Origin of the sequence: Agromyces sp. NDB4Y10, assembly GCF_001620055.1 — a bacterium.
GTDB lineage: Bacteria > Actinomycetota > Actinomycetes > Actinomycetales > Microbacteriaceae > Agromyces > Agromyces indicus.
In genome coordinates, this window is the sequence record NZ_LQGY01000005.1 from 1 (window position 1) to 57671 (window position 57671).

A 57671-nucleotide genomic window follows, 5' to 3' on the forward strand; every position below is an offset into this window, starting at 1 on the left:
CAGGACGGCCGGGCGCCGCGGGGCGAGCGGATGCCGCGACCCCCGTCAGCTCGTCGAGGAACCGCCCGTGCGCGTCCTCCTCCGGGGTCGCGGTCAGTGAGAACAGGGGCAGGCGCAGGCCGGCCGGGCCCGCGGCATCCGTCGCCGTCGCCCCGCCGTCGGCCGCGTCGCCGAATTCGTCGCCCCCCGCGACCGACCGCTCGATGGCGGCCGGCGCGTTGCCGAACGCGCGCGCGAGCACTGCCTCGAGCCCGGCGCGCGCGTCGGCGGCGAGCGTGTAGCTGTACGGGATGACGCGCACCGGCGTCGGCTCGCCCACCCACGCCGACACGAGCCGCCGGAAGTACGGGTCGCCGAGCGGCAGCGCCACGCGGCGCGCCCGACGGCGCTCGACGAGCCACGCGGCGAGCGCGAGCACGAGCCGCGGCAGGACGACGACGGCGACGACGGTGGCGGCCATGAGGTGCATCCACGGTGCGGCGTTCTCGCTCGCGGGCGCGCGGATCGCCTCGATCCCGGCGACATCCGGCACCGGGATGCCCGTGAGCAGCGAACCGGGCGCGAGCGTGACGGCGAGCAGCGCGTGCACGTGCTCGGCGCCGAGGAACGTGCTCTCCCACGAGGCGCGGTACTCGAACGCGAGCCCGCGCGTGTAGAGGCCCGCGATCACGCCGAGCGCCGTCGCCGCGGCCGCGAGGTGCAGCACGCGCGCGGCGCGGGCCGAGTACAGCGGCGCGGCGATGCGCGCCCACTCGCCGGGCAGGCCGGTGAGCACCGACCGGCGGGCGACGGCGCCGTCGCCGCGCCATCCGTCGACCGCACCGCGCACGGCCGCCGCGCGGATCAGCACCGCCCGCACCGGACCGACCGCACCACCGCGGAGCACCACCGGCCGGAGCAGCAGCCACACGTACACGACGAGGTTCCACGCGACGAGCGCGAACACCGGCGGCGCGAGCAGGTTGATGCTCGACCCGCCGCCGATGCGGTCGACGACCACGCCCAGCACGAACGCGCCGAGCACCGTGACGACGCCCACCCACGGGCGCCAACGGATGCCGCGCACCGTGCGCGTCACACCCGGCTGGCGCGTGCCGATGCGCTCGAGCACGAGCTGCGCGCGGCGGGCGAGGAACGCGTCGGCGCTGGCGCGCTCCCCGACGATCGCGGCGGCGGCGCGGCTCGCCCACTCGCGGTCGGCGTCGGACCACAGCACCCGGTCGCGCTCGCCGGTCTCGACGGCGCGCGCGGCGGTCACCTCGAGGGCGGCCTGCTCGTCCATACGCGTCACTCTATGCGGGCGCGTGGCGCGCACCATGGGGCTTGCGGATGCCGCGGGCCGGCGCGCGGGCTGCCGACGCCGCGTCCCCGCCCCTCGCTCGCCCTCGCCCTCGCCCTGCCCCGCACCCTCGCGTCGGACGCGAATCGTCACTTCGCGCGCCCCATACCGACCATTCGCGCCCGCCGAGGGGACGCAACACGCCGCCGCCCGCGCGGACCGCGCGGCGTGTCGCGTCCCCTCGCGAAGCGGGCCCGCCCGTGGCTATGGTGATCGCAGGAACGCCGACGGATCGAGGGGAACCCGGATGGCCGAGCACGTCAACGTCGACAACTTCGCGCGCGCCGAGACGAGCCGCATGTTCGCGGCCATCGCCGGCCAGGCGGGCGGCACCGGGCAGTGGTTGCACAACCGCACGCCCACGCCGCTCGACAACCAGCCGGTGATCCGGCAGAACCGCGACACGCTCTACAGCACGGTCCTCGTCGACGCGTCGCAGGGTGCGACGCTCACGATCCCCGACTCCGGCGACCGGTACCTGTCGGTCATGGTCGTGACCGAGGACCACTACATCCCGCTCGTGCTGCACGACCCGGGCGAGCATCGGCTCTCCGCCGACGAGCTCGGGTCGCGGTACGTGCTGCTCGCGGCACGCATCCTGGTCGACCCCGAAGACGAAGCGGATGTCGCGGCCGTGAACGCCCTGCAGGACGGATTCGCCCTCGACGCGGCATCCGCTGAGCCCTATGTCATGCCCGAGTGGGACGAGGCCACGCTCACCGAGACGCGGCAGGCCCTGCTGACCCTCGCCCGCGGTCTCGGCGGGTTCGCGGGCGCGTTCGGGCGGCGCGACGAGGTCGACCCGGTGCACCACCTGATCGGCACGGCGGCGGGCTGGGGCGGCCTGCCGACGTCGGAGGCGTTCTACGTCAACGTCGAGCCGCGGCTTCCGGTGGGCGAGTACGCGCTCACGGTCGGCGACGTGCCCGTCGACGCGTTCTGGTCGGTCACGGTCTACAACGCCGACGGCTATCTCGAGGACGCCGGCGGGCTCGTCAGCGTCAACAGCGTCACGGCCGATCGCAACGCGGATGGCACGGTCACGGTGCACTTCGGCGGGCCGGACGACGGGCGACCGAACCGGCTGGGGATCATGGACGGCTGGAACTACGTCGTGCGGCTGTACCGCCCGCGCGCCGAGGTCGTCGACGGGTCGTGGACGTTCCCGGAGGCGCGGCCGGTCGCGTAGCGCTCGCGGCTGGCGTGGTTCGGGGCGCTGGGGGCGCTCCGCGGACGTGAATCGTCGGAATCGGCCGCGCCGAGCGACGAATCGCGTCCGAGGCGAGTGGCGAGCAGCGGATGCCGCGTCCGAGGCGAGCAGCGGATGCCGCGGCGGGTACGACCAGCGAATGCCGCAGGCGGGGCGGGCGCGTCAACCCCCGTGCGGCATCCGCTGCCCGTGCCTACCGTGGCGACACGAGCACGAGAGAGGACGTACCCATGACCGTCGCACGTGACCTGATGACGCCCGACCCGACCTGCGTGAAGGAGGACGAGACCCTCGTCGACGCCGCACGCAAGATGCGCGACCTCGACGTCGGGGCGCTGCCGATCTGCGGCAACGACGACCGCCTCAAGGGCATGCTCACCGACCGCGACATCGTCGTGAAGTGCATCGCCGACGGCGGCGACCCGTCGAGCGTCACCGCGGGCAGCCTCGCCGAGGGCAAGCCCGTGACGGTGGGCGCCGACGACGACATCCGCGAGGCGCTCGAGATGATGCAGCAGCACCAGGTGCGGCGCCTGCCGGTGATCGACGGGCACGACCTCGTCGGCATCATCAGCCAGGCCGACATCGCCCGGTCGCTCTCGGCGGGCGCGACCGGCGAGACGGTCGCCGAGATCTCCGAGGACTGAGCGGGTCTCCCGAACCGCGGCGGGCCGGACGCAATCGCGACCGGTCCGCCGCTTCGTGCGCCGGGTCAGAACAGCCGACGCTGCACGACCGCGGCGCCCTCGAGCTCGAGCAGGCGGTGCTTGCGCTCGAATCCTCCGGCGTAGCCGGTGAGCGATCCGTCGGCGCCGACGACGCGGTGGCAGGGCACGACGATGCTGATCGGGTTCCGCCCCACCGCGTTGCCCACGCGGCGCGCGAGGTTGCGGTCGCCGAGCCGCGCGGCCAGTTCGCCGTAGGTCACGGTCTGCCCGTACGGGATGTCGCGCAGCATCCGCCACACCGCCTGCTGGAAGTCGTCGCCGACCGGCGCGAGCGGCAGGTCGAAGGCCGTGCGGCGTCCGTCGAGGTACTCGTCGAGCTCGCCCGCGAACCGCGCGATGAGCGGGTCGCGCGCGGGGTCGACCTCGGCGCCGAGGGTGCCCGGTGCCGGCGGATGCCAGTGATCGGGGAAGTAGACGCCCGCGAGTCCGCCGTCGTCGGCGACCACGAGCAGGTCGCCGAGCGCGGTCGGCAGCGTCGCGTGGAGGCGGGTCATGCGTCGATTCTCACCCGCGGCGGGCGCACGGCGGCGAGCGGATGTCGCGGGAATCGGACGTGGACGGCCCCGCGCGCCTGTCAACCCGGTGACGGCGCGCCCCTGCACGCGGAAGGGTGGAGGCACCGACGCCCGGACACGAAGGAGCGAGCGATGAGCGACACGAACGTCCCCGACGAGGAGTACCGCGACGAGCAGCCCGGCGACCCCGAGTCGCCCGAGACGCCCGGCGCGCCCGACAACGCCGACCCGATGAGCGAGTCCACCGACGGCGGGCTCGACGGCGGGGAGCCCGGCGTCGAGGAGTGAGGCCGGCGCGGCGGCGCTCGGCGCCCCGCGCACTGCTGCATGAGCATCCGTCGGATGGGCGCCCTGGGGCGCGCATCCGGCGGATTCTCATGTGTTCGTCGGGGCCCGCGCGCCAGCGTGGGGCGGTGCCCCGACCGCGTCGGACGCGAATGGTCGCAATGCCGTGCGCATTCCGACCATTCGCGTCCGGCGTGCCACGGGTACGGGCACGCGCGTGCGGCGCCGCGGGTCGGACCGCGCTAGGGCGCGCCGGGCAGCGACTCGCAGGCGATGCGGTCGTTGTCGGCGTCGAGCTGTGCGACGTCGCCGTAGTACGGGTAGTAGTAGTCGAACCAGTTCTGGGCCTGCGACCAGGTCGCGAAGTCGCTGCAGTTCTTGGTGTTGCCCGGGTTGGCCGGCACCGACGGTGTCGGCGTGGGCGTGGGCGTCGGTGCGGGTGCCGGCGCCGCGCATTCCGTGAGGTTCGCGACGGCCGTCGAGAGCGAGCCGGTTCCGCCGAGCAGGACCACGGTCGTCGGGCCATACGAGAGGATCTTGTCGCGAACGACCTTCGGCACGCAGTTCTGCTGCACGATGAACATCGGGGACCCGAGGGCCCCGGCGAGCGCGCCGCCCGCGAGCGCGTCGGGGAAGTTCGTGCCGTTGGCGAGGAACACGGTCGAGGCACTCGAGAAACCCGAGCCGTTGATCAGCGTGCTCGTGGCGTACCGGTCGGCGCCGCCGAAGCGCTGCACGCCGAACGTCGAGCGAAGGGATGTCTCGATGCCGGAGCTGACCGCGCCGGTGCCGCCCGCGATGCGGACGTTCGAGGCACCGATTCCGGTGAGCGTGTTCCGGGTCGCGGTATCCGCGCTGCTCGCCCCGCCCGGGACGAGTACCACGCCGCCAGAGCTCGACCCCGCGACGGCCGCTGCCGACAGCGCGTCCGGGAAGTTGCGGCCGTCGGCGATGAAGGCGGTAGCCCCGGTGAGGTCGGCGTGCTCGGCGATGAGTCGGCTGGTGGCGTAACGATCGGCGCCCGCGAGCCGCTCGACCGGGGCGATCGAGGTGAGCTTGGCCTGCACGGCACTCGACACGACCCCGGTGCCACCGGCGATGATGATGCGCTGCGGCTGGAGCCGAAGCAGCTCGTTCCAGACGACGGTGGGGATGGCGGTCGGCTGCACCAGGAGCAACGGGACGCCTGCAGCGCCCGCCGCAGCCGCCGCCGAGAGGGCGTCGGGGTAGTTGGCGCCGGTGGCGACGTAGACGGATGCCACGCCCGGGTTGAATCGCGAGGAGACCTGGGCGGCGGTGGCATACCGGTCGATGCCCGAGAGGCGGTGCGTTCCCGCGGGGAGTGCATTGGCACCGCCGCCTGCCGCGGGCGTCGAGGCGGTGTCGTCGCGCACCGGCGGGACGACGATCTCCACCCCGGCGCAGTTCGCCTCGACGAGCGATGCCAGCGCCGATCGCTCGGCGGTGTCGACCGTCAGGTTCCAGCGGTACTTCACCGTGATCCAGTCCGCGGCATACGCACAGCGCGACGGCGTGTACGACGGCAACCAGTTCGCCGGGTCGTACGCGGACTTGGCGCTGTTCTGGGCGCCGGTGACCATGGTCAGCGTCGCGTCGATGTCGAGGTCGTTGGCGTAGTCGGAGCGCTGCTGATCCGTCCAGGCGTGGGCGCCCGAGATCCAGGCTTCCTTGAGCGCGACGAGGTGGTCCATCTCGAGCATGGCGGGGTCGGTCTGCGTGACCCCCTCATACCAGGAGAACCATTCACCGGCTGTGATGGTGCAGCCCGACGAGATGGTGACCGGTACGCGTGACTCCGCGATGAGGACCTCGCGGCGCGTGTTGCAGCCGTCGCCGTCCGCGTCGATCCCCTCGGCGAAGCGGTCTCGGTCGTAGGGCACGGTCGCATCGGCCGCCACGGTCAGCTCGGCGAGGAGCGCCGCCGGGGCGACCGGCGCACCGACCTCGAGGGTCGAAACCTCGACCGCGGCCGCGGGAGTGGTCGGGAGGATCAGGGCGGCGACGACCGCCGACGCGGCCGTAATGGCCGCGAGGGTGTGCTTCAACAGGGTTCTCCTCGTTCGGGTCGCACCCACCGTAGAGGCAGGCGGATGCCGCGGGAGAGCGTTTTCGCTCGTACTCCCCCGAACTGGGGTACGCCCGGAACCCGCGCCGGGCCGCCCGGGCCGTGCCCCGCGCGTCAGTCGCGGGGCGTGCGGTGCCCGCCGCCGGTGTCGAGGTCGGGGCCGGCCTCGAGGTCGGGGCCGTCGCTCTCGGTGATGTTCGCGCCCTCGAAGAACGGGTCGACGCCGAGTTCCCGGTCGTGCTCGGCCTTGAGCCGCGCCTGCTCGCGCGCGCTGTCGGCGTAGTGCCGGTCGTCGGGCAGGTCGTCGTCGCCGCGGCGCCCCTGGTCGCGGTCGGTGTCGTCGCTCATGCGGTCCTCCGGTTCGTCGATGCGCTCAGGGTAGGTCGCCCCGACGCGCACCGCACGGGCTTGCGCCCGTTCGATGTCCTTCGCCGCAGCCTGCCAGGAGCACGCCGCCCAGGGAGGATGCGCTCACTGCCCCAGCCGGGGCGGAACCGCCGACCGTCGTACCCGAGCCTCGACGTCGACATCATCGAACCCGTGACGGATGCCGCGCCGGCGGCGTTCCACGCGCCTCTTGCGGCGCCGATGGCACCGGAGTAGCTTCCGCCGCGAGGGGTTCTGGGGGGAGCCCGTTCGGCGTGCCCGCGAGGCGGGCCGGGCGAGCCGTGTCTTGAGGGGGAACTCATGGCCAGGCAATCGAAGGACGCCGACGCGGTCGGCCGACCGTCGGGCGTGCCGCCCGAGGGCGAGCGGTTCGAGGCGACCGTGCATCCGGGCGAACGGGAGGCCGCGCTGGCGCGCGTGGCCGACCTCGACCTCGACCGTGTGCCCGACCCGCAGGGCGGGGTACGGGTCGTGGTGAACGCCGACGACCTCGCCGAGCTCGTCCGGCGCGGGTACGAGGTGCGGGTCGTGCGCACGGTGCCGATCGCACCGGTCGATCCGGCGCTGGTCGCGTCGGACGAGGAGGCGGAGCGGTGGCTCGAGGACCGCATCGCCGGCATCCCGCGAGAGGAGGAGCGCTGATGTACCGGACGGTGGCGCAGCTCGACTCGCAGATGCAGTCGCTTGCGATGTGGTTCCCCGGGTACTTCACGCGGATCAGGCTGCCCGAGGCATCCGTTCAGGGTCGGCCGGTGCACGCGCTGCGGTTGCGTGCGGGCGGCGGGCCGGAGCGTCGCGGGGTGCTGCTCGTCGGCGGCACGCATGCGCGGGAGCTGATGAATCCCGACGCGATCATCGAGCTGGCCGTGGACCTCTTCGTCAGCTACGCGACGAACCGCGACCTCGTGTACGGCGGCAAGACGTGGCCGGCGTCGGACGTGAAGCTCATCCTCGAGGCGCTCGACATCTGGTTGGTGCCCTGCGCGAATCCCGACGGGCGCGTGCACGTGATGACGGTCGACGGGATGTGGCGCAAGAACCGGGCGACGAACTCGGGGACGTCGTGCCTCGGCGTCGACCTGAACCGCAACGCGGACTTCCTGTGGGGGGTGACGCAGGGGCAGACGTCGTGCTCGCCGTGCTCCGACGTCTACGCGGGTCCGAGCGCGTTCAGCGAGCCCGAGACCCGGAACGTCAAGCACCTGCTCGACACGCACCGGATCGTGACGTTCGCCGACGTGCACTCGTACTCCGAGCTGATCCTCTGGCCGTGGGGGCATGCGCCGACGCAGACGACCGACCCGAAGAAGAACTTCACGAAGCTGCCGACGCCGAAGTGCCAGCCCATCCAGGTGGCCGGGTACCAGGAGTACCTGTCGCCGCGCGACCTGCAGCGGTTCCAGACGGTCGGCGGCCGCATCCGCGACGCGATCACGGCGGTGCGCGGTCGCACGTACACCAGCGAGGCGAGCATCGGCCTGTACCCGACGACGGGCACGTGGAGCGATTACGTCTACAGCCGCCACATCGCGAGCTCGTCGCTCGGCAAGACCTACGGGTTCACGTTCGAGACCGGGCCGTGGATGGGCACCGCGGAGGAGTCGTTCCACCCGGCCGACCCGCGCCCGGTGATCCGCGACGCGAAGTCGGGCATGGTCGCGCTGCTGCAGCAGAGCATCTGCGCGATCGAGCTGATCGGCGCGCAGTTCTTCCGCGCGCAGGCCGAGGTGAAGGCGTTGCAGCAGGTGCGCGACAAGCTGCTGTCGACGACGGATGCCGGGCGGGACTGGATCGCGCTGTTCGAACGCGTCGAGGGGCCCGCGGTGCTGGCGATGCTCGGCGATCGCGAGCTGCTGTCGGACACGGCGGAGCTCGTGAAGCGCGCCTCGGCGCTGTCGAGAGATGACGCGACGAAGCTCACCGACGACGAGGTCGACGCCGGCCTCGCCGTGGTGCGGCGGCTGCGCTCGCGACTCGAGGACCCGGGGCTCCGCAAGGACCTCCGCGCGATCGAGACGCAGCTCGAGGCGCTCCGCGGCACGCCCATGTCGAAGGCGGTCGAGCGGCTCATGGCGACGCCGCCCGGCGAGAAGGCACCCGCACGCTCGGGTGCGAAGGGGAAGGCGGGCGCGCGGGGCTGAAGCGTGGCGCACGGCCCCGCGCGTCGCGATCCGGGTGAGCGGATGCCGCGGCATCCGTTCACCCGCGCGCGCCCGCCCGCGCCACCGCCTCCCGGTCACCCGACCGCAGCCACTCGTCGAACGTGATGCGCCCGCGAGCGGCATCCGCCCCGCCCCGTACCGCGCCGGAGGCGAGCGACCGCCCGAACGGCCCCGGGAAGCGCACCTCGAGCACCCCGCGCCGCACGCCCTCGACGGCGTGGAGGCGCCGCACCAGGTCGGCGAGCCGCTCGTCGCGCGGCCCGACGAGGTCGCGGGCCCGGCCGTCCACCGGCGCACCCTCGGCGAGTTCGACGAGCCGCGCGCCGACCTCGCGCGCCGCGACCGGCCGGATCAGCGCCTTCGGCACGATCGTCACCGGCCCGTACGTCGCGGTCGCCGCGACCTGCGCCGCGAACTCGTGGAACTGCGTCGCCCGCTGGATGGTGACCGGCACCGGGCTGTCGGCGAGGAGCGCCTCCTGCGCGAGCTTGCCGGCGTAGTGCGCGTCGTCGACGCCGTCGATGCCGACGATCGACAGAGCGACGTGGTGTGCGACGCCCGCGGCGCGTTCGGCGCGCAGCAGGTTGCCGGTGACGTTCGTGAAGAACTCGCGCGCCCGGCGTCCGGACAGCGTGACGACGCTCGCCACGTCGATCACGGCGTCGATTCCGGCGAGCGCGGCGGCGAGTCCGGTGCCGGTCTCGAGGTCGTGCCCGTCGTGGCGGGTGAGGGTGAGCACGTCGTGTCCGCGCGACTCGGCGGCGGCGACGACGTGGCGGCCGACGGTGCCGGTTCCGCCGGCGACGGCGATCCTCATCGGGCCACCTCCTCGGGCGCGCGGTGGGCATCGGGGCGAGCGGATGCCGCGCGGCGGGCGACCCCGGCAGTCGCGGCGGTCCCGGCCCCGCGCCCGCGCGCCGGGATCAGCAGGAGGAGGCCGAGCCCGAGGCTGAGCGTCAGCGAGACGGCGGTGCCGATCGCGGCATCCGTTTCGAGGTGGTCGAGGTGGGTGGCGTGGTACCAGAGGTGGAGCGCGCCGAAGACCGTCCAGGCGAGGCCGAGCAGGCGCGTGACGGCGGGGCTGCGCCAGGCGAACCCGGCGACGGATGCCGCACCGAGGGCGAGGTAGAACGCGCCGACATCGCGCACGAGGTGCTCGTTGTACGGTCCGTCGGTGGCGACCCACTGCCCGAGCACGCCCGGGAACGAGTCGTAGAACGAGGCGGGCGCGAACGACGCCCACCCGCCGACGAAGCACGCGATGGCCGCGGTCAGCGCGAGCGCGGCCGTGTGGATTCTGTTCATACCCGTACTGACGACACGGGCGGGCGAAGTGTGAGGTGGCTCACGATTCGGGCGGCTGCGCCGTCATGCTTGGTGAAGGGAGCATTGACGATGACCGATGACACGATGCGGGACGCGCCCGGGCCCGGCGACGCCCCGGACCTCGCCGACGTGGCCGCCGAGCGCCGCCGCCTGCTGGCGCTCGCGTACCGCATGCTCGGCACCACCGGCGAGGCCGAGGACGCCGTGCAGGAGACCTACGTGCGCTGGTACCGGATGTCGGACGCCGAGCGCGCCGCGATCGCGAACCCGCAGGGCTGGCTGACCCGCGTCGCGGGCCGCGTGTGCCTCGACCTGCTCGGCACGGCGCGAGCCCGGCGCGAGCGGTACGTGGGGCCGTGGCTGCCCGAGCCGCTGCCGGCGGGGTTCTTCGCGTCGCGCGCGGGTTCGGCCGGCCCCGCGGCATCCGCTCGGCCCCACACCGACACGACGACGGATGCCACGGCCGACCCGCTCGACCGCGTGACCCTCGACGAGGCCGTGTCGAGCGCCCTGCTCGTCGTGCTCGAGTCGATGACGCCCGCCGAGCGCGTCGCGTTCGTGCTGCACGACGTGTTCGCGGTGCCGTTCCCCGAGATCGCGGAGATCGTCGGCCGCTCCCCCGCCGCGGTGCGCCAGCTCGCGACCTCCGCTCGCCGTCGGGTCGCCGAGTCGCGCACACGGACCGTGGCCCGTGCCGAGCACGACCGGGTGGTCGCCGCGTTCGGTGCCGCCGCGGCATCCGGCGACCTCGCGGCCCTCGTCTCGGTGCTCGACCCCGACGTCGTGCTGCGCTCCGACGGCGGCGGACTCGTCACCGCCGCCCGCAAGCCCGTGCTCGGGGCGGACCATGTCGCCCGCTTCCTGCTCGGCCTGCTCGCCAAGAACCCCGACGACCAGGTCGAACCCCTCGAGACGACGGATGGCGCCGGCTTCGCCGTCCGCCGCGACGGTGCGGTGATCGGGGTGGTGAACCTGCGGGTCGTCGCGGGACGGGTCGCGGACGTGTGGATCGTGATGAATCCGGAGAAGTTGGGGGCGTGGCGGTAGGTGACGATTAGGTCACCTAATGAGCCGATGCCGCGGTCGCCACGCCGACGACGGCTGAACGACGCGCCACCGGCCCGTCCCGCCGCCGCGCCCGCCGGTCGCCGTACCGGGCGTGACGCTCGTCGAGTCCCACGATGCGGCGCCGCAGCATGGTGAGGAGCGCTGCGACGTGTCGACGTCGATGCGGCTCGAGTGCGCCCGCGGCATCGAGAGCGCCGGCGCGGTCGGCGAGCGAGCGGACGCGCGTGACCGTGTCGCGCCGCCAAGCCTGGTACGCGTCATCCGGGCGGGCGGCGAGCCGTTCGAAGCGGTCGTCGATGATCGCGAGACGCAGCTCGAGCGCCTGGAGGTCATCGAAGAACTGGGTGCGGTCGATGTGGTCGACCGGGGTGCCACCGCCGCGCAGGGCGGCATGCATCCAAGCGCTGAGAGGTGAGTCCGAGCCCATGTCGGTGCTCCTTGCTGACTCCAGCCGTAGCCGAAGATTCCGACGGTAGGGAGGGCCACTGACATCCGCTCGATTCGGGTCTCAGACGCTCGTGTACCCCGTTCTGGGGCGGAAGCAGAACTTCGGCCGGTCAGAGGGCTAATCGCTGCACGAATGCATGTCCCCCAGCCGTGAGACGGCCATCCGACGTCGGTCGGCGCCGATAGCGTCGGTCGGCTGTCGACTCGACGGCGGTGCGCCCGCACCAGGCGCACGTCCACACACAGGGAACGGACACGAGATGAGCGAGACCCCGAACACGACCGAGAGCCCGGCGAGCCCGGCGCCCGACGCCGCAGCACCGGCGGGATGGTACCCCGACGGCAACGGCGGACAGCGGTACTGGGACGGCAGCGCCTGGACCGAGCACACCGCACCGGCAGCGGATGGCGCGACCGGCACCCACGCCGACTCGGCGGCTGGCCCCGCGGCCGCCGACGCAGCGGCGAAGTCGTTCGTCGTGACGTGGCTGCTCGCGCTGCTCGTCGGCGTGTTCGGCGTGGACCGCTTCTACCTGGGCAAGATCGGGACGGGCATCGCGAAGCTGCTCACGCTCGGTGGCCTGGGCGTGTGGGTGCTGGTCGACCTGATCCTGGTGCTCACCGGCGCGCAGCGCGACAAGCTGGGCCGCCCGCTCGAGGGCTACGCGCAGCACCGCAAGGTGGCGTGGATCGTCACGGCCGTCGTGGTCGCGCTGTCGCTGATCTTCAACGTCGTGAACGCGGCCAGCCTCGCCGGTCAGGCAGCGGCGGCCGGGGCTGCAGCGTCTGCGGCATCCGACGACGACGCCGACGAGGCCGAGACCGAAGCGGATGCCGCACCGGCGGCCGAGCCCGCGGCCGGCGTCGAGGAGCTCGCCGTCGTGGAGACCGCGTTCGGCAAGGACATCGAGTCGGACACGTGGTGGTACGTCGTGGTGCTCGAGAACCCCAATCCCGATCACGTCTTCCCGATGGCCGGCATCACCATCGAAGCGCTCGACGCGAGCGGAGTCATCTTGGACTCGGGCAGCGAGTACACGACCGTCCTGCAGGGCCGCACGGTCATCGCCGGCGACTTCTTCTCGGTCGGCTCGGGCACCATCGCCTCGCTCGACGTGCGGGGCCCGACCAGCGCGGCCGCAACCGCGTCGCCCGCTTCGGAGACCGGCTCCTTCACGATCACCGACATCGCCCGCGCGGACGAGTACGGCTACGCCAGCATCACCGGCAAGGTCACGTCGTCGTTCGGCGAGGACCAGGAACTCGTCCAGGTGACCGTGGTCGCGCGCGACGCCGCAGGCAAGATCGTCGGCGGTGACTTCACCTTCATCGACCGCCTCCCGGCGGGCGGCACCGCCCAGTTCGATTCGTCGCTCTGGAGCGTCGAGAACCTGCCCGCGGATGTCACGTTCGAGGCGTTCGCAACGCTGTAGCACGATGGGGGCCGGCCACCGACGTGCGGCCGGCCCCGCTCGCCCTCCGCTATCGATCTCGAGATTGAGAACCCAACGATGAGCGACGGACACGCTCCCTCTCCCCCGGCCGGATGGTACGCCGCGCCGCACGCCGCCGGACAGTTGCGCTACTGGGACGGCTGGCGCTGGCTCGACATCACCCCGCCGCCGCAGCCCGTGGCAGCACCGCGTGCTCCCCTCGTCGGCGTCGAGCACCGCGGCAACCAAGTCGGTCGGATCGCCCTGGTGGCTGCCATCGCCGGTACGATCTTCGCCTGCTGGCCCGGCTGGTTCCTCGCGGGATGGATCCTCCTGCCCGCCGCGTTCGTACTCGGCATCGTGGCGGTCGCGTTGCCCGGGCGACGGCGCGGCAACGCCGTCACAGCGATCGTCATCTCGATCATCGGGACGATCGCGGGATTCTCGGTGTTCTTCTCCACGGTCTTCGATGGATTCGGGGACACGGGGCTGGAGCGGGTGCGGTCGGAGGCGCCGCTTGAGGGCGCGCCGCCTTCACGGTCGCACCATTTGGAGATCATCCCACTGTTCGTCGATTGGTGACCGATTCACCGCCAGCTGATGCATCTCCGATGTCTTTGCCATACCCAATAGGCTTCACAGGTGCCACCCAGTCAGCCGCCATGGATCATCTCTCAGCCACTCGCGACGTCGATGAGGTGCATGCATCAGTGAGCGCGCCAGCCAAGGACCCTTTCGCGCAGCTGGAGGGGCTCGTCGAGAAGCGAATCTTCGAGCCATTCATTCGCCACATTCGGTTCCCGCGGTTCAAGAATCTCGCGCCTATGTTTCGGATCGACTTCGATTATCCGATCACCGCCCTCGTCGGGCCGAACGGCACGAACAAGAGCTCCATCCTGAGAGCGCTGCAAGGGTGCCCCGAGACATACAACATCGGCAACTATTGGTTCAGCACAGACCTCGACCCGATCGCGGGTGGCAGCCCTCAGCGCTATATTCATGGGTACTCCCCACGCGACGGGCTGGATGTCGAAGCAATCAAAGTTCGCACGGGCAAAGTCGGTCGAACCATCGACTACTTCGAGACGAGTCGTCCCCGCAGCCGAGACGGCATGGAGAAGATGCCACCGCTTCAGAAAGAGGACCAGCTCCTACGAAGCAGCACGCGATGGCGATCGATTGACAAGCACGTTGTCTACCTCGATTTCAGGCAAGAACTCTCAGCCTATGACATCCTTTTTCATTTCAACTGGCGACGTCATAGTAGCGACCCCGAAGACAAGAAGGCGCTCATTCGACGCCACGCACGACGCGTTTCACAGGCCCTCGATGAGCTGACCGATAGCCACATCTTCTATGGAAGTGAACGGATCCTTGAGGAGGCCGATGAGTTGACTCCGACAGAAGTCAACGATGTTTCGGTCATCCTCGGCCGCAAATACACGTCGATCAGGCTCGTGAAGCACGACTATTTTGGAGTTGAGGGATACACGGCACGATTGAAGACCGCATTCATCGACTACTCCGAGGCATACGCGGGGAGCGGCGAGTTTGCAGCAATCATGCTCGTGCGAGCCATCTCACGCTCACCGAAGCACAGCCTGATCCTTCTCGACGAGCCCGAGACATCTCTGCACCCGGCCGCTCAGGCGCAGTTGGTGCGCTATCTGGCGCGCGAGTGTCTCGTTCGGAAACACCAGGTAGTGATGGCGACGCACTCCTCAGCGATGATCGACCTCCTTCCTAATCGGGCTCGCAAGCTCCTCGACATCAGCCCTTCAACGGGAAAGGTCGAGATGATCTCTCAAGCAGCGTCGGTCGGCGAGGCCTTTTCGCGTCTGGGGCACGGCGTCTCGGGGAGAAAGATCCTCGTCGAGGACGAACTTGCGCGGGCGCTCGTCGAGTACGCGGCTCGGGTGCGTGGCACAGACTTCCTGCGCTCGATTGATGTGATCGTCTCGCCCGGGGGCGCTCAATCGATCTGCCGACGATATGTACCGACCTTTGCCCAAATCGCGGCTGACACAGTCATCCTGCTTGACGGAGACCAGCGGCCGACCGTGCAACTCAGACGATCGAAGGACCTCCTGGACGAGGATGTCGAATTAGAACTGACGAAGCTTCACCTTTCGAAGGGCGACATCCTCACGAACGGAGGCAACGACCCGAATCTCAAAACGAAGTCCCTTGCGCAGATGAGAAGTACTCTGGACTGGGCTGCACGCCACGTCGACTATCTCCCCGGAGAAAGCAACCCCGAAGTATTGCTTCTGAAGGTCGCTCGACATGAGACGGTCGCGGATCCCCAGGCGGCGAAGGATCGCTGGATGGCTCTCTGTCGAGACGAACTGGGTTTGCCTCAGGAGGACTACCCGTCCTCGGCCGACATCCTTGCGACCCAACGACGCGCCTTCGTCAACATCGATCGCGAGACCGACGAGTGGAAGCAACTCATGGAGACGCTCGAACGCGCGGCGTCGTGATGAGCCGAGCGCCTGAGTGGTCACTGTTGCGGATTGGTTTGGCATCTCCGACGCCAGCGTCCAGCACGACTAGTTCGTCGCACGGCCAACTCGACTTCACGTGGAGCAGTCATCCCTCAGCAGCTCCACCTCCGCTCGACCCTCCCACGTGACACCCAGTCGTTCGTAGCGAACGGGCATCACGGCTGGATCGCGCGCTCACGGCTGGAGGGGTGGGTTGGTAACGACCAGCCGGTCGATCCACCGGTCAACCCATCCCGTCCGGCCATCGCTCGAGAACGAGTTCCTGGAGCCGTCGTGCCCGCGACGAAACCGCCTCGATGTCCCATCGCGCGTACTCTGCAGCCACCGACCTGGTCGAACCGAACGCCGGCTCCTCAGCGAAGCGTCGCCGCTTCTCGTCGTACGGCTCCCGGAGCGCCCGTTGCGACGGCGATTCGCTCAGTGGCACAAGGTTCGCGAGCAGGTCCCGGGTGTTCGCGACCTCTTCATCAGTGAACTGCGTCCATGCGTCATCCGGCTTCTCGGGGAGCACGCGCTCGACGTACATCACCGGCGAAGGCAAGGCACCCTCGACGGCGTCCAACTCCTGGAACAGGTAAGGAACGATCGTCGCACCGGCCAGGTGACGTTGGAGCACCGCCGCAGAGACTTCGGCGTCGGTCGGCCAGCTGACCGTCTTGTGCTTCTTGATCTCGGCGGCCACGCGTTGCGGGGTGTACCAGTTGTCGCAGTCGAGCCACAGCCGCTTGAACACCGCGTGCAGGCCGGTCGGCTCGAAGCCGCAGATGGCTCGACGGGTGAGGAACGCGTCGATCACATCGAGGATCCCGTCGCCAGGACCGACGCCGACCGCGCCCGTGCGCATCGCGTGCGAGAGCTGCATCAGGAACGGGAGCGCGGAGGCCGGCAGGTTGGCGCGGCGCAGCCGGTCCAGGCGGAGCACCGTCGATGGTGCGTGCTCCGATCGGTTGCCACCGATGACGAGATCGAGGAAGTCGGGCTGGAAGACGGCCAGAGAGTCGATGACCTCGACCGGGCTCATCCGCCCCCATTCGCGCTTCAAGGTCGGGTAAACCTCGGACTTCCGGAGATTGGGCTCGTGGATCAGTCCGAACGGGAAGAAGTAGGCGTCGAAGTAGTCCTTCGAGTCGGTCTTGAAGGCCGAATAGAAGGGTTGCCACGCCTCCCGGTCGATCTCGATCGCCTGTTCGGGGTCTTCGAGCGCGACGCGCAGGAAGACATCGTTCCGCACAAGGTCTCCGATCGTCATCGGCTCCTGCCGGGAATTCAGGCTGTCGAAGATCTTGGGCCCGTTGGTCGGGTCGTTGACGTCGATCACGACGACGCTCAGCTGCTGCAGGAGTGCCGTGTAGATCTCGCGGATGCGGTCGGAACCGCCTTCGGCGGACTGGAGACGGTAGAACCGCTTGGCACGCTTGTAGTTGGTCTCGACGCGGCCGTGCTTCCGCTCATCCGACGGCAGCAGGTTGATGTGCGTGCCGACGAGCGCGGGCTCGAGCTGGCGCATCGTCGTGAGCTCGCGGATCACGACGTTCAGGTCGCCCTGGTCTTCACCGCTCGGCTGCAGTCGCAGATTGGAGCGCCGCCCTGTCGGCACATTGGTCACGATGTACCGGCGGAAGAGCTGCGCGGCCTCCTCCGCTTCACCGGCGAGCGCCAGTGCGTGGATCGCCGCGCAGAGGTAGAGGTACACCGTCGTGAGCCGCTGCTGGCCGTCGATGATCTCGTCGACGGCGAGTTCGGCAGGGCCGCTCGGCAGCTGATGCATGATGATCGCCCCGACGAAGTGCACGTCGTCTTCGCCTTCGACGAGGCGAAGGATGTCGAGCTCGAGCTGGTAGCACCGCGCGGTCTGCCATTTGTACGGTCGCTGGAAGAACGGGATCGAGAGCACGGACCCGCCTCCGAGGATCGCCTCGAAGTTCGTTTCGTCGGTGCTGCTGGTCAGCTTGAGTTGGCGGAGGACGAGAGGCACGGTGTTTCCGTTCGTTCGGGGTCGATCAGGGTTGGTTCATGAGCGGAGGTCGAGAGCTAACCCCCACCCGACGAAATCGGGGCCCCAAGTCAGGCCGATACCCACCGATTCCGCCGCGGCCATCCAGCGATCCGGTTCCCGAGGACGTCGCTCGAGGACGAGAACCGCTCTGACGGACTGGCCAGGGATGGCAGGTCGGGAGCGCAACTGCTCGGCGTAGTCGACAACCTGCCCGATCCCGAGTCGGATCTGCTGGTCTTCGACTGCACTTCCCAGGCTCTTGACCTCAGCGACGTAGACGGTGAGCCCGTCCGCCCAGCCGACATCGAACTTGGGCGCATTGCGACCGTGGCGTTGAGGAACGAGCCCTCGGCTCGCCAGCCTTCGTGCGAACGCCAGGAGCGTTGCTTCATGGGCAGCGGTGGCGCGGTCGAGCGCTTCGAGGTCGACAGTGAGGCTCGATGGCTGGTGAGCCGTTGGAGCTCGTTCGGCCAGGGGCCCGCCAAGTATCCCTTCACCGAGAGAAGGCAGGACGAGTACTTCGTCTACGCCGGCCACCCGAAGTTCACGGTTTCGCGCAGGGTATCCATCGAGCAGGTCTGCGAAGCCCTGACCATCGATGATCGCCAATTCGTGCCCAGAGCGACGGAGCGTGTCGGCGAGTTTGAGCTTCTTGCTGTACTGCCGGGTTTTGTCGGTCACGTTCTGGTTGGCAAGATCTCCGTGAACGAGCAAGCTGACCTTCCTGGACATGTCCGTCTTCCAGTCGGCCGCTCCGCGCGCCATGGCCATCCGGACACAATCCTCGCGGATCTCCCAGTTGCCGTCGACGAACACCCGACCGGTGAACGCGAGGACGTGCCCGTGGAAGCTCTCGATCCATTGAGGTTTCATCGCGCGACCACCCGCCTAATCTCGTTTCGACCTGCCAGTTGGACTCAAGACACCTTGAGCAGTGACGAAGGTCGTCCCTTCCAGAGCACCACGAGCTCATCGCGCGCCCGGCTCGACGCCACGTACAGCAGCGACCGTTCCCGCAGCTCCACGTCCGCGCGGTCCTCAGGCGCGACGCCCTTGAATGCCCACGTCGACGGGAACGACCCGTCGGACATGTCGAAGAGCACCACTCGTGAGAACTCCATGCCCTTCGAGGTGTGCATGGTGAGCACGACCGGGTCGGTTCCGGTCTGCTTCGCCGAGGTCAGGATGGTGCTGGCGATGCCGTGGTGTTCGAGGGCGTCGTGCACGTCCTTCGAGGCGTTGTTGGACGAGGTCAGCACGGCGATGGTCTCGCCGCGGACGCCGGCATCGAGCCAGCCCCGCACGGTGTCGGCGAGCGCCGTGTACTGCTCCCCCGCCGATGTGGACGCGATGCGTCGCGGATCCGGACCGAGTCGGCTGGAGCGATACCCCGCCACGCCCTCTTCGGCGCCTTCGGCGTCGATGTACTCCGCGCCTTCGAGCAGCCCGAGCGCGTACCGCAGGTTCTGCTCGGTCGTGCGGTAGTTGAGGGTGAGCCGACGCGACCGTCCGACGATCGCGATCCCGAGCCGCGAGAGCACGACGCGGCGTCCATAGATGCGCTGGTGGATGTCATCGGCGATGAACATGTCGTCGTCGCCCTCGGCGGTGAAGGCGCGCAAGAACTGCCAGTGCGCCGCGGTGAGGTCCTGCGCTTCGTCGATGAGGATGTGGTCGGCGAGTGTGCGCGGCCTTCCGCCGTCGAGGCCGCCGAGCCACCCGGCCGCGACCGCAGCGAGCTCGGCGTAGGTGACGGTCGAGTTGATGCGGGCGTTCCGGCGGAAGTGCTCGACGACCTTCCACACCTCGGCGCGCTTCGCGCGGTCGAGGGCGATGCCCCGCCCGGGCCGTCGGGCGGTGAAGTAGTCGTCCTTCGTCGTGATGCGACCGGGCAGAATCACCTCGAGGTACTCACCCGCGAGGAACGACTTCGAGCGGAGCGGTCCGTCGAGGTTCGCCCCCGAGTCGTCGAGTGCCGCTTCCCATCCGCTGTCGTTCGCCACCGGTCGAGCGGCCGAATCGACGGACGAGCCGATCACGTTCACGGCCGCGTCGCCGAACCCGGTGCCGGCGAGCTCCCGAACGGATGCCACGAGCGCGTCCACCCCCCGGATGAGGATGCCCGGGTCGCCAGGCCGGTCCGCGATCGCGGCGGTGGCGTCCAGGCGTTCGAGGTCCCGGCGGAGGTTGTCGGCGAGCGCCCGCGTGTAGGTCGTGAGCACGACGCGCGACCCGGCGTCCGTCCACGCGAGGTTGCGCGCGCGGTGGATGAGCACGACGGTCTTGCCGGTGCCCGCTCCTCCGGTGAGCCGGAACGGCCCGTGGTACTTCGCGGTCGCGTACCGGCGCTGGTCGGGGTGGAGGAAGACGCGCCAAGCGCCGAAGTCGCCGCCCTCGATGACCCGCTGCAGCTCCTCGTCGGAGTCGACGAACGTGAACTGCATCTGCGCGGCTGGGTGCTTGAGCGCGTCGACGAGGCGTGCGTCCTCGTGCCGTTCGTCGATCTCGGCGGGTGCGACGGGCTCGACCGCCTCGCCGATGCCGAGCGAGTCCTTGATCTGCGAGATCGCCGACCCGACGGCCATCTCGAGCAGCACCGAAGCCTGCCACTCGTTCTCGAGCGACGCGGCGAAGGTGAGTAGTGCGTCTTCGTCGGGCGCGGCGAACGCTCGCTCGGCGAGGTCGGGTGCGAAGCCGAACTCGTCGACGAGGTCGCTGCGGAAGTACGAGCGCTCGGTCAGGAAGGAGCGCGACGGCGCGGCGTCCGCTTCGGTCGCAGACGGGGACGCCTGCCCGGTCGCCGCCTCGTCGGCCGGCGTCGTCGCCTCGATGAATTCCGGGATTCCGTTGACCGGGTTGATCTGCAGCTTACGGGTGCGTGCCCGTTCGATCGCCTCGTCGTGCTCCCAGGTGCCCGCGTAGACGTAGGTGCGCTCCTGGCCGATGGGGTCCAGCTGGTAGAGCACTGCGCGCAGGTGGATGTCGACCCGCCCGGTTCGCGCCCGCTCGTCGACCGGGTGGTTCATCCGCTCGATGTTCAGGCCGGGGATGCCGTCGTCCTCCGTGAGCTTGCGGAGGAACGACATGATCTTCAGGTCGACGGCCTTCTCGTGCTTCTGACCCTTCATCTTGGTCATGATCAGGTTGGGCATCGGCGTCCTCTCGGGTGGGTTCGGGTGCGGCGTCAGTTCACGCCAAGGGCGGCGGCCACGGATGTCGCGTCGGGGTCGACGACGGTCCAGCCGTCGTCTTCGAGTTCGGCACGGTCGCCGCCTGCGGGGTGCAGCAGCACGACGATCTTGGGTTCGATCCAGGCGAACGACACGGGAATGCCGTCGCCGAGTTCGAGGCCCATCTCTGGGACGGGCATGCCCTCGATCGCGTGCAACGCGTGCAGGAGCACCTGTTCCTCGGGGGTCGCGAGGTCGACGAGGCCCTGCCAATCGACGGTGAGGTCTGCGGGGAGGGTCACGTCGACCGGTCCAGGCGCGGCGGCGCCCGCGGTCGGCAGGATGTCGCTGAGGGCGGCGATCGCGACCGACGAGCCGTCGAGGCGCGCGCCGAGCAGGTTCGACAGTCGGAGCCAGAACTTCCAGTCGTCGGCGAACAGGGTGCCCGCGAGCGCGGGCATCCGGTCGTCCAGCACGACGGATGCCTCGGTCTTGCCCTGCCCGATGTGCCGGGCGGTGAGCACGGCCCGATCGTGGCGCAGCTGCCAGGTCGTCGGGTCGGTGCCGGGCGGCAGCCCGTCGACGAGGGCTGCGGCGGCGAGTTCCTCGACCGTGCGACCGGCGGCATCCACGAGCACGCTCGTCGGCAGGCGCACGAGCATGGGCAGCGCCTCGGCGACGGCCTCCCAGCGTTTGGCGGCCTTCCCCGGGTCCTGCATCCAGCCCATGAGCCACGTCATGGGATTCGCCGTGACGTGGTCGAGCGACGCGAGCGAGAGTCCGTACTGTCCGGAGAACGCCGTCGCCTTGGCCGCGTCGAACCACGGCGTCGCCGGTTCGACCTTCTCGTCGCGGGCGCGCACGAGGTCGTCCCACGTGAATGCGAGCACGAGATACCCCTGGTCGCGGAGGATCGCGCGCTTCTGCGCGTCGTCGGCGATGCGGTTGTGGGCGACCGAGGCGTGGAACGCCCGACCGTCGGTGTAGATCGCGATGGGCTTGGCGCCGCCGCCGAACTGTTCGAGCACGAAGTCGGGCTGCGTGTGGCCGAGCATGAGCTGCGGCTGCAGCATCCAGATGCGGCGGCTGCCCGGGAAGGTGACCTGCACCTTGTTGCCGTGGTCGCCGGGGATCTCCTTCACGCCCGCGCCGAGCTTCTTCGCCCGGGCCATGAAGACCTCGCGGAACAGCGATTCGATCACCGGTTCGCCGACGGGCACGCCCGGGTCTTCACGCGTGACGTCCCAGCCGGTCGGCTCGCCATCGGCGACGCCCAGCAGCACCGCGAGGCTGTGCTCGGCGCTCGCCCGCGAGACGCGGTCGATGCTCCTGCCCGGCGCATAGGGAAGCAGGCACCGGTGGCACGATGCCCGGCCTTCGCCGCGGCACGGGCAGTCACGCACGGTCGTCCACGCGATCTCGAGGAGTTCGCGGATGCGGTCGACGTTCGCGAGCTCGGCGAGGTAGCCGGTGCCGCCGGGCACCGCGTCGTGCACGAGGAGCGCGGGCACGTTCTCGGTACCGTCGGAGAGCATGGGCTGCACCGTCTCGACGATGCGGAGGTGGTCCGGGTCGCCGCCGATCACCTCGCGGAGGCCGCGGAGGATCGCCGCAGCGAGGCTCGGCACCGCGAGGGTGTCGCCGAGCGTGATGCGCGGCGGCAGCCGGAGCAGGATGCCCTGGGTCGTCAGCGTTCGGCTGAGGGCGATCGGGATCGCCTGCTCGTCTCGGGCGTCGCGGTTGGGGCACCACGGCTTGTGCTCGCGGCGCGAGTTGGCGTTCGCCTCGGCGTCGAGCTTGCCGCAGACCGCGCAGACGCGGAACAGCGGCGCGGTGCGCTCCTCGCCCGCGATGAGCCGGTTCTCGCCGGCCGGACCGACCTTGCCGAGGTTGAGCCAGCGCACCGTGAGGTCGCGGACGTAGGTGACGCCGAACCCGTCGCCCTCGACGTACCAGGCGTCGGTGATGCCGGCCGGGTCGACGTCGGGTGCGACCTGCATGACGAACCGTTCGCGCTGTCGCTCGTCGCGACGGTCGCCGATGGATGCCTCGTCGCGCCGCACCTCGGCCGAGACCTGTTCGAGTTCGACGACGCGGAGCTGCTGGGCGGTGTCGGCGATGCCGTTCGCCCCGCAGCGGGGGCAGGAGGCGTGCGACTGATCGACCGTGCCGACGTCGTAGCCGAACCCGCACGCAGGGCAGAACGACCACGTGCGCACGGCTTCGCCGCCGCTTCCGAGGTCGACGGAATCGACGGCGATCTCGATGCCCTGCGCGTAGAACACCGCACCGGGCGCAAGCTCGCTGATGGCGATGCCCGCTCCGCGCTGATACGTGATCGCCTTGTCGCGATACTCGAGGCTGTCCGGGTCGATCCAGCTGAGCGCGACGTCGAGGCGCACCGAATCGTCGATGAGCGAGTAGTTCGGCAGCAGCCCGAACCGTTCGAGCGCCGCGACCCAGTGCTCCGAGCGCAGTTCGGCGAGCTGCTTGGTCGCCATCGCGTACGAGGCCCGCGCGGTGCGGTACTCACGCCGCTCGTCGTCGCCGGCGGTCGGATGCTCGGCGGCCTTACGGAGGTCGTCGAGCGCGTCGGCGACCGCGTTCTTGCGGAAGCGCACCTCGTCGACCTGGGCGCTCCAGCGCTGCACCGCCTCCCGTGCGGCCGCGGCAAAGGCGCTCGATCCGGGCTCCTCGCCAGGGCTCGCCCACCGGCGGAGGGCCTCGCGCGCCGCCTCGCTCACGGTGTCCGCGTCGAAGGCGCCGAGGAACGCGCCGAGCCGCTCGGCCGCGTGGGCCTCGGCGTCCGCCACGAGGTCCCCGAGGAACGTGCCGGGTTCCGTCGATGCGAGGACGTCGCGGGCGTTCCGCGGTGCGTCCGTCAGGTCGGCCGCGCGGCGATCGACGAGGGACGCGACGTACTGTCGCCGCAGGATCTCCTCGGCGTCGAGGTAGGTGGCGGGGGCGCGCACCGCCCCGTTGATGACGGAGAGCGGTTCGCCGAGTTTCGGCAGCTGTTCGCCGCGGCCGGTCACGAACGCGAGCGAGAGGGCGTTCCCGGTGAGGCGCCCCGCACGGCCGACGCGCTGCAGGTACGACGCGACGGTGCGCGGGAGTCCGGCGAGCATGACGGTCGACAGGTCGCCGATGTCGATGCCCATCTCGAGCGTGGGGGTCGCGACGAGCACGTTCGGGCTGTCGGGCTGGGTGTCCGACGCCTTGAAGCCGTCTTCATAGGCGAGGCGGGTCTCGTCGTCGAGCAGGCTCGTGTGCTCGCGGGCGACGACCCGCCGCATGTCGCCGTCGTCGTAGAGGGCGCGGTAGTAGTTCTGGCCGCCGCGACTCCGACGCAGCGTGCCCGGGCACCGGGCCGAGGTGCACGGGCCGTCGGCGAGCTGGTCGACGACGGCGATCGTGCCGGGCACGGGGTTCTGGCAGACGTCGCAGGCGAGCAGGTGCCGGCCGTCTTCGAGGTCGGCGAGGTCGACCGGATACACGGTGACCGACGACGGGCCCAGGCGATAGACCGTCGCCGCCCCCGCTCCGATGCCCAGCGACGAGACGACGCCGTCGGCGTCGAGCTGGGCGAAGAGCGACCGGGTGAGGTGCGCCCCGGCGGCAGGCGTGACGCCGAGCACGTCGCGCGCCCAGGTCGCGTACCAGCCCTGGCTCGATCCGGCCTGGTCGAGCTGACTCTTCTGTCCGGGACCGGCGACTGCGGCGGCCGCGCCGATGCGCGCGAATCCCGGGGCATCACGACCGTCCGGGAACGCGGGCATGCCGACGCCACGGGGCCGTCCGCCCCAGAGGTACCAGCGACGGCCGTCGTTCTCGAGGTACTTGCGGAACCACTCGTGGTCGATCGCGCCGCGATCGCGCAAGCGTTCGAGCACGCCCCGCACCCATCGCACGACGACGTCAGCAGGCACGTCGGCCGGAGCGTCGTCATCCAGCGTCGTCGCGGTCGAGAAGCCGGTGAGCACCGAGCGTCCGATCGCCTCGAGCTTCGCCGGTGCGCCGACGCTCACCTCGGCTGCGAGGCTGCCGGTGAGTTCGAGGGTGCGACCGACGCGGGACTGCAGGCCGAACTCCATGACGAGGTCGAACAGCAGCCGCTGACGCACGCGCTCCTCGACGGCGGGGTCGACGTCGCGCGCGGTCTCCGCCTCCCAGAAGTCGCGGAAGTTGTCGTGGTCGACGATCTCGGGCGCGAGCAGCCGATACCGGGCGTCGCGGTCGTCTCCGGCACCCTGCAGCAGGAGCTCGACGAGCTTCGAGATGTTCGCCGGCCGGGTGCCGACGGCACGGCGCACGGCGTTGCGCAGGCTGAAGACGTGGGAGCGGCTCTGCACGAATCCGGCGCGGTGGGCGGCATCCTGCACGCTGTCGGTGAAGACGAGTGCCTTCTTCTCGGCGACGTCGAGCGATTGCTCGCCGAAGAGCGTGGTCACCGCGACCGAGAGCATGGTGGCGACGGCGCTGCCGATGAAGCGGATGCCGTCGGCGCGGCCGCACGACGGGCACTGGTCGTCCTTCGAGCGGTCTTCGACGTCGGGGCCGGTGAGCACGAGCACCGGCAGCACGACGGCATCGTCGTCGGGTGCCGCGTCGAGGATGATGCGGTCGCGCACGTGGAACCAGCGGAGCCCGTCGACGGGCTCGTCCAGCGCGCGACGGGCCTCGTTCGGTGCGTGGACGAGGGCGCGGAAGCCACGCTCGCGGTGGAGGTGGTTGGCGCGGATGTCGACGTCGTCGTGGTCGAGGTAGGTGCCGACCGGAGCGAGCTGCACGCCCCAGCCGCTGCGGCCGCAGTGGCGGCAGTAGATCGCCGGGTAAGCGGGCGCGCTGTCGAGGGCGGATGCCTCGGCACCGAGCATCTGCCCGTCGTCGCTCCATCGGAATAGGGCGACGGGGTCGGCGGCACGGTCGATGCGCGTGAGCGCGCGCAGCCACAGGTGCAGGTCGATCGAGAGCGCGCCGCGCCCCTGCCGCGTGCGGATATGGCTGAGCGCGGCGAGCACCGTGACCAGGAACGACCGGCGCCGCTCGGCCCGGGCCTCGTAGGTCTCGTCGGCCGCGAGGCCGGCGGGCAGGATGCGGTCGGCGAGGTCGTCGAGGCGGACCGCGTCGGTCGCGGATTCGGCGAGGGCGCGCACGAGCGGATGCCCCGCAGCCAGGGCCGCCACGAGCTCGTCATCGAGCGACTCGGGCGCGAGCCCGTCGTAGAGGGCGGCGACGACGCGACGCGTGAGGTCGTCGACGTCGAGGTCGCGCGGGTCGGCGACCGCCTCGATGACCGCATCGACGAGCGCGTTGTCGACGGACGGGATCGTGAAGCCACCCGCCGATACCCGAGTCTTCGCCTCGCGGGACCACTCGTCGTACGACATCCGCGTCTCGGTGACGACGGAGGTCTCGTCGAAGTCGACGCCGAATACCGTGCGGGCGAAACCGATCATCGCGGTCGGGTCGCCCTGGTCGCCGAGCGTCGCCGAGGTCGCGACGGGCGTGACCTGCACCGGCCCGCCGGCGTACCGCTCGAGCGTGAGCCGCAGCCGGCGCAACAGCATCGCCACGTCGGTGCCCTGGGCGCCGTCGTAGGTGTGGAACTCGTCGAGCACGAGATACTGCAGGCTGCTCGCGCTCTGCTGCCAGATCGTCTGGTCGTCGCCGCGCAGCAGCAGTTGGTCGAGCATCTTGTAGTTCGTGAGCAGGATGTCGGGCGCTTCGCCGCGGATCGCCGGGCGGCTGGTGATGAGCCCGTCGGGGGTGACGTGCGAGCGTTCGTCGCCAGTCTGCCCGGTATAGATCGCCGCCCGAATGCCGCGGAGCTCCTCGCGCGTCGTGAGCAGCTCGGTCAGGCGTCGCGCCTGGTCGTTCGCAAGCGCGTTCATCGGGTAGAGGATGAGCGCCTTGACGCCCCCTTGGCCGTTCCGCTTCGCCCGGAGCACGTGGTCGAGGATCGGATACAGGAACGCCTCGGTCTTGCCCGAGCCGGTTCCGGTCGTGACGAGGGTCGGCAGCGGGTGCGGCTTCGTTTCGCTCAGGTTCGCGCTGCTCAATCGCTCGAACGCCGCGGCCTGGTGACCGTAAGGTGGCTGGCCGCTGTCCCATTCCAGCGCCGACGGTCGGTCGGCCTCGGCTGGCCGGAACGGCATCCGAACACGGACGTACGGGCCGCGAAAGACGCCGTCGACGGGGTGGTCGAGGAACGACGTGAGCGCGCCTCGCGCCTCGACGTCGGCCAAGGCGAACGTCGTCGTCAGGTAGCCGAGGAGGCTACGACGGATCTGTTCCGCCTCGACGCTCGGCAGCAGCTCGCTCACGAGCGCTCCTGCAGGATCTGCTCGAAGTGCGCGTACGCCCGGCGCATGTCGGCCTCCCGGTCGAGCGTCACGAACGGCAGCTCGTAGGTGTAGTCGATGCCGGAGGCCGGATGCGTCGCGGTGCGCTCTTCCTGGGAGATCGCGTCGCCCCTCTGACGCCAGACGGTCAGCACAGAGTTCGGAACGAGGCGGCCATTAGCATCATAGAAATGCGAGTTGCGGTCGTAGCCGTAAAGCACAGCGAACTGAGCGCGGTAGATCGAGCACAATTCGTCGGCACTAAGGCCAAATGCGATTGCAGAAATAGCGTCCACCTCAACCAGCGCCTGTCGCCTGTCCGCGTCCCGCCGCAGAGGGAGATCCGGAGTCCACTCGCGGGTCACTTCCCCCAGCTCGCGCCGCCCAAGATACGCCACCCCTCCCGCCCATGAGTCCTCTTCGAAGGCAGAGTGGTAGCCATGCTCCCAAAGGGCAGCGTAAGCACGACTCATCGCATTGAGCCGGAGGATCCTGTGGGATGCGAGCAGGAATGCCTGGGAGCCAGTTGGCAGCCCAATTAGCCCACGAATCACACCTCGACCAAGCGTTGATGGCGCAGTGCTGCGGACGAGGAAGTCATTCGTCATCGAACTCATGGCAGCTGCCACGCCGACGAGCTGCGGCAAATCGGGGACGCCCAGGCTCGACACGGCGTGAACATGCGCGGCACCAGGAGGAATGATCGTTGGAATCAGCGTGCGTTGATTGGTGGTGTTCACCATGACTCGCCACGCCACTCTGAAGAAGTCTCGCGCCGGCCTGCCGCGCCAGTGAGAATAGCCCGCGTCATACTCCGCCTCGGGCGCTGCAGGCTTGTACACAGTGACCGGAAGAGCGTCGGCGTCGACGTGCTCCAAGTCAGTCTGCGTCCAGTCCTTGTTGCTAAGCAGGCCGGGGTTCGGCGACTTATAGAAGGGGTTGCCGACAAACAGATGTGGACCTTGGAGGATTGCCTCCTGCCAGGAGTCGACCCGGCCCCACGACACGTCGAAGTATCCCTTTGTGCGATCGTTCTTCTCGTGCCAGCCTGCCGAGAATTCGAGCCCGAGCTGACCGATTCTCGGGGCCGCAGATAGTTTGCGGAGCACCTCTGCAGTCGAGCGGTTGGTTGCGTAGACCATCCGTGTGCGACCGACTGCGACCTCCCGGTCTTCGAGCAAAGCGTGCCAGACCAGGAGTGTCTCATGTGTCACCGTCGTGATGCGACTACGGTGCGGACGGAGATCCCACCTGCCATCCGGATCTTTGAGGCCGGGCTCGTCGCCGCTTCCATCATGGTTCAGGGAGCGGACGACAGTATCAGGGTGATATAGACCGGTCGCGGAAAGGAACGACACGTCTCCTGGTGCCGAGTAAATGTGCACACCGTATGAGATGTGATTATGAATCTCGAACAGCTTCAGCTCATTGATGAACTGCCAGTGTCTGCGCAGTCTCGAATACGAGCTGGCCCTAAGCAATCCTGCCTTCTCGTCAACAAAATGTGTCTCCGGGTGAACCAGGCCCGCGACACCGCGGGCCCTGTTGTTTCGCCAACTCCGCTCCATGAAGCATCGGTATAAGTCTGGTTGCAGGCCCGCAAGGTGGGGATAATTCTGCGGTGCTCCGACAAACGCAGAGGTGACCGCTACCTCCGCTGTACCGTCGACAACGATTTCGCGAATGCCGTCGAGTTCGAGTGTCGCAGCGCGCTTCACTGCGATCTGCGATTGCGTCGGTTTGACCGCGAGCTGCCACCACGGATCACCTTCAGCGAGTAGCGCATCGACATCAGAACGCGGCCGCACCCACGGCGGGTTCCCGACCTGGAGGTCAAAGCCGCCGCGATCGAAGACTGTCGCGAAGTCGAGCTCCCAGTGGAAGAAGCCCTGCTGCGCGGCTATACGCGCGGCCACGGCGAGCCAGGGCGTCTCTTCGACAAGACCACCCACCGTCTGGGCACCGGCGAACGACAGGTCCAGTTCCTCTGCGTCGCCGAGCGCGTCCCAGCTCGTAGGCAGTCCGAGAGTCTCACCACCGGCGGTCTTGCCGGTCTTCTTTCCCTCGAAGTGGGTACCGAGGATTGCGGTGAGGCCGTCGATCCACTCATCGAGCGAGGGCGGCTTGGCACCTTCGGTCAGGGTGTCGGTCAGCGGCCAGAACCAGAGGGCGTTCCAGGCGTCCATCACCCGACGGAGACGCTGGAATGCGCCTTCAGGGTCGTTGAGTTTGCGTTCGATCTCGGTTCTGGTGACGGGGGTGGTCTCGATACGCTCGCCGGCGCTCGCTGCTCGAGCGGCGGTGGGGGCAGCTGCCTGACCCCAAAGTGGGATCTCACGGCGGGCTTCGCGCTCGGCGATGGTGAGACGGCGGAGCGCGAACTGCCAGAGCGTCTCGACGCGGTAGGCGAGATTCACGAGCTTCTTCGTTTGTGCGGCGCTCGGCTTCAAGAGGATCTGCTTCCGCCACGCCTTGAGCTTCGCGAGCGCCTCTGGAGCGAGCTCCTTCGCCTCCTTCGCATCGACCGCGGCCCCCCAGCCGTCGGCCGGCAGCAGGAAGTGGTGGATCGCGCCCGCCGTCCCCTGCGCCAGCCGACCTTCACGGAGGTTCTCGGCGAGCTCGGTGATCGGCACGTCGCGCGGCACGTCTTTGAGCCAGGACTTCTTCGCGACCTGATCGGTCGAGTACACCGCACGGCGGGCGCCGATGAGCGAGTTGCCGCGTCTAAGGTGTAGGCCGAACCACGGGGCGGCGAGCCCTTCGACCATGGTGTCGAGCCAGAGGGAGATTTCCGCGAGTTCGACGGCAGTCGCATTGAGGTCGACGCCGTAGACCTGGTGCAGGGCGATCGACGCCTTCACGCGCTGCAGCTCGCGCGGGCGGTCCTCGGGGTCGACCTTCTCGCCGAGTTCCTCCTCCTTGCGGGTCAGGTACTCCTCGGCGAGCTGCCGCACGGCCTCGATGGCGAACGCGCCCGAACCGAGCGCCGGCTCGCAGACGGTGAGCTCGAGGATCTCGTCGGCGGTCGTCGTGCGGCCGTCCTGATCGAGCAGTTCTTCGAGGGCCTGGCTCACGACGAACTTCGTGAGCACCTCGGGTGTGTAGTACGACGCCGACTGCTGGCGCTCCCGGCCCGCGAGGCGGTAGACGAAACTTCCGCGCTCGTGCAGCACGGCCTTCTTCTCGCCGGTGATCGGGTCTTCGGACTGCACGAAGTCCTTCGGCGAGATGCCCGACGAGCGGTCGACGGGTACGACCCAGGAGCCCTTCGAGGCATCCCCGTCTTTCGCGACCTCGAAGAGGTCGGTCGTCGCGAAGAAGCCGGTGTACGACATGAGGCCCTCGTACACGGCACCGAGCTGGTTGATGCCGAGATCGGAGTAGCTGATGAAGCCGCGGTCGCGGCCGCGCTGCTCCTTGCTCAGCAGCAGGTGGGCGAGCACCCGCTGCATCGCCTCGTCGCCGAGGCCGACTTCGTCGATGTGCGCGGTCGCGGCGGGCAGGAACAGGTCGGCCTTGAGGCTGTTGAAGGTCAGCCCCTCGGGCACGTCGGCGGCTTCGACCGCGGTCTCGGGCCGGTGACCCTGGTCGACGAGCCGGAACAGCACGCCGAGCGAGTCGTGGAAGTGGGTGCGGTCGGCGGCGTCGACGGTCAGCTCGACGAGCACGAGTTCGCGCAGGCGGTCAAGGCTGTAGCCCTCCTCGTACTCGCTCGCACCGATCGGCAGGACCTCGAGCTCGGGCGACGCCTCGGCGTAGAGCAGGAACAGGATGCGATAGAGGTAGCGCAGCGCCTGCTTCGCCAGCGGCTGCGCCTCCTCGGCCGGCAGCGGGTCGAGGCCCTTCGCCGCGCGACGCCGCACGACCTCGTTCGCGATGATCTCGATCGACGAGCGAACGCCCTCACGGAGGTCCTTCGAGACGCCGACAGTGTGCTTCACCGAGTCGTCGAAGACCGAGTCCCACCACACCGTGCCCTCGGCGTCGGGCAGCAGCGACTCCGCCGTGATGCAGGCGATCGCGCGATCGAGCTCGCCACCCTTCTTCTGGTCGTCGCGCTCGACCACGAGCTGCAGGTTGGTCGCCAGCCACCGGCCCTCGGGCCAGCGCTCGCGGTCCGTGAGCAGCAGCCACCGCCCCGCGACGACCAGCGCGAACGCCGGGCCGTCGTCGGCCGCGAAGAGGCGCGAGAGGGCGCGCGAGGCCGACACGATTTCGATCGACTCGTCGTCGGCGGGGATGAACGGCTCGGCGAGGGTCGCGGCATCCTTCTGCAGCAGGTCCTCGACCTCGGCGACGTGTCGTGCGTCGAGGACGACGAGCTTGGCGGGCTCGTCGAGCCCACGCCGGCGCACGGATGCCACCGGGCCGCGACGGTCGAGCTCGTAGAGCCCACTGCCGAATCCGAGCCCGTCGACGAGGGCGCGGCTGATGCGGGCCGCGGCATCCTTCGCCGACGCGTCGCCCTCGTCCTCGAGGTCGGCGTACGCGCGGACCAGCTCCGGTCGAACCGCGAGGAACGCGGCACGCGACGATTCCTGGCCCGACTCCGTGTGCGCGTCCCACTCCTTGCGGCGCTGCGTGACGCGTGCCTGGAACGACTGCTTCGTGGCATCCGTGTTGAAGTAGTGCTCGCTGATCCAGCCCTCGCCGACGATGAAGGCGTCCGACGCCATCAGTTCACTCCTTCGTTCGGCACGACCAGCAGCAGCGGGCGCACGAGCCGCCGGCTCGGCTTCATGGATTCGGCGACGGTCTGTTCTTCTTCGACCGTGAGCCGGCGTTGCTGCAGGTCGCTTCGCTGGATCAGGGCCTGGGCCTCGTCTTCCCAGCGCCGGACCCGCTGCGACCAGCGGTCGATGTTCGTCTCGACATCGGTAGCCGCAGCCTGCGCCAGTTCGGACATCAGCGCGTCGGCGTGCCGCACCGCGGGGCGGATGAGCCGCTGCAGGTCGTCGATGCCCTCGACAGCGCCCGGATTCGACAGCGTGCCGAGCAGGCCCAGCTCGTCGAGGGCCTCGCGGGCGCTCGCATGCGGCTCGACGAGCACGAACGACGGATCGTCGGCGTCGGGCACCGCCGCAGTCAGGAACGACGAGGCGACCACGTGGCCGCGCCGGTTGGTCAGCGTGCCGATGAGCAACACCGTCGGGTACGAGACGTCGCCGCGCACCGTGAACACCTCGTTGCGGCCGACCTTCGCGAGCGCTCGGTCGCTCACCCACTCGAGCACGGGATGCAGCGGTCCGAGGTAGTGCGCCTCGGGCCACAGCGACCGGCTCGACCGGTCGTCGATCGCCTGCTGCAGCACGCTCTTCGCGAGCGTCTCGGTGACGGCGAGCTTCAGGTGCTCGGTGACCCCCTGATCGCGGAGGTAGCTCTGCGGCAGCACCGCGAGCCGCTGCGCGAGGTCGCGGGGCGGCGTGAACTCCACAAGCCCGTGCCCGGGGTGACGCCGCCAGGCGACGCCGCCGCCCTGCGCGCCCGGGGCCGCGGCCGGGGTCGTGAATACCTCTTCGAGCGCGGCGCCCAGGTAGGCCTCGTCATCGGCGAAGAGGCCGGATGCCCCGGCGGTCGTGCTGCCCGCGGCAGACGCCTCGCCTGAGGCATCCGCCGTCGGATCGGCCTCGTCGGCGGCCGCGCCGAGGAGGAGCGCCAGCCACGGGTCGTCCTCGTCTGCCGTCAGCCCGTCGACGCCCGGCACGATCTCGTCGACGTCGACGCCCTTCGCCAGGGCCCGCGCGATCGCGTCTTCCTCGGCCGTCACGTCGTACTTGCCCATCAGCGAGGCGACGTCGCCGAGGGCCTGGTGCGCCTCCTCCTCGCGCTCCATGAGGCGGGTGAGCACCTTCACATCGCCCGCGAACCGCTCGTTGCGCGGCGTCAGCAGGATCGTCGTGATCTGCGGGCGGTGGCGCTGCCCGTAGCGGTCGACGCGACCATTGCGCTGCTCGATGCGGATGAGGCTCCACGGGATGTCGAAATGGATCAGCTCGTGGCACTGCGAATGCAGGTTCACGCCCTCGGAAGCGACGTCGCCCGTCACCAGCACGCGGATCGGCGACGACGACTGCTTGAACGACTCGACGATGCGCTGCTGCTCCTGATCGTTCAGGCCGCCGTGCAGCACCTCGACCTGATCGGCGCGGAGCTTGAGGTCCTTCTGGAGCTTCGCCCGCAGCCACTTCAGCGTCGGCACGCGTTCGGAGAACACCACGGCGCGCTCGGTGCCGTTCGCGGCGACGCCGATCTCACGGAGGTAGGCGACGAGGCGGTCGTACTTCGCCGAACCCGTCGCCTCAGACTCCGCGGCGAGCGCGGCGAGGCGTTCGAGTGCCTCGCGCTCGGCCGCCTGCGCCACGGTCGGCTCGGCGCCCATGCGCCGGATGCGCTCGGCCGCCGTCTCACGGAGCGCGGCGGGCGACGACAGGAACGCCTTCGCGAGCGTCCACGGGAAGAGGCCCTTGTTGTCGCCCGAGTACGGGCTCGCCCCCGACGACGGGTACAGCCAGACATCCGCCAGCTCATCGGCGATCGCGTCTTCGACGTCGTTCGCGGGCACCGCGAAGTGCTGGAGCTCCTTGCGCTCGGCCCAGTCGCCGCCGACCTCCTCGGCGACCTCAGGGCTGTGGCGGTGGCGACGGATCACGAGCCTGCTCAGCTCGCCGCGATCGATGTCGCCGTCGGGCGACACCGCGGTCGGCTCCAGCAGACGGATCAGCTCGGCGAACGACTCCTTCTTGCCGTTGTGCGGGGTCGCGCTCGCGAGGATCAACGCCTCGGTGTTGCGGGCCAGCAGTCGCGCGAGCGCGTTGTTCTGGGTCTGGCCGGTGATGTTGTGCGACTCGTCGATCACGACGGCATCCCACTTGTGCTTGCGCAGGTGCGCCCGGTACTTGTCCTGCTTCAGCGTGTCGATCGAGATGATCGCGCGCTTGTAGAGGCTGAACGGGTTGCGCGTCGCGGGCAGCTTCTGCCGCACCCGCTGGATGCCGACCGAGTCGAGCCGCACGAACGGGAGGGCGAACCGGGTCCACATCTCGTGCTGCATCTGCTCGAGCACGTGCTTCGGCGTGACGATGAGGATGCGCTCGCCCCGCCCGCGACGCACGAGCTCGGAGAGGACCATGCCGATCTCGATCGTCTTGCCGAGTCCGACGGCGTCGGCGATCAGCATGCGCGGACGCAGGTTCTGCGGATCGAGCGTGCGGCGCACCGCCGCCTGCTGGTAGCCGAGCGGGTCGGACAGCATGCGGGTGCTGACCGTCAGGCCGGGCTCGTTGAGCGGGATGGGCGTCTTGCGGAGCGTGGCCTCGAGCCAGAGCTTCGCCTGCCGGTAGCCCGGCGAGGCGTCGGCCTTGAGGCGAGCTTCCGCCGGGTCGAGCACGCGGATGTCGTCGAGGTGCTCGTAGAACGACGCCGTCGAGTCGCGCACCAGCTCTGACAGACCCTGCACGCGGACGAGAAGCCCGTCTTGCGTCTGCGTCGCGGCCGTCACCATCCACTCGGCGTCGCGCACGACGACGACGGAGCCTGGCGCGACATTGAGCTGTGGCCGCTCCGCCGGGGGCGCCGAAGTGTAGGGGGTCGGCAACGTGGAGGTCCTCTCGATCCGCGGTGCCACAACGCGGTCGGCCCCGCCGCCTTCATGCTAGCCATGGCCTCGTGCCTATCGGGCGCCGACCGGGCCCTGTCCCCCGAGTTGGGGGGCATCCGACCACGGTGAGCGCTTGCCGCCGCGCCTCTCCGAGCTGAGAGGATGCCAGGACGGGCATCCCGAGGGCGGATGTCGGTGCGTATCTGTAACGTCACTCGGCTGACCGGGCAGAGCTCGCACGGTCGGCCTTCACGCGCAACCCAGCGCGGCAGGAAGCCCCGCGAGCCCTACATCGGAAGGCAACACAATGGAGTGGAACAGCGCGGACGGCCGGCTGCGCGAGTACGTGCAAGAGCGTCAAGCGATCGCATTGCGCACGTACGAAGTGAACCCGGATCTGCTCGAGGAACACGTCAACCAGGAAGACAGCTTCCGCGCCGGAGGCTACGGCGAACGGCAGATCAGCGAGCTGCTCCAGAACGCCGTGGACGCCCTCACCGCATCCGGAGATGCCGGAACCATCGAATTCCGGATGGCGGGCGGCAACCTGTACTGCGCCAACGAGGGCGTGCCGTTCTCCGAAGGCGGCATCCGCGCAGTCTGCCACGCCTTCCTCAGCCCGAAGCGCGACGAAGAGAGCATCGGGCGCTTCGGTCTCGGGTTCAAGTCGGTGCTCGGCGTCTCGAACCGACCCCAGATCTACAGTCGCAGTGTCAGCTTCGAGTTCAACGCGCCCGAGACGGCCGAACTCTTCGGCGGGATGGCCGCGCCCGACGGACGCGTGCCGCTCATGCGGGTGCCGAGCCTCATCGACGTGGACGCAGCCACCGCCGACGACCCTCATCTGGCCGAGATGCTGACCTGGGCGAGCACGGTCGTCAAGCTCCCGCTGATCCGCGACGGCGCGCGTCTCCGCGGAGAGCTCCAGGAGTTCAAGACCCAGTCGCTGCTGTTCATGAAGTCGGTCTCCCGCCTCAACATCGTGCTGACCGACAAGGACGGCGCTCCCGTCCCCGCCGCCCATCAGCGGGAGGGCGATCTAAAGTCGGGCGAGGTCACGCTCACGGGGCCGACGAGCGAACCGACCGCCTGGCTCTACGCGGAACGCGAGTACCGGCCGAGCGAAGAGGTGCTGAAGACCCTCACGGCGAACATGGCGCGGCAGACGATGACCGTGTCGTACGCCGTCCCGAAGCGCGGACAGACCGAGCTCGGCGAACTGTGGGCTTGGTTCCCGCTCCGCGACAAGACGACCGCGCGCGGCATCTTCAACGCGCCGTGGCAGGTGAATGACGACCGCACGACGTTGCTCGCAACGAGCGCACTCAACGGCGAGATGCTGGATGTCTGCGCGGAACTGTTCCTCGACGTGGTGATCCGTTCGGCGCGCGAAGACGACCCGGCGGCGCACCTCGACCTGTTCCCTGCCCGAGGGCGTGAGGTCCGAAGCGCGGCCGACCGCGTCTTGACGTTCCGCATCCCTGAGCTCGCGCGTGGCCGCGCGATCATTCCCGACCGGAACGGGGTGCTCCGGAGCCGGGACCACTTCCGCGACGTACCCTCGCCCGAAGCACCGTATCCTCCGTTCGAGTTGGTGAAGGAGTGGCAGAGCCTCGTCGACCGCGACTCCATCCCGCACTGGTCCGCGTTCACCACGGCGAAGGATCGCGTCTCACGCCTCCGGACGCTGCTGAGGGATGAGGACAGCAAAGTGGCCGCGAACGAGACGACCGTCGTCGCGTGGTTGGAAGAACTCGGTCGCCTGCGAACTGCCGAATCGATCGCTGGAGCACTCCGCATCTTCCGTGCCCTTCGGAACGCGGGATTCCCCGAGCAGATCGGCTCGGCGAAGATCGTCCCCCTCGAGGGCGGTGGATGGGAGCGGGTCTCCGCGAACAAGGCAGTACTGATCCCGCTCGACGGTGCCCCGGCGCCCGACGGCGTTCCGCTCATCGACACGCGCTTCGCGACCGGCGAGGTGCGCGGACTGCTCGAAGCGCTCGGATTCTCGACGGTCTCGACCGACCAGACCGCTGCCGCGCTCGCCGCACGGGCAAGGCCGTCGTGGGGTGAGGACGATTGGCGCAGACTGTGGAGCGCACTCCTCCAGGCGACGCCGTCGTCGGCAGCCTCAGCGCTCGACGGCATCAGGGAACGCGGCATCGACGTGATGGTCGAGACGGCTTCTGGGCCGTGGCGCCCAGCCCGCGAGGTCTTCGCGTCCGACGCATGGGCACCCACACTCGCCACGCGTCACGCGAGCGACCTGCACCAGGGCCGCAGAGACCTGCTCGAGGCGGCCGGGGCACTCATCGAGGCCGATCCGGATTGGGAGCCCTGGCGCGAGGCGGTCTACTCCGAATATCGCGATGTTCAGCTGAAGCACATCTCGAACGAACTCCGCCGCAACGGGCACACGTCGAGGCAGCTCGGGGTACCCGACATCCCGTCCAGCGGCCCTCTGCAGATCCTCGTCGAACTCCAGGACGATCCGAGCGCGTGTGCTGGGTGGACGAAGGCCCTGCTCAAGGCCCTCCCCTCGCGCACCGCCACGGTTTCGATCAACCTGTCGAGCTCGAAGCACATCGCGGAGATTTCGATCGACGCGCCCGACTGGTGGGCGATACGGACCTACGGCCGCATCGTCACCACCGTCGGATTCGCTTCGGTCGACGACGCCGTCGGCAGCGCCCTCCGCTCCTACGGGGCGTTCCTCCCGGCGGCGGAATCGGAGGTCTCGATGCGACTGCCGCTCCCGCGGACACTCGAGGAAATTCCGGATCGGATCCTGCTCAGGGCGCTCTCACGCTTCGGTCAGACGGTCGAATCGGCCCGCATCGTCACCGAGCTCGTCGTCGAAGCCGCAGGGCGCGCGTCGCTCTCGGCGCCGGAGGAGATCCCCGCCGTCTCACGCGGCACGATCGTCCTCCGACGGCCGGCCGATGTCGTACTCGCCTCGTCGCCCGAAGACCGGGCGATGCTGGACGAGCATGAAGTGGCCTACCTCGACGGCTCGGTCGAGGGCGCGGATGCGATCACTGCGTGGGGCCTTCGATCGAGCGACGAAGCGCTGGCCAGGTCGTACGAGATCCGCGACGGCGGCGACGCCGTCCCGCTCACCGACCGGTTCCCGAGTCTTTCCGACCACAGCGCGGTCCCGCTAGGCAAGGTTCGGCTGCGCCGCAGCCCTTCGATCATCCGGCGAGTCACGACGCCTGGCGGCACGATCGAGCAGCGACTCATGGGGCACAGGTACGACGACCTCGTCATCGTGGACGACTCGCTCGACGATCAGGGCGTGCTCGAGGAGGTGTCGAAGCAGCTCGGCCTCGGGCTTTCACGCTCGGACATCGCTGACGCACTCGCCTCTGATGAACGGCGCCGGAAAAGCGAACTCATTGCTCGTACCAAGTCCGCCACCACGATCCCGGAGAAGCTGCTGATCCTCTTCGGCGCGGACGACCTCAAGAGCGCACTGCCGCAGGGCCTGCTCGCCGCGGTCGAGGCGAAGAGTGGGAAACGCACCGAAGTGCAGGTCGCCGAACTGTATGCCAAGGTCCGGGGCCACGACGCACTCTGGTACATGCGAGAGAAGTTGGGCGCCCTCAATCTCTCGGTACCTCGCGCCTGGGGAGGCTCGAGCGATGCGCAGGCATTCGTGGCGAGGCTTGGCTTCCCGACTGGCTATGCAGGCACCAAGGAGGCCACCAAACCCGGCCTGCAGCAGGTGCTCGGACGCGTCGAACTTTCTCCGCTTCACGACTTTCAAGAACGGCTGGCGGCAGATATTCGTGAGCACGTTCTCGAGGACGACCCGGATGGGCAGGCTCAACGCGGACTGCTCTATCTCCCGACTGGCGCAGGAAAGACGCGCGTCACGGTAGAAGCGATCGTCCGCATGCTGGTCGCCGAGGAGCTCACCGGACCAGTCCTCTGGATCGCCCAGTCGCAGGAACTCTGCGAGCAGGCCATCCAGACGTGGACCGATGTTTGGCGGGCGATCGGCGATTCGCGAACACTCGACATCAACCGGTTCTGGGGCAAGTACGAACTGGACGAATCTCGCGAGGAACTGCAAGTCGTCGTTGCGGTCGACGACAAGATCGCCACGCGGATCAAGGACGACGAGCGCGCGTACCCTTGGCTCGCCGACGCCTCGCTCGTGGTCATCGACGAGGCGCACACCGCAGGTAGCCCCACGTATACGTCCATCCTTCGCTGGCTCGGCATCACCGCAGGCCGCGGCCTCGGCACGGCCACAACCTCACGGCCGCTGATCGGCCTCACCGCCACGCCTTATCGCGGTAGGAACGAGACTGTCAACAAGCTGTTCGTTGAGCGCTTCGGCCAGAAGAAGCTGGAGTCACTCGACTCCGATGATCCGATCGGGCAGCTCCGACGGGATCAGGTACTCGCCGAGGTCGACCACTATCTGCTCGACGGCGCGCGGGTGGTCACCATGGATGAAGACCGAGTAGAGCTCAGCTCGATGAATATTCGGGACGTCACCAAATCGATGCTGACCCGGCTCGGGCAGGACATGGAGCGGACCCAAACGCTCGTCGACGACATCCTCACGCACGACCCCTCGTGGCCGGTGCTCGTGTTCTCGGCATCCGTCGCGTCGGCACACACGATCGCGGCTTTGCTCACCCTAGAGGGAGCGAGTGCCGCCGCAGTCGACGGAACGATGCGGCCACAGGAGCGGCGACGGGTCATCGAAGACTTCCGCTCGGGGAAGACGCAGGTGCTCGTCAACTGCGACCTCCTCACGCAAGGCTTCGACGCACCGAAGGTGCGCGCGCTCTACATCGCGCGCCCGACGTTCAGTCCCAACCGGTACCACCAGATGATCGGCCGCGGCCTCCGCGGACCGAAGAACGGCGGCAAGGACCGCTGTCTGATCGTCAACGTGGCCGATACCTTCGAGGAGTTCGGGGAGCAGCTCGCCTTCACCGAGTTCAACTACCTGTGGGAGACGCAGAACGCATGAGCGCCACGGATGTCCGGAACGATTTCGTCGACGAGTTGCGGCGGATGTGGCTCGGTCCCTTGGGCGGACCGAACGAGGTCCTCTCGCGCAACCCTGTCTACGCCTACCTCGTCGGAACGCTGTATCCCGTCGAAGAAGGTGCGGTCGCCGCGGCACCGACCGTGCTGGACGAGGACATCGAGGCCGGGGTGCTGCACGGCGAGACCGCCGAGGTCGTCGATGACGAGCTCGACATCGGCGGAGAACGGCTGGACGAGGACGACGATCCCGGGCTGAGCCTCGTCGGCGCATTCGGCTGGGCTCCGCAGTCGATGGGGATGTCGTTCATCCATGATGGCGACGCGATCATCGTGTCGGTCGACGCCGGCGCATATCGCGAGGACGAGTCGGCCGAAGCCTCGGATGACGAGCCCACGGATGGCCCGCGCGAAGCATGGCGGCGGGAAGACGTGTCGCACGCTGGGATCCGCATTCCGACGACCGCCCACGGGAGACAGACGATCCTGCAGGGCCGCGCGCATCTGGCGTGGCGCACCCGGACCATCGGTGAGAAGCGCCTCACCACGATCGCCGTCTCGAACGCCGAAACGGCGGCCGCGGGCAAGGCCAAGTCGGATCCGACGAAGTGCTTGTTCCAGGTCCGCATCCGCGCCGACATCGAATCGGGACGCCTGCACCCGTACCCGACGAGCAACCCGGTGACCTCCTCCGACGAGGATCGCGAGCTCGAGCTGCGGTACCGGTCCAAGCCGACGTACGCGATCGGCCACGGCACCGCCGTCGTCTGGGACGACGGCGAAGCCCCTGGCTATGCGATGACCGAGACCGTCCCTCGGCAAGAGGTTCCCGCGGTCCGGGCCCGGGTGAGCACGCTCCAAGCTCTGGAACTGGCGTGGCTCGCCGACGAGAGCGTCAGCGCCGAAGATCTCGGCACCGGCCTCCGTGCGTTCCTCGACGGGTACCGCTCATGGGTGTCGGATCGCGAGCAGGAAGCGGCATCCCTTCCGGCACGATTCGAGAAGCCCGCCGCCGCCATCCTCGAACGGATGTCGACCGCGCGAGACCGCATCGAAGACGGGATCCGTCTGCTCGAATCCGGCGGTTCGGTGCTGACGGCGTTCCGACTCGCGAACCGCGCGATGCGCACCCAAATGTTGCAGCAGCGATGGGCGCGCAGCCACGCCGGCCAGGTCGGAGTTCCTCTCGAGCCGGCCCCTGCGCCCTCGACGAAGCGGGAGGAGCCACGGTGGCATCCGTTCCAGCTCGGCTTCATCCTGCTCTCGCTCGCCTCGACCACGGACGCCGAGCACGATGACCGAGGGCTCGTCGACCTGATCTGGTTCCCGACCGGTGGCGGCAAGACCGAGGCGTACCTCGGCCTCGCGGCCATCGAGATGATCAGGCGTCGCCTCGACCGCGGTGTCGCTGGCGGTGGCACAGCGGTGCTCACCCGCTACACCATGCGCCTGCTCACGGCGCAGCAGTTCCAGCGCGCCGCGACGCTGATCTGCGCGCTCGAGCTACTGCGCGCGCAGGACGCCCGGCTGGCGGGGACTCCGCCATTCTCGATCGGACTTTGGCTCGGCAACACGACGACGCCGGGCACGTACGAGCAGGCCGCCGACCAGATGAAGCGGGTCTTGCGCGAGAAGAGTCCGCAGAATCCGTTCCAGTTCCGGCAGTGCAGCTGGTGCGGGACGTCGATCATGCCCGCGCGGCAGACCCGCTATGAGGAGCAGTACGGAGTCCGCGCGAGCAAGTACTCCTTCGAGTTCTTCTGTCCGCACGCCGGATGCCCGTTCCACGTCAAGCTCCCCGTGCAGGTGGTGGACGAGGGCATCTTCGAAGACCCGCCGACGATGCTGGTGGCGACGGTGGACAAGTTCGCGCGTCTCGCTTGGATCGACCAGGGCGCGTCGATGTTCGGGCTCGGCGGCGTGGCGTACGACCCGCCGTCACTGGTCATCCAGGACGAGTTGCACCTCATCGCCGGGCCGCTCGGCACGATCGTGGGCATCTACGAGGCAGCGATCCGGGGCCTCATGTCATGGAAGGGCACGGCGCCGAAGGTCGTCGCTTCGACCGCCACGACCCGCGCCTCGGCCGACCAGATCCGCGAACTCATGGCCTCGAAGGTCGCGGTGTTCCCGCCGAGCGGGCTCGACGCCGACGACAGCTATTTCGCCGAGCCCGACCCGGATCGTGCCGGCCGTATGTACGTCGGGATCATGCCCCAGGCACACACCCCGTCGTGGGCGCTGGGCCAGATCTCGACCGAGATGCTGAACGCCCCGGTACGCCTCGGGATGACGGGCGCAGAGCTTGATGCGTACTGGACGCTGGTCGTTTATCACAACAGCCTCCGCGAGCTGGGGCGGACTGTGACCATCCTGCGCGACGACGTCCGAGCCGCGCTCGACCGCAGGGCCGATCGGGATGACGACGGACCGTCGAGGACGCTCGCGAAGGACGGCATCGAGGAGCTCAACGGCAACGTCTCGTCCGACGAACTGCTCCGCATCCTCGAACAGCTCGGCGAGGGGCCGGAGAGCGGCGGCAAGCCGCTCGACGCGCTCGCGACCACCAACATCATGTCGGTCGGCATCGACGTCAGTCGGCTCGGTCTGATGCTCGTGAACGGCCAGCCCAAGTCGACCTCGGAGTACATCCAGGCCACGAGCCGAGTCGGACGTGGCGACGTGCCGGGCCTCGTCGTCACGATGTACCGCTCAGGCAAGCCGCGCGACCGGTCGGTGTTCGAGTCGTTCACGGCGTATCACCGGGCGTACTACCGGTTCGTGGAGCCGGGGACGGTGACGCCGTGGTCGCTCCAGGCGCGTCGCAGGGCGCTTCGCGCGGCTTTGGTGATCCTCGTGCGCCACGGCGCGGGGCTCAGCGTCAATGACAGCGCGGACCGGTTCGAAGCGGATGCCTCGGCTGTCAAGAAGGCGCTGGATGTGCTCACCCGGCATGTGCAGGTCGCCGACCGTCGCGAGGCGGTCAAGGTCGCCGACGAACTGAAGAAGGCGGTCGACGACTGGGAGTATCGCGCGGAGGAAGCCGGGCTCAGCGGCACCCCGCTGAAGTACCGTTCCCGTACCGCCGGCGAACGCTTGCTCAAACAGTTCACCGACTCTGGAGCGGGGTGGTCGACGATGAACTCGATGCGATCGGTGGACCGCGTCGTCCGAGTGCGAGCGGATGGTGAGCGCTGATGGCGCGGAACGACAAAGTGATCCGGACGATTCGGCTCAGCGAGACCGTCTCCCCGTTCGGACCTGGCGCCCTCGTCGACATCCTCGGTGAGTCGTTCATGGCGATGACCGGCGACGAGTGGCCGCCGGCCAGCGTTCGCAGTGCCGTCTCCTGCGATCGGCTGGCCACGAAGCTGCGAGTCGACGAGCTCTGGGCTGCGCCCAGCAGCGGTGAGCCCGATGCCCCCAAGACTCCCGGACTCGAATTCGCCAGATTCCCGGCCTGGCTGTTCTGTCAAGAGTGCCGTCGGATGACGCGATGGACCCGGATGATGGAATCCGGCTCTACTCCGAAATGTCCCGATTGCGAAGGTCGGCTCGTACCGATGCGATTCGTCACGGTGTGCGCCACGAGGAGTCATGCCGACGACGTCCCTTGGCCCGATTGGGTCCACCGCGCCGGGTCGGGTACCTGCGACCGCAAGGACCGTCTGCGGTTCCACCCGTCCAAGGGTGCTCGTGAGGGCCTGAGCGCACTTCAGGTCTCCTGCGACGCCTGTAAGACCACTCGGTCGCTCGGCGATCTCCGCGGCGATGTCCTGGTCCGCGACGGATTCACGTGTCGTGGCAAGCAGCCATGGGAACGCGAGTGGGGGAACTGTGGAAAGCCGCTCGAAGTGCTGCAGCGCGGTGCCACGAGCCTGTACTTCGGTGAGGTGGTCTCCGCGATCGACATTCCGGAAGTCGAGGGTCGTGAGGCGGAGCTCGATGAGCAGATCAGAAAGCACCCCTACTGGCAGGCCGTGCAGAGCGGCAATGCCGCGATCCTCGACATGATGGTCGACGAACTGGCCGCCGTGCTCGAGCCCCCGGCAGACACCATCCGACGACGGATACTCGCGCTGACAAGCGACGAACCGACGCTTCAGGACACGAAGCGGTCCCTCCTGAGCGAGGAGTTCGAGGCCTTCGCCGCGGCGATCGCCGGGTCGGCGCCCGCGCAGGACTTCGTCACCAGGGTCGAACGACGTTCTGAACGCACGCCGGCGGGGCTCGGCGACGTCGTGCTGGTCGACCGGCTGCGCGAAGTGCGCGCGACGATCGGTTTCCGCCGGTACACGCCGGAGGCCCAGCTCGTGCCCTCTGTACCGAAGCGCCCAATGGAGCGCAGGTGGTACCCGGCCGTCGAGGGATACGGCGAGGGGATCTTCATCACGTTCGATTCCGCCGCGGTCGACGCATGGGCCGTGCAGGACGGGGTGCAGCGACGCGCCGGCCGGGTCGAGTCGAACCAGGAAGGCTCGATGCTCGGCAGCCGTCTGCACGAGACCAGCCCGCAGTTCCTGCTGCTGCACGCCTTCGCGCACGCGATCATGCGTGAGCTCGCCTTCGTGAGCGGGTATTCAGCACCGTCGCTGCGCGAGCGGATCTACTGCGAGAGCACCGGCGACTACGGTGTCTTCATCTACACCACGTCGACCGATGTGGAAGGGACGCTCGGCGGCCTCGCGCGCCAGGGCGAAGCCGACTACCTCACCGGGGTCGTGCTGCGCTCGCTCGAACAGGTCGCCTGGTGTGCGAACGATCCGGTGTGTTCGGAGTCCGACCCGCAGAGCATCGACGGTCTCAACCTCGCGGCGTGCCACGCCTGTCTCCTCGCGCCGGAGACGTCGTGCGAGAGCTTCAACCTGCTGCTCGATCGGGCGATGCTCGTAGGCGGCGATGGTTTCGATGGCTACTTCCAGAAAGCCATCGAGTCGGCCCTGGACGTGTCGATCAGCGCGATGAGCTGATTCGTTCGTAGACTTCGCGGATGCGCGCGCCGACCTCGACAGGATCGGCGCGCACGTCGTGTTCCCAGATGCGCAGCACAGTCCACCCGTGCGATGCGAGCACCTCATCGGTGTTGCGGTCACGCGCCTGGTTCGCCTGCACCTTGGCATCCCAGTACGTCTGATTGCGACCGGGCCGCTGGTAGTGCTCGGCACACCCGTGCCAGAAGCATCCGTCGATGAACACTGCGAGCCTCGCCCGCGTGAACACGATGTCTGCCGACCGCCGAAGCCCCTTCACCGGCGGGGTGTTCACACGGTACCTCAGGCCCTGGGCATGCAGCAGGCGTCGCACACTCAGCTCCGGCCCGGTGTCCCGCCCGCGGTTCGCGAGCATCGATCTGCGCGTGCCCTCGGAGGTCGCCCAGGATGCGCTCTGCTCACCCATCGCCACCTCCCGCACTGCGTCCGCTCGCCCGCCGGCGGGGCGGGCGTCCAGCGTCGCACCGGCCGGCTAGACTCTGGGCGATGCTCCCCACCGCCTCTGCCAATACTCGCACCGACGAGAAGGATTCCAGCGCCATCCGCGTGCTCGACCTGTTCGCCGGTGCCGGTGGCCTGACCGCCGGGTTCCACGCGGCGTCGCCACGCTTCAAGAGCGTTCGGGCGGTCGAGATGGACCTCGCGGCCGCGGCGAGTTACGCCGCCACCTTCGGCGACGACATCGTCTATGCAGGGAGCATCCAGGACTGGCTCGTCAATGAGACCGTGCCCAGCGTGGATGTCGTCGTCGGAGGACCTCCTTGCCAGGGGTTCTCGAACCTCGGCAAGCGAGATGTCAACGATGAGCGAAACCTCCTGTGGCGCCAGTACGCTGCGACGATCCGCCGTGCTAAGCCGAAGTACTTCGTCGTCGAGAACGTCGCGGCGTTCGCGAAGTCGTCCCAATTCACCGACTTTCAGCAGGCGACCGCGCCCGGCGGGCTGCTTGAGGAGTACGACTTCCGGCACGCCGTGCTGAACGCCGCTGACTACGGGGCGTTCCAGGCGCGCAAGCGTGCGGTGGTCATCGGCTTCCGCCGCGACCTGCCGTTCCCGGGATTTCCGGCACCCACCCACCTGAAGGCCCACCGCACGGTAGAGGAGGCGTTCGACGGCATCCCATGGGTTCCAGCCGGTACTGACCTGCCCGAGCGGAAGTACGACTTCGCGGACAAGTCGTTCTTCGGGGCGTATCGAGCCTCTGAATTGCACCTCGACCGACGGTACGAGCCGATTTCGATCGATCGCTTCGCGGCGATTCCGCCCGGCGGGAATCGATTCGACCTGCCGGACCACCTGTTGGCCCCATGCTGGCGCAACCATAAGTCCGGCTCGGGCGACGTGATGGGCCGCCTGTATTGGGACAAGCCCTCGGTGACTGTCCGTACGGAGTTCTTCAAGCCGGAGAAGGGCCGATACTTGCACCCTGAGGCGAATCGTGCGATCACCCATTACGAAGCCGCCGTCCTTCAAGGATTCCCCGACGATCACAAGTTCGTCGGGTCGAAGACCGCGATCGCTCGGCAGATCGGCAACGCTGTGCCGATCCCGCTCGGCAAGGCGATCGCCGAGGTCCTCGCGACCCGTCTCTAGCCGGGCCCTGGAGCAGTGATGACTTCGAAGGCCGGGAAACTCGGGCTCAGATAACTCCTCTCCGCCCTACGCGCCGATCAACGTTGTGCGAGGCGCCAGACCCCGTCATTGGTATCGACGGGTGACATCACACCTCCTCGTCGCAGCCTGTTCGCGGCCCATCGAAGATCGTATTGCCACGTGTAGAAGAGATCCCCCGAGCTCCTGAGGTCGTCCTCGTGATTTCGCCAGACGTGTTCCGCGATGCGGACGTGGTGGGCCGCGCCGCCCATTTCTCTCAGTGCCTCTTCGGTCCAATCCGCGAGATCATGCTTCGTCGCCATCTCTTGAGCATGCCAGACCAACGGCGTCGAGAACGCCCAGCGCCCCGGTCCTACCAGGGCGTGATTTATCCAGGTATCACGGTTCGGTGTTCTGAAATCCGGCGGCCGGCTCGATGTCTAGCGGTCATCATGTCGCAGGCATGTCCGATCAGTGCACAATACTGAGGGCATGGCTCAACTGTCCTTCACTCGAAATGGCGGGAACTAGCGTGGCAACGAAGGTGAAGGTTCAAGAGATCGCCGTCTTCGGAGAGAGCGGAAGCGGCAAGACCGTCCTCTTGTCGTCGTTCTACGGCGGAACGCAGGAACCCTCGTTCAGAACCGGAAACTCGTATCGCGTGCTTGCGGACGACACGACTCAAGGCAATCGCCTGAAGCACAACTACCTTCGTATGCGCAACGAGGCGGAAGCCCCGGAGACCACCAGGTTCCGGGCCGAACCGTACTCCTTCACCATCAAGCCGAAAGAGAACACCAATCCCGACGCAGCCAAGGTTGCAGGAAGGAGCTTCGGTGCCCTGCGGCTTGTATGGCACGACTACCCCGGCGAGTGGTTCACAGAGGAGCCCAGTACCGATCAGGAAGCAAGTCGCCGAATCGACACGTTCCGCAAGCTGCTGAACTCCGACGTAGCGCTCGTGCTCGTGGATGGGCAGAAGCTCATCGACTACTCAGGCGAGGAGGAGCGCTACCTCAAGTCTCTATTCTGGGGAATTCGCGAAGGACTTGAGAAGCTCAAAGAAGACATCCTTGTCAACGGCGCCCTGATTGCACGGTTCCCTCGAATCTGGATCGTCGCGCTCTCCAAGGCCGACCTTCACCCATCCCTCACTGCGCAAGACTTCGAGGACCTCATCATCCAGAAAGCAGCCGGTGACCTCACAGCGCTCCACGAGACAGTGAGGGCCTTTGTGCAAGTGCCAGCTGCCCTCTCTCTTGGCGAGGACTTCATGCTGTTGTCCTCGGCCAGGTTCGAACCGGGCAAGATCGAAGTCACAAAGAGGGTGGGCCTCAACCTCCTGCTCCCTGTTGCCACGATGCTGCCACTCGAACGGGTCGCTCAGTGGGTCGATAAGTTCGATGTTCCACTCAAGATGCTGGGCGGGCTCGCGAATCGAGCCGACGAATTCATGAAGGTACTTACAGTGAGGATTGCGCCGTTCGTCGCGAAGCTCATCGCTAAGATCCCGAAAGTCGGCCCAGCTCTTGCCCCGCTTACAGTCCCCGTGGTGATGTTCGCGGTGAAGCTGGGGAAGGAGAAGGTCGAGGAGCTTCACGCACAGGCCATAGCGGACAAGGACTACCTTGCAGCGACTATCACCCAATTCCGGCTCGACCTCGAGCACGGGGTGACGGAAGACGTCCTGGTCAAGAGCCCGTGGTAGATCTCATATGGGCGACAAGAGGTCGCACGTGGGGCTTTCGTTTCCTACTTGACGGCGGCATGCCAAATGCCCTCGCATCGTACGAGAGTGCATTCGTCGGGGCAGAGAACGAAGCTACGCTCTGTCGCCGAAGTGGCGCCCGAGTTGCCTTGCGCTTTCCCGACCCTTTGCGGCGCGCGGATAGCGCTGGCCGAACCATCCCACACGACTTCGTGATCATGGGTTCTGCTGCCACGCACCTTGGGTCAGTTGAGGATGGCGTCCGCGAGATCTGGCCGATTGTCGCGGAGGTCTACGCAGACGTCTGGGATGGCGAGACACCACCCTCAATTTCCTCGATTCGATCGACGATCGCGACGGGGTGACCTAGCCCACCGATCGGCAGGAACGAGCGCAGAGGAGCGCCATGACCAACGCATCCATCCGCTTCACCGACCTCCTCGGCATCCGCCACCCGATCGTGCTTGGCCCGTTCGGCGGGCTCTCATCGGTCGAGCTCACCGCGACCGTGAGCGAGCTCGGCGGCCTCGGCTCGTACGGGCTCTACGGGTACGACGCCGACCGCATCCGCGAGACGGGTGCCGCGATCAGGGCGGCGACGGACGGACCGTTCGCGCTCAACCTGTGGCTGCCGATGGCGACGGATGCCGCGCCCGAGCCCGGCGCGTTCGAGCGTGCCGTGGCATCCGCTCGCCCGTTCTTCGACGAGCTCGGGGTGCCGGCGCCGGAGTCGCCGCCGCAGCGGTTCCTGCCGACGTTCGAGGAGCAGTGGGCGGCCGTGCTCGAGGTGCGGCCCGCGGTGGCGAGCTTCGTGTTCGGGGTGCCGCCGGCGCACGTGGTCGAGAGCGCTCGGGAGCGCGGCATCCGTCTGGTGGGCACGGCGACCACGGTCGAGGAGGCGGTCGCGCTGCAGGACGGCGGAGTCGACGCGATCGTCGCGACCGGGATCGAGGCGGGTGGGCACCGGGTCGCGTTCCTGCGCGAGCCGGAGCAGGCGCTCGTCGGGTCGATGTCGCTCATCCCGCAGGTCGTCGACGCGGTCGAGGTGCCCGTGATCGCTGCGGGTGGGATCGCCGACCGGCGCGGCGTCGCGGCCGCGCTCGCGCTCGGCGCGGCGGGCTTGCAGGTCGGCACGGCGTTCCTGCGCACGCGGCAGTCCGCGACGACGGCTGCCCACCGCGACGCGATCGCGCGAACCTCTGCCGAAGACACGGTGCTGACGCGCGTGATGAGCGGGCGGCTCGCGCGCGGCGCGGCCAATCGGGCGGTGCGAGAACTGACCGCGGCCGGAGGCACTGCGCCGTTCCCGATGCAGAACTGGATCACGGGCCGCTTCCGCGCCGAGGCCGCGCGGGTCGGGCGCGGCGACCTGCAGGGGCTGTGGATGGGACAGTCGGGGCGACTCGCGGTGCGCGAGGATGCGGGCGAGGTGTTCGCCGAGCTGGTCGCCGGGATCAGGTAGCCGCGCCCACAGGCTCGGGTGCCCGCACTTCCCCACGCTGAGGCGGCCGAGAGGAGAATGGGCTCGTGGAGCAGCGCGACGCGGCATCCGACGCCGAAAGCGCCCCGGGCGTGGCGACGGGCGCGGTCTGCTGGCTCGCCGCGACCTGCGTCGAGTGCGGAGCGCTTGTCGAGGGCGGCACCTGCTGGAACTGCGGGACCCGCCGCTCGGAGTGAAGCGCGGTCGACGCCGCGACCGATCAGGGACCCTCAAGTCCAAGCCCAGAATCCCGATGCGGCCACCGCCCGCGCCCACTAACGTCGACTCATGGTCGACCCGATCGTCGCGACGTTCGTCATCCTGGCGCTCGCGATGGTCGGGTTCGTGAGCGGCCGCGTCCCGATCGCGCTCGTCGCCGTCGGCGTGGCCCTCGCGCTGTGGGCGACCGGCGTGATCACCCTCCCGCAGGCGCTCGCCGGGTTCGGCGATTCGACGGTCATCTTCATCGCGACGCTGTTCGTCGTGAGCGAGGCACTGGATGCCACGGGTGTGACTGCATGGGCCGGTCAACAGGTCATCGGCCGGGCCGGCACCGGCCGGCGGCAGCTCACCGTCGTCGTCGCGTTGATGGTGGCGGTGCTGACCGCGTTCATCAGCCTGAACGGCGCCGTCGCCGCGCTGCTGCCCGTGGTGGTCGTCGTGGCGCTCAACGCGGGCATCGCCCCGTCGCGACTGCTGCTCCCGCTCGCCTTCTCGTCGCACGCCGGGTCGTTGCTCGCGCTGACCGGCACCCCGGTGAACGTGCTCGTGTCGGATGCCGCGGCCAACGCCGGCGGCGAGCGGTTCGGGTACTTCGAGTTCGCTTTGGCCGGCCTCCCGCTGCTGGCGATCACCGTCGCGATCCTCGTCACGTTCGGCGACCGGCTCCTGCCCGACCGGAAGGCCGACCAGCTCGACACCGCACCCGCCGACCCCGAAGCCATGGCCCGGGAGTTCCGCCGCAGCTACGACCTGACCCACGACACCGGCACGTTCTACACGCCCGACGAAGGCGTCGCCGAGGTGATGATCACCCCGCGGTCGGAGTACATCGGGCGCAAGGTGTTCCCGGGCATGACCACGCTGCGCGAGAACCTCGTGATCATCGCGATCAAGCGGAACGGGGAGCGACATCCATCGGGAAGCGACGACGACGAACCCGAGGCGCTGCGCCCCGGCGACTCGCTCCTCGTGCGCGGCCCGTGGGATGCGCTCGAGCGGTACGTGCGCCTGCCCGGCGTCATCCCGGTCACCGAGCCGCAGTCGCTGCGCCGGGCCGTGCCGCTCGGGCGCGGCGCCCGGCGCGCCATCGCCGTCCTCGTCGCCATGGTCGTGCTGCTCGCGTCGGGGCTCGTGCCGGCCGTCGTCGCCGGCCTCCTCGCGGCGGGCGCGCTCGTGCTCCTGCGCGTGCTCGACCTGCCGCAGGTGTGGCGCTCCATCCAGTGGAGCACGGTCGTGCTCATCGCCGGGCTGATCCCCCTGTCGACCGCGTTCATCGAGACCGGCGCCGCAGAACTCGTCGCCGGCTGGCTGCTTGACCTCGTCGGCACGGCGAGTCCGCACCTCGCACTGCTGGCGATCTGCCTGCTCACGCTCCTGCTCGGGCAGGTGATCAGCAATGCAGCCACGGTGCTCGTCATGATCCCGATCGCCCTTTCCGTCGCGGCCACCCTGGATGCCTCGGTGCAGCCGTTCATGATGGCGCTCACCGTCGTCGGCGCGGCTGCCTTCTTCACCCCGATCGCCACGCCCGTGAACCTCATGGTGCTCGAGCCCGGCGGGTACAAGTTCGGCGACTACTGGCGCCTCGGCACCCCGCTCGCCCTCGCCTACGTGGTCATCGCGGTGCTGTGGGTTCCGGTCATCTGGCCGTTCTGAGCCGGCTCGGCCGTTCAGGATGCCGCAGCGACGCGCCCCGTGGCACGGAACGCCTCCACGTCGCGGCGCGCCAGATCGACGGCCTCGCTCGCGAGGGACGCGACGCGACGCGCCATCGCCAGCACGCGGGCGCCGTGGTCCGCGTCGATCACCGCGACCGTCTCGGTGGGGGTGCCGAGGCAGTGGGCCAAGGCGGTGCGGATGCGCTCGGACTCCGCCAGGCGCGTGAGGGCTTCAGCGCCGATCCAGCCGGGGTGGCCGGCGATCGCGTCGCGCGCGGCGTCGAGGCGACGGTCGGCGTCCTCGATCGCGTGGTGCACGTGATGCGGGTGGTGCACGGATGCCGCGGGCGACGTCGCGCGTTCGCGGGCCGGCGCGAGCGCGGCATCCAGGGCGGCATGCGCCTCGCGCACGCGAGCCAGGTGCGCGAACGGGTCGGTGTTGACGCCCACCGCAGGCAGGTCGGCGAGTGCGGCCCGCAGCTCGGCGACCGCCTCGGCCACCCGGTACGGATGCGGCTCGCCGGGCACCGCGGCGAGCGCCCGACGGGCCTCGTCGACGGCGCCGGCGAGCGACGCTTCGGCGCGCAGCGCCTCGACCTCGAAGTCGTCCATGGCGTCGAGCAGCGCAGCGGCCCGATGCACGGCGGCAGCGGATGCCTCGAGCGCGACGCTCGCCGGATCCAACTGTCCGGCGGCCCGCCGCCGGGCGGCCACGGCGACGCCATGCTCGGCGAACGCCAGCAGCTGCTCGGCTTCGGCCGCGTTGGCGGCGACCGGCGCGAGCGCCGACCGCGCGTAGCGGGCGGCCAGCCGCTCGAGCGTGTCGCGCGCGTGCGGGAGGCGGGCACGCAGGCGTTCGGCGTCGGCGTGCACCGTGGCGAAGACCTCGGGCGCGCGTCGCAGCCGCGCAGCGGCCTCGGCGACGGCCGCCGTGTGCTCGGCGAGCACGCGCTCGACCGACTCGCACAGCTCGATCACCCGCAGCGAGCGCGCTCGCACCTCCGCCGACGACCCGGGACCCCCATCCCGGTTCCGTCGGTTCAGGCGGAACGCCTCGCTCAGGCTCCGGCGGGCCACCTCGAGGGCGGCGCCGAGCCGGGCGGCGGCATCCGCTCCCACTTCCGCCTCGGCGAAGCCGAGTTCCTCGGCGACCGCGCGGATGCGCTCGTCGGCGGCGAACAGGGCCGATCCGGCCCGCTTCGCCAGCTCGGCGTCGTGGACCTCGGTGTCGCGCGCACTCCCTCGGCGGCTGACCCGGAACCCGGCCATAGTCCATGGTAGGCGCGCGCATCTGCGCGCGCCATGGGATCAGGACGGGCGCCGGCCCAGCGGCATCCGCTCGCCGCCGACGTCAGTCGAAGATGCCGTCGAGGATGCTGCCGATGACGAGGCCGCCGAGGATGCCGCCCATCATGTCGCCGCCACCGCCGCCGCGGCGGCCGCCACCCCAGCCGGGCCCGCCGGGGCCGCCCCACTGGTCGTACCCCTGCGGGCGCGAGGAGTCGATGTCGCGCCGCGCGAGGTGCAGCGCCTCCCCCGCGAGCTGCGCCGCGCGGCGGGCCATGAGCATCGCCTGCTCGCGGTGGTCCTCGTCGATGACGCTCGCGGTCGCCGCGGGCGTGCCGAGGAAGCGGTCGAGGTCGAGGCGGGTGCGCTCGGCCTCGGCGAGTCGGGTGCGCGCGTCGGCGCCGATCCAGCCGCGGTGGCCGGCGATGACGTCGCGGGCGACGGCGAGCTGTCGGTCGGCGTCGTCGATCGCGTGGTGCACGCGGTCGAGCGGCGGGATGGGACGCGCGGCACGTTCGCGAGCGGCGGCGATCGCGGCATCCAGCCCCGCATTCGCCTCGCGCAGGCGGTCGAGGTGCGTGAACGGGTCGGTGTTGACGCCCGCGGCCGGCAGCGCGGCGAGCGCCGCCTGCAGCTCGCCGATGGCCTTCGCGACGCCGGGCGAGTGCGGCTCCCTCAGGGCGACGGCGATGTCGCCGCGCGAGTCCTCGACGATCGCCGCGAGCGTCGACTCGGCCCGCAGCGCCTCCACCTCGAACGTCTCGACCGCGTCGAGCAGGGTCGCCGCGCGACGCACCGACTCGACGGATGCCTCGATCGCGAGGTTCGCCTGCTCCCGCTGCCCCGCTTCGCGGCGCCGCTCCGCGACGCCGACGCCGTGCTCGGCGAACCCGAGCAGTTGCTCCGCCTCGGCCGGGTTCGCCTCCACCTGCGCGAGCGCCTCGGGCGCGTACCGGGCGGCGAGCCGCTCGACCGTGTCGCGCGCGATCGGGAGGCGTTCGCGGAGGAGCGCGACATCCCCCCTCACCCCGGCGATGATCTCGGGGGCGCGCCGGGCCCGCGCGATGCGCTCGGCGAGCGCCGACGTCTGGTCGTCGATGACGTCCTCGGCCCACTCGCACAGCTGCACGATGCGCGCGTTACGGGTGCGCAGCTCTTCGCGGGTGTCGGGGATCTCGTCGTGGTTCAGCTGGTGCAGGTGGAACGCCTCGCTGAGGTGCGTGCGCACGGTCGTGAGCGCCTGGGTCAGCGGCTTGGTCGCGTCGGCGCCGAGCTCGGCCTCGGCGAACACGAGCTCGTCGGAGGTCACGCGGATGCGCTCATCGGCGGCGACCAGCGCCGACCGGGCGCGCTTGGCCAGGTCGGCGTCCTGCGCGTCGAGCTCCTGCTGCTCTTCCCGTTTGCGCTTGCCCCAGAACCCGGCCATGTGACGATCCTACGGTCGGCGGATCGGGGCGCTGCTGGGAGCGCGCCCCAAGGCAGGGGCATCCGTGGTCCTCTTTCTCCACAGCGCCGAACTCGGACAACTGCTCGGGAGGAACGGGCGCGTGAAGCCGGACCGAGGCTGTGCCGCCGATCGCGACCCGATCGTCAGTGCTGCAGCACCGCCCAGGCGAGAAGACTGTCGATGCGCCGAATATCCGCGCCCTTGGTGAGCTTGACCTTGATATGGCCGGCTCGGGTCCAGAGCTCAACCTCCGCGTCGCGATCCAGCAGCCCGCCGGCGTTCTCGGTGGACCACATGTTGATCGAGCTGTACGGAAGCGAGTAGATCTCGACCTTCTTGCCGGTAATCCCCTGCGCGTCGCGGACGATAAGGCGCTTGGTCGTGAAGGTTGCCGAGTCCCGGAAGGTCTTGAAGGAGGCGACGGCCTCCTCACCTTGGACCAGGAGCGCCTGCACGTCAGCCGGAATGGGAATCTCGTTCTGTAGGGTCCACGAGAGAATCGCAGCGGTCTCGGTCATGTCGGCTCCTTTGCATCGGGTTCAGCTCCGAAGCCTAGTGAGCCCGCGGCTAGACGGTTCCCTCCGGCGGCCAGACCCCGATGATGAGGCCCATCACGGCCACCGTGACGAGCTCGTGCCCGATGTTCATCGTGGTGAGCGCCGAGGGCCGGCCCTCGAACGCGTCGTGCGTGATGAACCGCGCCGCGGTGAAGCCCGCCCACAGGATGAACGCCGTGAACATCGCCGCCATCAGGTAGCTGCCGCCGTAGAAGTGCCACGCGATGGTCGACGCGCCCGCGAGCACCCACGCGGTCACGAAGCTGACGAGCACGGTGACCACGATCGGGCCGACGGCACTCGAACCGGGCCGGTCCATGTCGACGTTCGCGAGCTTCGACCAGCGCGTGCCGAACACGCCTTTCGCGTACCAGATCGTGCCGACGACCATGCTCGACAGCGTCGCCAGCAGCACCGCCCAGTAGTTGATCTCGGGGACCGTCATCTCCGCCTCCTCGCCGCGACCGAGGTCGCTTGACCAGGCGCTGCAGTCCGCAGCGCACGAGGTGTTGCTGGCCGCGAGCGTACTCCTCCCGCGGTGCCCGTGGGGGCGCAGCGCGCCGGATGCCGCGTGCCGCGCCGTGCCGCGGCATCCGTTCTAGGCTCTGGTCAGGGGTGCCCGATGACCAGACGGATGCCGAAGGCGCTGTACGAGCGCGAACTGCGCGCGTTGCAGGCGCAGCTCGTCGACATGCAGGCGTGGGTGCAGCAGACCGGCGCCCGGGTCGTGGTGATCTTCGAGGGGCGGGATGCCGCGGGCAAGGGCTCCGCGATCAAGCGCGTCAGCGAGTACCTGAACCCGCGCGTCACCCGCATCGTCGCGTTGCCCACGCCGAGCGAGCGCGACAAGACCCGGTGGTACTTCCAGCGGTACGTGCCGCACCTGCCGGCGGCGGGCGAGATGGTGCTCATGGACCGCTCCTGGTACAACCGCGCCGGCGTCGAACGCGTGATGGGGTACTGCACCAACGAGGAGTACCAGCGGTTCCTTCGGCAGGCGCCGATCTTCGAGCGGATGCTGGTCGAGGACGGCATCATCCTGCTGAAGTACTGGTTCAGCGTGTCCGACGTGGTGCAGGAGGAGCGGTTCCGCTCGCGCCTCGAGGACCCGATGCGGCGCTGGAAGCTCAGCCCCAACGACGTGATGTCGATCACGAAGTGGGAGGACTACTCGCGCGCGAAGGACACCATGTTCGTGCACACCGACATCGCCGAGGCGCCCTGGTACGAGGTGGAGAGCGACGACAAGCGCGCGTCACGGATCAACATGATCTCCCACCTGCTGTCCAAGGTGCCGTGGGAGCCCGTCGTGTGGGAGCCGATCGTGATCCCGCGGCGGCCGCCCGCCGGTGGGTACGAGCGCCCGCCTCGGGCGTGGACGAACTCGGTGCCGGATGTCGCGGCCGAACTCATGCGGCGGCACGCGGGGGGCGGCGCTGGCGGCTGACGCGTCGCCCAGCGCCGCGACCCCGAGGACGGCCGCTTGGGCGACCGGCATCCGGCATCCGGCATCCGGCATCCGGCATCCGGCATCCGGCATCCGGCATCCGGCATCCGGCATCCGGCATCCGGCATCCGAGCAGGGTCTCGCCCGCGATCTCGGTACCGGAGTACCGAAGTACCGGACCACCGCGCCGACGCGACTCGTTCACGCGCGGTCGCGGGGCGAGCGCCGCGCGTGCCCGACCGCGAGCCCGACGACCGCGGCCGCGACCACCGCGGCGGCGAGCGCCGGCAGCGCCGCTATGCCCAGGCTCCCGACGACGAGCGACGCGAGCGCCGCGCCGACCGCGATGCCGAGGTTGAACAGCACCGGGATGAGCGCGCCCGCGAAGCCGCGGTGCTCGGTCCCCGCGAGCCGCAGGATGAGCGTCTGCGCGAGTGCGGGCAGCGCTCCCGACGCGGTCGCCCAGGCGACGACCACGACGATGCCGATGGCGGGGTGTGCGTCGACGACCGAAAGCGCGAGCACGGCTGCCGCGGTTGTGATCGAGCTGATCAGCAGCGCGCGCTCGGTGCGGGCGCCGAACCGCCCGGCCAGCACGACGCCGGCGGCCGACGCGAGCCCGAACACGAGCAGCATCGTCCCGACTCCGCCGGGCACGACGGCGGCGGGCGACTCCACGAGCCGGGTGATGAACGTGTAGGCGCCGTAGTGTCCGACGAGCAGCAGCGCGACGAGCAGGGTCAGCACGAGCAGCGGGCGGATGCCGCCGGCGCGGCCGGCACTGCCGTCGGCGTGAGTCGCGGCATCCGCTGCACCGGACGAGGTCGTTTCGCCCGGCGCGCCGGAGCCTGCGGCGGAGACGGGCGCCCGCACGACCAGGAACACGAGCACCGCTGCGACGAGCGCGAGCCCCGCGAGTCCGCCGAACGCGGCCCGCCATCCGACCGCGTCGGCGACGAGGCTGCCCGCCGGAAGCCCGAACACCATGCCGAGCGTGGCGCCGCCGAGCACGACGGCCACGGCACGCGCGAGGTGGCGGTCGGCGACGAGGTCGGCGGTGACGGCGTTGGTCGTCGCCCACAGCAACCCGACGGCGAGGGCGCCGAGCAGGCGCGCGGCGACCGCGGGTGCGTAGCCGGGCGCCATCGCGGTGAGTGCGGCCGACGCCGCGAGCACCACGAGCGCGGCCACGATGACCGTCCGCCGGTCGATGCGCCGCGTGAGGCGCACGAGCGGGAAGCTGCCGATCACGACGACCGCCGCCCACACCGAGACGAGCAACCCGATGCGGGGCTCGCTCACGCCGAGGCCCGCGCTCATCTGCGGCAGCACCGCAGCGGGCAGCATCTCCGCGGTGACCATCGTGAACGTCGCACCGCCGAGCACGAGCAGCGGGAACCAGGGGAAGCGATCGGTCGCGCGGTCGCCCCCACGTGCCGCGCGGGACCGTTCGAGATAGGTGGTGTCGCTCATGCTCCGACGCTAAACTTTGACACTGATGTCAATGTCAAGCTCGGGTGTGAGCGGATGTCGGAGACCCACATGAAGATCGGCGAACTCGCGAGTCGCGCGGGCGTCTCGCCCCGACTCGTCCGCTACTACGAAGCCCAGTCGCTCCTGGCTCCGACCCGGCAGGCGAACGGCTACCGGAGCTACGACGAGCGCCACGTC

The 57671-nt window shown here is 69.3% G+C and carries 38 protein-coding genes (1 of these 38 running past the window's edge); 19 read left to right on the top strand and 19 right to left on the bottom strand.

Annotation, left to right across the window (positions count from 1 at the left end):
- Positions 1 to 1282 (bottom strand): DUF2868 domain-containing protein (locus AVP42_RS01650; protein WP_067945496.1); only part of this gene is annotated, 1282 nt, incomplete at its 3' end.
- Positions 1283 to 1586: 304 nt separating this feature from the next.
- Here AVP42_RS01650 and AVP42_RS01655 point away from each other — a divergent pair.
- Positions 1587 to 2528 carry a DUF1214 domain-containing protein gene (locus AVP42_RS01655; protein ID WP_067945499.1) on the top strand — a complete coding sequence of 314 codons (942 nt, stop codon included), beginning with the start codon at positions 1587 to 1589 and terminating at the stop codon, positions 2526 to 2528.
- A gap of 251 nt (positions 2529 to 2779) precedes the next feature.
- Positions 2780 to 3196, top strand: coding sequence for a CBS domain-containing protein (locus tag AVP42_RS01660; protein WP_067945501.1), 417 nt, complete (start codon positions 2780 to 2782; stop codon positions 3194 to 3196).
- A gap of 65 nt (positions 3197 to 3261) precedes the next feature.
- Here the strand turns inward: AVP42_RS01660 and AVP42_RS01665 are convergent, their stop codons facing one another.
- Complete coding sequence (locus AVP42_RS01665; protein ID WP_067945503.1) at positions 3262 to 3771, bottom strand: methylated-DNA--[protein]-cysteine S-methyltransferase; 510 nt, start codon at positions 3769 to 3771, stop codon at positions 3262 to 3264.
- A gap of 153 nt (positions 3772 to 3924) precedes the next feature.
- Between AVP42_RS01665 and AVP42_RS16340 the strand changes: the two genes are divergently transcribed.
- Complete coding sequence (locus tag AVP42_RS16340; RefSeq protein ID WP_157356673.1) at positions 3925 to 4080, top strand: hypothetical protein; 156 nt, start codon at positions 3925 to 3927, stop codon at positions 4078 to 4080.
- Positions 4081 to 4319: 239 nt separating this feature from the next.
- On the opposite strand, the gene AVP42_RS16535 is transcribed toward AVP42_RS16340, so the two are convergent.
- On the bottom strand, positions 4320 to 6143 hold the full coding sequence (locus AVP42_RS16535; protein ID WP_067945505.1) for a cell wall-binding repeat-containing protein: 1824 nt from the start codon (positions 6141 to 6143) through the stop codon (positions 4320 to 4322).
- A gap of 134 nt (positions 6144 to 6277) precedes the next feature.
- Positions 6278 to 6511 carry a hypothetical protein gene (locus AVP42_RS01675; RefSeq protein WP_157356674.1) on the bottom strand — a complete coding sequence of 78 codons (234 nt, stop codon included), beginning with the start codon at positions 6509 to 6511 and terminating at the stop codon, positions 6278 to 6280.
- A 339-nt stretch (positions 6512 to 6850) separates the two neighbouring features.
- Here AVP42_RS01675 and AVP42_RS01680 point away from each other — a divergent pair, with 339 nt between their 5' ends.
- Complete coding sequence (locus AVP42_RS01680) at positions 6851 to 7192, top strand: hypothetical protein (protein ID WP_067945509.1); 342 nt, start codon at positions 6851 to 6853, stop codon at positions 7190 to 7192.
- Complete coding sequence (locus AVP42_RS01685; protein WP_067945511.1) at positions 7192 to 8691, top strand: M14 family zinc carboxypeptidase; 1500 nt, start codon at positions 7192 to 7194, stop codon at positions 8689 to 8691. Before AVP42_RS01680 ends, AVP42_RS01685 begins: the two co-directional genes overlap by 1 nt.
- 58 nt (positions 8692 to 8749) lie before the next feature.
- Here AVP42_RS01685 and AVP42_RS01690 read toward each other — a convergent pair whose 3' ends face one another.
- The gene (locus AVP42_RS01690) at positions 8750 to 9529 is read right to left on the bottom strand and encodes an SDR family oxidoreductase (protein ID WP_067945513.1); all 780 of its coding nucleotides are present in this window, start codon (positions 9527 to 9529) and stop codon (positions 8750 to 8752) included.
- On the bottom strand, positions 9526 to 10017 hold the full coding sequence (locus tag AVP42_RS01695; RefSeq protein WP_197466921.1) for a hypothetical protein: 492 nt from the start codon (positions 10015 to 10017) through the stop codon (positions 9526 to 9528). The genes AVP42_RS01690 and AVP42_RS01695 overlap by 4 nt, the downstream gene beginning before the upstream one ends.
- Positions 10018 to 10107: 90 nt before the next feature.
- On the opposite strand from AVP42_RS01695, the gene sigJ reads away from it, so the two are divergent.
- Positions 10108 to 11085, top strand: coding sequence for an RNA polymerase sigma factor SigJ (gene sigJ, locus AVP42_RS01700; RefSeq protein WP_231878499.1), 978 nt, complete (start codon positions 10108 to 10110; stop codon positions 11083 to 11085).
- A gap of 16 nt (positions 11086 to 11101) precedes the next feature.
- Here sigJ and AVP42_RS01705 read toward each other — a convergent pair whose 3' ends face one another.
- Entirely contained in the window at positions 11102 to 11533 is a 432-nt protein-coding gene (locus tag AVP42_RS01705) for a hypothetical protein (RefSeq protein ID WP_157356675.1), read from the bottom strand.
- 280 nt (positions 11534 to 11813) lie between these two features.
- Here AVP42_RS01705 and AVP42_RS16155 point away from each other — a divergent pair, with 280 nt between their 5' ends.
- The 3 genes from AVP42_RS16155 (at position 11814) to AVP42_RS01720 (ending at position 15469) form a co-directional block, all read left to right on the top strand.
- Positions 11814 to 12986, top strand: a complete 1173-nt coding sequence (locus AVP42_RS16155) for an NINE protein (RefSeq protein ID WP_231878500.1) — start codon at positions 11814 to 11816, stop codon at positions 12984 to 12986.
- Between the two features lie 78 nt (positions 12987 to 13064).
- Complete coding sequence (locus AVP42_RS01715; protein WP_082846909.1) at positions 13065 to 13568, top strand: DUF2510 domain-containing protein; 504 nt, start codon at positions 13065 to 13067, stop codon at positions 13566 to 13568.
- Between the two features lie 80 nt (positions 13569 to 13648).
- Positions 13649 to 15469 (top strand): ATP-dependent endonuclease, encoded by a 1821-nt coding sequence (locus AVP42_RS01720; RefSeq protein WP_067945519.1) that lies wholly within the window; start codon positions 13649 to 13651, stop codon positions 15467 to 15469.
- Between the two features lie 247 nt (positions 15470 to 15716).
- On the opposite strand, the gene AVP42_RS01725 is transcribed toward AVP42_RS01720, so the two are convergent.
- From AVP42_RS01725 to AVP42_RS01750, 6 genes are all read right to left on the bottom strand, one after another.
- A complete protein-coding gene (locus AVP42_RS01725) occupies positions 15717 to 17387 on the bottom strand; it encodes a DUF262 domain-containing protein (RefSeq protein ID WP_197466922.1) in 1671 nt (556 codons plus the stop codon).
- Between the two features lie 117 nt (positions 17388 to 17504).
- Positions 17505 to 18362, bottom strand: coding sequence for a hypothetical protein (locus AVP42_RS01730; protein WP_067945523.1), 858 nt, complete (start codon positions 18360 to 18362; stop codon positions 17505 to 17507).
- A gap of 44 nt (positions 18363 to 18406) precedes the next feature.
- The gene (locus AVP42_RS01735) at positions 18407 to 20641 is read right to left on the bottom strand and encodes a 3'-5' exonuclease (protein ID WP_067945525.1); all 2235 of its coding nucleotides are present in this window, start codon (positions 20639 to 20641) and stop codon (positions 18407 to 18409) included.
- Positions 20642 to 20673: 32 nt separating this feature from the next.
- Positions 20674 to 26985, bottom strand: a complete 6312-nt coding sequence (locus AVP42_RS01740) for a DEAD/DEAH box helicase (protein WP_067945527.1) — start codon at positions 26983 to 26985, stop codon at positions 20674 to 20676.
- A complete protein-coding gene (locus tag AVP42_RS01745; RefSeq protein WP_067945529.1) occupies positions 26982 to 31679 on the bottom strand; it encodes a DNA methyltransferase in 4698 nt (1565 codons plus the stop codon). The genes AVP42_RS01740 and AVP42_RS01745 overlap by 4 nt, the downstream gene beginning before the upstream one ends.
- Positions 31679 to 34459, bottom strand: a complete 2781-nt coding sequence (locus AVP42_RS01750; RefSeq protein ID WP_231878501.1) for a helicase-related protein — start codon at positions 34457 to 34459, stop codon at positions 31679 to 31681. Before AVP42_RS01750 ends, AVP42_RS01745 begins: the two co-directional genes overlap by 1 nt.
- A gap of 448 nt (positions 34460 to 34907) precedes the next feature.
- On the opposite strand from AVP42_RS01750, the gene AVP42_RS01755 reads away from it, so the two are divergent.
- The 3 genes from AVP42_RS01755 to drmB all read left to right on the top strand — a co-directional run bounded on the left by AVP42_RS01755 (position 34908) and on the right by drmB (position 44580).
- Positions 34908 to 39593, top strand: coding sequence for a DEAD/DEAH box helicase (locus AVP42_RS01755; RefSeq protein ID WP_067945531.1), 4686 nt, complete (start codon positions 34908 to 34910; stop codon positions 39591 to 39593).
- 2306 nt (positions 39594 to 41899) lie between these two features.
- Positions 41900 to 42808, top strand: coding sequence for a helicase-related protein (locus tag AVP42_RS16825; RefSeq protein ID WP_231878506.1), 909 nt, complete (start codon positions 41900 to 41902; stop codon positions 42806 to 42808).
- A complete protein-coding gene (gene drmB / locus AVP42_RS16360; RefSeq protein WP_157356678.1) occupies positions 42808 to 44580 on the top strand; it encodes a DUF1998 domain-containing protein in 1773 nt (590 codons plus the stop codon). Before AVP42_RS16825 ends, drmB begins: the two co-directional genes overlap by 1 nt.
- Here drmB and AVP42_RS01770 read toward each other — a convergent pair.
- Positions 44564 to 45007 carry a very short patch repair endonuclease gene (locus tag AVP42_RS01770; RefSeq protein ID WP_067945586.1) on the bottom strand — a complete coding sequence of 148 codons (444 nt, stop codon included), beginning with the start codon at positions 45005 to 45007 and terminating at the stop codon, positions 44564 to 44566. The genes drmB and AVP42_RS01770 overlap by 17 nt on opposite strands.
- 80 nt (positions 45008 to 45087) lie before the next feature.
- On the opposite strand from AVP42_RS01770, the gene AVP42_RS01775 reads away from it, so the two are divergent.
- The 5 genes from AVP42_RS01775 (at position 45088) to AVP42_RS01790 (ending at position 51260) form a co-directional block, all read left to right on the top strand.
- The gene (locus AVP42_RS01775; protein ID WP_067945538.1) at positions 45088 to 46194 is read left to right on the top strand and encodes a DNA cytosine methyltransferase; all 1107 of its coding nucleotides are present in this window, start codon (positions 45088 to 45090) and stop codon (positions 46192 to 46194) included.
- A gap of 532 nt (positions 46195 to 46726) precedes the next feature.
- Complete coding sequence (locus AVP42_RS01780) at positions 46727 to 47902, top strand: ATP/GTP-binding protein (protein WP_231878502.1); 1176 nt, start codon at positions 46727 to 46729, stop codon at positions 47900 to 47902.
- Between the two features lie 406 nt (positions 47903 to 48308).
- A complete protein-coding gene (locus tag AVP42_RS01785) occupies positions 48309 to 49364 on the top strand; it encodes a nitronate monooxygenase family protein (protein WP_067945542.1) in 1056 nt (351 codons plus the stop codon).
- 65 nt (positions 49365 to 49429) lie between these two features.
- Positions 49430 to 49579: a hypothetical protein gene (locus AVP42_RS16365; RefSeq protein WP_157356679.1), complete on the top strand. Its 150-nt coding sequence runs from the start codon at positions 49430 to 49432 to the stop codon at positions 49577 to 49579.
- Between the two features lie 91 nt (positions 49580 to 49670).
- Complete coding sequence (locus tag AVP42_RS01790) at positions 49671 to 51260, top strand: SLC13 family permease (RefSeq protein WP_067945544.1); 1590 nt, start codon at positions 49671 to 49673, stop codon at positions 51258 to 51260.
- A gap of 14 nt (positions 51261 to 51274) precedes the next feature.
- On the opposite strand, the gene AVP42_RS01795 is transcribed toward AVP42_RS01790, so the two are convergent.
- The 4 genes from AVP42_RS01795 to AVP42_RS01810 all read right to left on the bottom strand — a co-directional run bounded on the left by AVP42_RS01795 (position 51275) and on the right by AVP42_RS01810 (position 54998).
- Positions 51275 to 52531: a hypothetical protein gene (locus tag AVP42_RS01795; protein WP_067945546.1), complete on the bottom strand. Its 1257-nt coding sequence runs from the start codon at positions 52529 to 52531 to the stop codon at positions 51275 to 51277.
- A gap of 82 nt (positions 52532 to 52613) precedes the next feature.
- Complete coding sequence (locus tag AVP42_RS01800) at positions 52614 to 53975, bottom strand: hypothetical protein (RefSeq protein WP_067945548.1); 1362 nt, start codon at positions 53973 to 53975, stop codon at positions 52614 to 52616.
- A 164-nt stretch (positions 53976 to 54139) separates the two neighbouring features.
- Entirely contained in the window at positions 54140 to 54514 is a 375-nt protein-coding gene (locus AVP42_RS01805) for a PH domain-containing protein (protein WP_067945550.1), read from the bottom strand.
- A gap of 49 nt (positions 54515 to 54563) precedes the next feature.
- Positions 54564 to 54998 (bottom strand): DUF1761 domain-containing protein, encoded by a 435-nt coding sequence (locus AVP42_RS01810; protein WP_067945552.1) that lies wholly within the window; start codon positions 54996 to 54998, stop codon positions 54564 to 54566.
- 177 nt (positions 54999 to 55175) lie between these two features.
- Here AVP42_RS01810 and ppk2 point away from each other — a divergent pair, with 177 nt between their 5' ends.
- The gene (gene ppk2, locus AVP42_RS01815) at positions 55176 to 56000 is read left to right on the top strand and encodes a polyphosphate kinase 2 (protein ID WP_231878503.1); all 825 of its coding nucleotides are present in this window, start codon (positions 55176 to 55178) and stop codon (positions 55998 to 56000) included.
- 201 nt (positions 56001 to 56201) lie between these two features.
- Here ppk2 and AVP42_RS01820 read toward each other — a convergent pair whose 3' ends face one another.
- A complete protein-coding gene (locus tag AVP42_RS01820) occupies positions 56202 to 57473 on the bottom strand; it encodes an MFS transporter (protein WP_082846914.1) in 1272 nt (423 codons plus the stop codon).
- Between the two features lie 69 nt (positions 57474 to 57542).
- Between AVP42_RS01820 and AVP42_RS01825 the strand changes: the two genes are divergently transcribed.
- Positions 57543 to 57671, top strand: partial view of a MerR family transcriptional regulator gene (locus AVP42_RS01825; protein WP_067945555.1) — the 5' portion only. 261 nt of this gene lie beyond the right edge of the window; the window shows 129 of its 390 coding nt (coding positions 1-129); its start codon is at positions 57543 to 57545; its stop codon lies beyond the right edge, outside the window.

What these genes read in the sequence shown, in the direction of transcription:
- AVP42_RS01655 (WP_067945499.1), top strand. Translation starts at nt 1,587, where the DNA reads ATGGCCGAGCACGTCAACGTCGACAACTTCGCGCGCGCCGAGACGAGC.
- AVP42_RS01660 (WP_067945501.1), top strand. Translation starts at nt 2,780, where the DNA reads ATGACCGTCGCACGTGACCTGATGACGCCCGACCCGACCTGCGTGAAG.
- AVP42_RS01665 (WP_067945503.1), bottom strand. Translation starts at nt 3,771, where the DNA reads ATGACCCGCCTCCACGCGACGCTGCCGACCGCGCTCGGCGACCTGCTC.
- AVP42_RS16340 (WP_157356673.1), top strand. Translation starts at nt 3,925, where the DNA reads ATGAGCGACACGAACGTCCCCGACGAGGAGTACCGCGACGAGCAGCCC.
- AVP42_RS01675 (WP_157356674.1), bottom strand. Translation starts at nt 6,511, where the DNA reads ATGAGCGACGACACCGACCGCGACCAGGGGCGCCGCGGCGACGACGAC.
- AVP42_RS01680 (WP_067945509.1), top strand. Translation starts at nt 6,851, where the DNA reads ATGGCCAGGCAATCGAAGGACGCCGACGCGGTCGGCCGACCGTCGGGC.
- AVP42_RS01685 (WP_067945511.1), top strand. Translation starts at nt 7,192, where the DNA reads ATGTACCGGACGGTGGCGCAGCTCGACTCGCAGATGCAGTCGCTTGCG.
- AVP42_RS01690 (WP_067945513.1), bottom strand. Translation starts at nt 9,529, where the DNA reads ATGAGGATCGCCGTCGCCGGCGGAACCGGCACCGTCGGCCGCCACGTC.
- AVP42_RS01695 (WP_197466921.1), bottom strand. Translation starts at nt 10,017, where the DNA reads ATGAACAGAATCCACACGGCCGCGCTCGCGCTGACCGCGGCCATCGCG.
- sigJ (WP_231878499.1), top strand. Translation starts at nt 10,108, where the DNA reads ATGACCGATGACACGATGCGGGACGCGCCCGGGCCCGGCGACGCCCCG.
- AVP42_RS01705 (WP_157356675.1), bottom strand. Translation starts at nt 11,533, where the DNA reads ATGGGCTCGGACTCACCTCTCAGCGCTTGGATGCATGCCGCCCTGCGC.
- AVP42_RS16155 (WP_231878500.1), top strand. Translation starts at nt 11,814, where the DNA reads ATGAGCGAGACCCCGAACACGACCGAGAGCCCGGCGAGCCCGGCGCCC.
- AVP42_RS01715 (WP_082846909.1), top strand. Translation starts at nt 13,065, where the DNA reads ATGAGCGACGGACACGCTCCCTCTCCCCCGGCCGGATGGTACGCCGCG.
- AVP42_RS01720 (WP_067945519.1), top strand. Translation starts at nt 13,649, where the DNA reads ATGGATCATCTCTCAGCCACTCGCGACGTCGATGAGGTGCATGCATCA.
- AVP42_RS01730 (WP_067945523.1), bottom strand. Translation starts at nt 18,362, where the DNA reads ATGAAACCTCAATGGATCGAGAGCTTCCACGGGCACGTCCTCGCGTTC.
- AVP42_RS01735 (WP_067945525.1), bottom strand. Translation starts at nt 20,641, where the DNA reads ATGCCCAACCTGATCATGACCAAGATGAAGGGTCAGAAGCACGAGAAG.
- AVP42_RS01745 (WP_067945529.1), bottom strand. Translation starts at nt 31,679, where the DNA reads ATGGCGTCGGACGCCTTCATCGTCGGCGAGGGCTGGATCAGCGAGCAC.
- AVP42_RS01755 (WP_067945531.1), top strand. Translation starts at nt 34,908, where the DNA reads ATGGAGTGGAACAGCGCGGACGGCCGGCTGCGCGAGTACGTGCAAGAG.
- AVP42_RS16825 (WP_231878506.1), top strand. Translation starts at nt 41,900, where the DNA reads ATGACGGGCGCAGAGCTTGATGCGTACTGGACGCTGGTCGTTTATCAC.
- drmB (WP_157356678.1), top strand. Translation starts at nt 42,808, where the DNA reads ATGGCGCGGAACGACAAAGTGATCCGGACGATTCGGCTCAGCGAGACC.
- AVP42_RS01770 (WP_067945586.1), bottom strand. Translation starts at nt 45,007, where the DNA reads ATGGGTGAGCAGAGCGCATCCTGGGCGACCTCCGAGGGCACGCGCAGA.
- AVP42_RS01775 (WP_067945538.1), top strand. Translation starts at nt 45,088, where the DNA reads ATGCTCCCCACCGCCTCTGCCAATACTCGCACCGACGAGAAGGATTCC.
- AVP42_RS01785 (WP_067945542.1), top strand. Translation starts at nt 48,309, where the DNA reads ATGACCAACGCATCCATCCGCTTCACCGACCTCCTCGGCATCCGCCAC.
- AVP42_RS01790 (WP_067945544.1), top strand. Translation starts at nt 49,671, where the DNA reads ATGGTCGACCCGATCGTCGCGACGTTCGTCATCCTGGCGCTCGCGATG.
- AVP42_RS01795 (WP_067945546.1), bottom strand. Translation starts at nt 52,531, where the DNA reads ATGGCCGGGTTCCGGGTCAGCCGCCGAGGGAGTGCGCGCGACACCGAG.
- AVP42_RS01800 (WP_067945548.1), bottom strand. Translation starts at nt 53,975, where the DNA reads ATGGCCGGGTTCTGGGGCAAGCGCAAACGGGAAGAGCAGCAGGAGCTC.
- AVP42_RS01805 (WP_067945550.1), bottom strand. Translation starts at nt 54,514, where the DNA reads ATGACCGAGACCGCTGCGATTCTCTCGTGGACCCTACAGAACGAGATT.
- AVP42_RS01810 (WP_067945552.1), bottom strand. Translation starts at nt 54,998, where the DNA reads ATGACGGTCCCCGAGATCAACTACTGGGCGGTGCTGCTGGCGACGCTG.
- ppk2 (WP_231878503.1), top strand. Translation starts at nt 55,176, where the DNA reads ATGACCAGACGGATGCCGAAGGCGCTGTACGAGCGCGAACTGCGCGCG.
- AVP42_RS01820 (WP_082846914.1), bottom strand. Translation starts at nt 57,473, where the DNA reads ATGAGCGACACCACCTATCTCGAACGGTCCCGCGCGGCACGTGGGGGC.